This is a genomic window from Serratia sp. NPDC087055 (genome assembly GCF_044900985.1).
GTDB lineage: Bacteria > Pseudomonadota > Gammaproteobacteria > Enterobacterales > Enterobacteriaceae > Serratia.
Genome location: NZ_JBJDOG010000003.1, coordinates 1 through 57,671 on the forward strand (window position 1 = coordinate 1; position 57,671 = coordinate 57,671).

The window sequence follows — 57,671 nt, forward strand, 5'->3', positions numbered from 1 at the left end:
ACTTCGGCGATGTCCGCCATGCCCATAGGTGCACCCGGGTGGCCGGAATTTGCTTTTTGTACGGCGTCCATGCTGAGTGCGCGGATGGCGTTGGCAAGCTCTTTACGAGAGGACATGTTTTACTCCAGGTCGGATTAAAAAATCAGTCAAGTTTTCTATTTTCTCAGACTCAGCATTAAAACGGCAATCCCTAATACCAAATGAGAGCGAGTTCACAACTTATTAGCACGATTGGTCGGTTTTTCGGAATAACACTATTTTCCCAATTGCTATCGTACACTAGTCTCGTGCAGCACGATTTCCCTAAACTAAAAATGACACTCCCCCTTGTTACTATCACAGGAAGATGGCTTTATGAAAATCCGTACCTCTTTGATTGCATTAAGCATTGCCACCTTGGTAAGCGGCTGTCAAAACCTGAATACCGATACGTTGATGCAGTCTGGCGCGCAAGCCTTTCAGGCGGCGACATTGAGCAATGACGACGTCAAAACCCTGAGTGATAAATCCTGCGCAGAGATGGACAGCAAGGCACAAATCGCGCCGGCCGACAGCACTTACACCAAGCGTTTGAACAAAATTGCTGCGGCGCTGGGGGATAATATCAACGGCACACCGGCTAACTACAAGGTTTACGTCACCAAAGACGTGAATGCCTGGGCAATGGCTAACGGCTGTATCCGCGTTTACAGCGGGCTCATGGACATGATGACTGACAATGAAGTGGAAGGCGTGCTGGGCCATGAAATGGGTCACGTGGCGCTCGGCCATACTCGCAAGGCGATGCAGGTAGCTTATGGCACAGTGGCGTTGCGTACCGCCGCAGCCTCAACCGGCGGCATCATAGGTTCGCTGTCGCAGTCACAGTTGGCAGACATGGGTGAAAAACTGGTTAACGCGCAGTTCTCCCAGAAACAGGAAAGCGAAGCGGATGACTATTCTTTCGATCTGATGAAACAGCGTGGTATCGATCCAAACGGGCTGGTCACCAGCTTCGAAAAACTGGCTAAAATGGAAGCCGGTCGTCAAAGCAGTATGTTTGACGATCACCCTGCTTCCGAAGCACGCGCGCAGCATATTCGCGATCGTATCGCAGCTGGCAAGTAACACAAAACGCCCTTAGTTGCCGATCAATTGAGGTGTTCTTTGGGGAGCTCACCGTTCTTTTCGGTCGATAAACGCGCGAAGCACCATGAGGCTCATGCGCCTCGACCGAGCAAGGGGCCGTAAGCGCGGCCCCTTGCAACCCGCGCTCTTGCCCACTCAGACGGTTGGCTGCGCCAACGGCTCTCACTTCATCACACCGCATCACGGCCGGCTATGACAGGCGTCCCTGCCTGTCTCGCCTGAAACCGCCGTCCATGGCGGTTTCGCCTATGCGTTGTTCTTGCGTTCGACGTCTTCAGGGCGCCCAACCCCGTGCTCATCGCATCATGTTCACTGTCTTTCATCGCGCAACGTCACACTGAGTGGCTCGGTTGCCCGGTGGTTGCCAATGCGGGTGTTGACCTTGATGCGCATCACCGGCTGCCGAGCAAGGCGGCGTTGTCAGGGGCAACCGGCCAGGGAAGGCCGGTTGAAGCGAGACTAACAGGGACGTTTGTCATAGCCGACCCGCCCGACAATGCAGGTGCAGGAGGACAAATCTGCCTGCACTGCCCCTACAGGAACCGAATAAAAAAATGCCAATCGGGCTTAACCGATCGGCATTCAGGCAGAGCCGGGCATTTTTTATATCATCAATACAAACTCTTTTGCGGCGGCCCGGCGAAGGTCAACGGCCCAATACTGTTCATATCCACTTCCACCACCGACGGCCCCGGATAATTAATCGCTTCCGCCAGCACGCCATTGAACTGCGCCGCATTGTCCACCTTCCATGCCTTCAGCCCCATAGCCTCAGCAACCAGCGTAAACGCCGGGGTATGCAGCTCGTTATAGTATTGGCGACCGGCAAAATATTTATCCTGAATGCCGCGCATCACGCCATAACCGCCGTCGTTCATGATCAGCAGAGTGATATTCGCCTGCTCCTGCGCCATGGTCGCCAGCTCGCCCAGGCCTAACGCCAGCCCGCCGTCGCCCACCAGCCCAACCACCTTACGCTGCGGGTTGGCGATCGCGGTGCCAATCGCCATCGGCAGACCCATGCCAATCGCGCCCGCCAACGAGTGAATGTTGCACAACGGCGAAATAGCGCGGAATAAACGGCTGCCCCAGACGCTACCGGAGACGGTGATATCACGCACCAGCAACCCATCCTGCGGCAGCGCAGCGGCAATGGCGTCGTTTAATTTGGCATATTCCCCCGACTGCTGACGCAACGCGCTTTCCGCCTGCTGCACCGCAGCAATGATCTCGGCATCCCACTCGGCATTGACCTTCTCACCCGGATTCAGTCGGGCAGCCAGCGCATTAAGCAAAGCACCGCAGTCGCCGTTGATGTATTCGTCAGCCAGGTAATTGCGGTTGGCCGCTGCCGGATCAATATCAATCTGTACCAATGGGCGCGGCAGCGGCAGCGTCCAGGTGCGGGTTTCATTGCTGCGCAACCGCGAACCGGCCACCAGCGTCAAATCGCACTGCGTCAGGATCGCCTCAATGCTCGGCGAATTATGGAACGCCCGCAGGCTACGGGGATGGCTATCAGGCAGAATGCCGCGCCCGTGCGTACTGGAGATCACGGTAATACCGGCATCCGCCAGTTTACGCACGGCGTCTCCGCAGGCCAGCGCACCGCCGCCCAGCCAGAGTAACGGGCGTTTGGCCTGTTTCAGCCGCTGATACAGCCGCTCAACCGCTTCGTCGCTGGCCTGCGGCAGTGGAGCTGGCGCTACAGGCTGGCTCAGCACCGCACTGGAGACCAGGCTGCTCTGAATGTCGATAGGGATCTCGACCGCAACCGGGCCACAAGGTAGGGTCTGCGCATCGAGGATCGCCCGTTGGATCACTGCCACCGCCTGTTCCGGGGAGTTGACCCGATAGGCACGTTTGGAGCAGGCACGTAGGAAACCAAGCTGATCGCGGGTTTCATGAATAAAACCGGCATCGGCATCCAGATACGCTTTTTCCACCTGGCCGGTAATATGCAGCAGCGGCGTGTTGGCGTTCATCGCCTCGATCATCGCACCAACGGCATTGCCTGCACCTGCGCCGGTACTGGTCAAGGCCACACCAAGGCCAGAGAAACGACCATGCGCATCGGCCATGGTGACGGCTCCCGCTTCGCCACGCGCCGGTACAAAGCGAATGTTGCCACGCTGGCCTACTGCGTCAGCGATCGGCAGATTATGAATCGAAATGATGCCGTACATCGCCGACACATCGTACTGTTCCAGAGTCCGGGCTATTGCCTCACCAACCGTTATTTTCTCGCTCATCATCTGCCTTCTTATTGTGTTCGTTGTATACCCTTCGTCTTTCAAGTTGCAGGGGCAAAGGGGGTACGCACCGTCGATCAAACCTAATCGCTCCAGCGATTTACCTGATGGTTAAGCGCCAGGTACAGGCTCTTTTGCTGCATGTGAGCCTTGATGCCGTGCAGGCCCTTTTCGCGGCCCAGACCGCTCTCTTTAAAACCGCCGAACGGCGTAGAAATGGAGAATGTTTTGTAGGTATTGATCCACACCGTGCCGGTTTCCAGTTGCTCCGCCAGCGCCATCGCCCGCGTGAAGTCACGGCTCCAGATACCGGCTGCCAGCCCATACACCGAGTCATTGGCCTGTTCAATGAGCTGTTTCTCGTCGTCAAACGGCAGCACCACCAGAACCGGGCCAAAAATCTCTTCCTGACAGGCGCGGGCGCTGTTGCTCAACCCGTCGATAATCGTCGGCAGGTAATAGCTACCGCCTGCCAGCAACGGATCTGCCGGGGCTTCGCCGCCAATCACCACCCTGCCGCCCTCCTGCTGCGCCAGCGCCACGTAATCCGCCACGCTTTGGCGATGCTTGTCGTTAATTAGCGGTCCGAGATGCACTCCCGGCGTCAGCGGATTACCCACCCGCAGACCGGCCGTCAGTTCACTCATGCGTGCCAGCAACGGTTGGTACAAAGAGCGATGCACAAACAGCCGCGACCCGGCGATACAAGCCTGCCCTGCGGAGCTGAAAATGCCGTAACAGATGCCGCGTGCCGCCTGTTCCAGATCGGCGTCCTCCAGCACGATAGTTGGCGACTTGCCGCCCAACTCCAGCGACGTGGGGATCAGCTTTTCGGCGGCGATATGCGCCAGATGGCGACCGGTATTGGTGCCACCGGTAAACGAAATCTTTTTCACTAACGGGTGACGTGCCAAGGCTTCGCCAATCACCGAACCCTTGCCCGGCAGTACGCTGAGTAACCCGGCCGGCAACCCCGCCTGTTCAAACAGTTCCGCCAGTTTTAATGCCATCAGCGGCGTAGCTTCGGCAGGTTTGAGGATCACCGCGTTGCCCGCAGCCAATGCCGGCGCCACCTTTTGCATTTCACTGGCAATCGGTGAGTTCCACGGGGTGATCGCGGCGATCACCCCCAGCGGTTGATACTGGCTCAACGTCATCACCTCAGCACTGCGTTGAGTCGGCAGTTCTCCCTCCAGCACCTCGCAGGCTGCGGCAAAGTAGCGAGCCGTTGCCGCAGCGCTGGCTACCAAACCACGGGTTTCCGCCAGTGGTTTACCGTTATCGCGTGTCTGTAACTGCGCCAGCTCTTCCTGCTGCGCCATAATCAGGTTACTGACGCGGTACAGAATGCTGGCACGCTGGTGCGGCACCAGCCCGCGCCACTCAGGTGCACGCCAGGCACGTTCCGCTGCGGCCACCGCGTCGTTCACATCGTCAATGCTGGCGGCACACAGCCGCGCATTGACACTGCCGTCAGCCGGAAACACCGAGGTCATCTCATCGCCTCGCCCTTCACACCAGCGCCCAGCCACAAAAATCGTTAACTTTTCCATGCTCACTCCTGCCGTTCAGGCAATAAAACCACCGTCGACCAGACGGCGGCAGGCTTGTACTGCGCTTAACGCAGCCAGGGTTGATGTCTTGGGATTGCTCGCTAACGGGTTGCCACTCAGCTCAATCCGAAATTCACCGAAGTTCCCGCACACCTGCAGTCTGTGGGTGTTGCGCCGGGTCTCAGGATCCACCAGCAACCGTACTCGGGTGGCGTCCATTCCGAGACCGTTCAGCGCAATGGTCGCCGCCACGTTGGCATTCGCCGGGAACAGCTGCGCCGCCTCCCGCGCCGAGCCTTCGAAAAATACCTGCGCTTCGCTCACGGCATCGAGGTCAATCAATTGTTCCGCCATGCTGCCGCGCCAGCTCGCCGGGCTTTTGCAGGCCTGATAGGTCACGCTGTCTAGCCCGCCTTCGCGTGCCGATGCCAATCCGTCCATACCCGCCACCGCGCCGGACAGCACAATCACTTGCCCATGATGCAACCGACAGGCTTGCTGCAACCGCTGCTGCAACGCCGCATCCGCCAGCGCACCGGTAGAGATCACCGCCAATGGCCAACCACGCATGACCACCGCTTCACCAAACTCTGCCACCGCCTGCTGGCTGGCGCACTCCAGCACCAAATCAGGCCGTTCAGCACACCGATCCGGGTGGGTTAACGCCTGCACCGCGCCGCCAAAGTCACTGACAATTGCCGCATGATGAGCCGCACGTGCCACGATCCAGCCAACGCTCACCCCATCCGGTAGACGGGAAAGCACCTCTTTGGCCATCGCGCCGTAACCAATCATCATGATCTTTTTCATCTTTTCAGCCCTTGCGATTAAAGATGGCGGTTAAAGCCGCCGGAGACGTCAAGCGCCGCACCGGTGGTAAAGGACGCCAAAGGTGAAGCCAAGAACAGCAACGCCTGCGCAGGCTCCTGCGGTTTACCGAGACGTTTCATTGGGATACCGCGTCGTTCAGCTATCGCCGCCGTCCACTGTTCCCAACTTTGATCCTTATCGCTGCGCTCGTCGAAACGGCGGCGCCATTGGCCAGACTCCACCATGCCCAACAGGATCGAGTTAACGCGGATCCCCTTGCTCACCAGCTCTTTTGACAGCGTTAGCGTCATATTGAGCAAGGCAGCACGCGCTGCCGACGTGGCAATCATGTGTTCTTCCGGCTGCAATGCCAGTAGCGAGTTCACGCAGGTGATTGACGCAATATCCGAGCGTTCCAGCGCCGGCAGAAACGCCTGCACCGGGTTGATGACACCGAACAGCTTTAGCTCCGCCTCATGTAGCCAGGCGGAACGCGGTGTTTGGTCAAAGTGCGCGACAAACCCCTGACCCGCGTTGTTGATCAACACATCCACTGCGCCGAAGTGCGCCATCACTTGGGCAGCAAACTGTTTCACCTGCGACTCGTCCAGTACGTCACAACACAGCGCCAGGATCTCCGCGTGCGGAAACTCACTACGCAGACTGGCTTCGGCACCGGCCAATTTGTCCGCGTTGCGGCCGCAGAATGCCACCTTCGCCCCTTCCGCCAGCAACAAACGCAGGGTTTCGAAACCGATGCCCGACGAACCGCCCGTCACGACAGCGACACGTTTCTCAAGCTGAAAATTCATGGTTGGATTGCTCCCGTAAAGTCCTGCAGATAGCGGTTAAATTGCGCTGGCGCATCGAGATAGCTGGCGTGCCCCGCCCCCTCAATCAGACGCAGGGGCGCATCCTGCTGCTGCGCCAATACTGTCGCCGCTGCCGGTGGCGTGATCCGATCGCCGTCACCGCACCACACCTGTAACGGACCACGGTAATGCGCCAGATAGAGGCTGATGTCGTCATTAGCCAGCATCCAGGCTGCGCTAAGAAAACCGTCAGGATCCAACTGCTGCATGCCGTTGCGGATCCAGGCGATATCTTGCGGATCCGCGTCATCGCGCAGCAGCGCGGCTGCCCGTTGTTCGCCATAGCCTTGCGGCCCCAGGGTTTCGATCATCTGTTTGCGCTGGCCATAAACCTGTTGGCGCTTTTCTTCCGGTGCGCTGGCATAGCCTTGAGCCGGATCCGCCAGCACCAGCCCACACAAGCCATCGGGATAACCGGCAGCATAAGCACTGCCGATCAATGCCCCGAGTGAGTGACCCACGATCAACGGTTGCTCCAACTGCAATTGCGCCACCAGCGCCGCCAGCGCAGCGGCATAGGCGGTAGCCCCCGGTTGGCTGACCGTCAGCGGCAAACTGCCACCATAACCCGGCGCATCCCAGGCCAGCAGGCGGTGGCCGTCAGCTAAACCACGATCGTTGAACTGCTTGATCCACGACGCAGAACCGGAGCTAATACCGTGCAGCAATACCACCGGCCGGCCGTGTCCCGCTTCGCGCCAGCTCAGGGTGTAATCCCCGCAGCGTGCCTGCTGACGTTGCGCTAAGCCGTTCATCAGTTGCGTTTCACTTTGGATAATGGGTGATCTGCCGGGTAGGTCGGCGTTTCCGGTTTGGCGGTGCCAAGCATGACGCACATCAACGCTTCTTCTTCGCCGTGGTTGAATAACCCACGGTAGACGCCGGCAGGGACAGAGATCAGATCGCGCTCTTTCAGCTTGGTTTCGTAATACTCGGTACCGTCCTGGATCATCAGCGTGATGCTGCCTTTCAGCATAAAGAACACTTCTTCCACGTCATCATGCAGGTGTAATGGCCCTTCGCATTTAGACGGCAACACCATGGTGGAAAACGTAAAGTTACCCGCTGGAATGGTGTTGGTATCGTTAACCACCCCCGTGGCGCCGGTACCGATATAACGCATCTGGGCACGGCGGTATTTCGGGTCGTAGTCAGCCTGGAACTTCAGCGCGTTCCAGTCATATTTGCGGCCTTCAAAACGGGCGATGCGTGATTCCACCCAATTTTCTATCGACTGATCCTGTGGCTTAACGCCGGTTTGTTTCTCAACCTGGGACATGTTGGTACTCCTCGTTGATCAATGGGATATCAATATTTCTTCAGCAACGGCAGCAGAATGATGCAGCCGATAAAGGCCATCACCACCAGGAACAGCAAACCGTTATCCATGTTGCCGGTAGCGGCGATCAGCGCCCCCATCAGCACCGGCGCCAGCGCACCGGCAAAATTGCCTAATCCGTTAAAAATACCGCCGGCGGTGGCGCTGACCTTGCTGCTGGTCGCTTTTGCCAGCAGAGCAAAGATGTTCGGCGCGCCTGCGCCCCACATAAAGGTGCTGAAGGCCATGGCGGCAATCACGCTATAGGTGCCCTGCATATGCAGCACCACGGCCAACCCCAGCCCGGCGCCGCACAGCGAGATAAAACAGGCCAAGGCACGGCGATCCAGTTTGTCCGACAGCCAGGCGCCGACCACTTCCCCCAGCAGCATGGCGATGAACGGCAGTGATGACAGGTAACCAGCATGTTCCAGGTGAATGCCTTTGCCCTTGATCAGGTAGCTGGGCAGCCAGCCGTTCATGCCCCACAGGTAGGTCAGAAAGGCGATGTTAAACAGGCAAATCATCCAGAAATGCGGGTTGCGCAGCAGCTCATAGCGATGCTGTTTACGTTCGGCGATGGCCGGTTTTGAAACCGTGACCGCTGCCGGACGTGATACGTTGAGATGGCGCATGCCGAACAGCACCAACAGCATGACCGGCAGCGTCAGGAACGCCATAAAGAAGAAGGTGGCCTGCCAGTCAAAGGTATTGAGGATATACAGCGTGACCGGGAAGCCGAGCGCTGCCCCCAACGGTGTACCGAGCAGCCACAGCATGGTGGCGCGCGCCTGCAGCCGCTGCGGGAAAGCCTGGCGGATAATGGCGTAAGCCATCGGCAACAGCGGACCTTCGGCGATACCGAGCAAAATGCGCAGCGTCATCATGGTGTGATAAGAACGCGTCAGGCCCATCAACACCATCAATACGCCCCATACCACCATCATGCCGATCAGGACTTTTACCGGGTTCAGCCGATCGCCAATGCCGCTCAACAGCATTGAAGAAATGCCGTAGGAGAACAAAAATGCACTCATCAACAAGCCCAACCGCGCAGGGTCAAAACTGATGCCTAGCGCCTGCTGGAATTCGCTATCGGAAAACAGTGCCGCGATGCTGATCTTGTCGAAAAACGCCAGCAACACACAGGCGAATAGCGCGATGGGTACCGACCAGCGCACCCGCTGCTGCGGGTTTTCGGCAACAGCCTCCCCCACCCGTTCAGCGCGGGCGTCAATGTCTTGCGTAGTCATGAAACGCTCCCGATTCCCCCTTCGCGTTTCACGCTACAGCCTTGTTAGCTGAAACATAAAACGCATTGGGGAATGATTATTTCAACGCCATTAAAGAAAACTCTGCGTCCGCCAACTGCTGCGGTTCCAGCACCCGTCCGCTGGCCAACCAGCGTTTACCCAGCTTGATGGTGCGCGCATCGTTAAACGCCACCATCTGCACCAACTGCCGATCGGCATTCAGCGTAAAGAACACCTGCGATTGTGGCGTGCGCCGCACCACGTGATACATGCCACCGGCCGGTACGCCAAGGATCTGGATATTGACGTCATATTGATCCGACCACAGCCAGGCCACATCATCATAAGGAGAAGCAAAAGCGTCCAGCATTGCGCAGGCGGTGCTGATCGCCTGGTTCTGCGCATAAGCCCAGGACTGCAGGCACAGCCCGAGCGTTGGGTGGCGCGCGACATCCCCGGCGGCGAAAATGGCGGAGTGGCTGGTGCGCCCCTGTCCGTCAACCACAATGCCGGCATCAACCTTTAACCCGGCACCGTACGCCAGCTCCAGGTTCAGCTCCACGCCGATCCCCACGACCACCAGATCAAACGGCTGAGGATCACTGATGTCGCTGCCGATCCAGGCACTGCCGTTACGATCCTCCAGTTGAATGTCGCCGCAGCCGCACTGCACCCTAACCCCCTGCTGCTGATGCAGTTCGAGCAACGCCTGTGAGACGTCCGCCCCAACGCTACGCATGCACAGGGCCGGTTGACGCTCAAAGACCGTCACATCAGCCCCCATGCGCCGCGCCGATGCGGCGATCTCCAGCCCGATCCACCCACCGCCGACAATCGCCAGCGTGCGGCAATCCTGCAGCGCCTGGCGCAGCTTTGCCGCATCATCCCAGGAACGCAGCGTCATCACGCGCGGATGCTCAGCCCAACGGGCGTCCGGCAAGCGTGGTCGCCCACCGGTAGCAATCAGCAGTTGATCAAACTGCAGTTGCCTGCCATCGCTGAGGTGGACAATTTGCTGTGGCGCATCAATAGATGCGGCACGCAGCGGGCGACACCAATCGATGTTCAACCCGGCGACCACCTCTTCGCTGAACAGCCGGCTGAGTGGCGCATTACCGTCCAGCAACGCCGCCTTGGAGAGCGGTGGCCGTTCATAAAAGTCATAGGGTTCATCGCTGACCACCGTCAAACGCCCTGCATAGCCACGATCGCGCAACGTTTTTGCTGCCCAGCCGCCAGCCTGACCACCACCGATGATCACGATGCCCGCCGGTTCTGGCTGGCTCATAACGCCTCCGGTTTTTTCTGCTGCCGCCGCGTGTCATGGTCGATTCCGCCTTCCACAGCCCACTCGGTGAACGACACCAGTGAATGTTCCAGCTCACGCGGCTGCCAGTTTTCGGTCAGGTAGTCATCGTTGGTGTAATACTCAAACGCACCGCCCGTCGGGCTGTTGACGTACCAGAAATAGGCCGAGGAGATCGGATGGCGGCCGGGGCCGATAAAGGTACTCCACTTCTCTTTGTTCATGGCGATGCCGCCGCCGATCACCTCGTGGATATCGCGTACGGTAAAGGCCACATGATTCAAGCCGCGTGGTCGATTAGGCAATTTCAGCAAGAACAGATTGTGATGACCGCCGCGTGCCTGAGTGCGCAGGAATACCGCACGATCGATATAACGATCCGATACCTGAAACCCCAACACCTCACGATAAAAGCGCTCAGTCGCCGCAAGATCCTCGACGAAGAACACTACATGACCGATGTTGATTGGCTGCGCCTGGGCGTACACCGGGCTCGGCTGATCAATACGGCGTACATCGCCCCACTGGTTTATCGGTGACACAGGTAAATCAACGTCGCGCTGCTGACTGACGCTAAAGCGCAGCGTCATGCCGTTCGGATCGAGACACTCCAGCTCTTCACCCACCTGGCGGAAGCCCGGCATCTGCGCCAACAGCTGTTGCAACGCCGCCAACTCGGACGGGCTGCCAACCCCCCAGGTCATACGGCGGAGAGTCGAACCACTCTCGAACGCTGCCGGCAGCGCGTCGCTCTGCAACGGATGCAGCACCACGCGGGCACCGCTCAGCGTGGTGAATTCTCGTTGACGTTCTCCCCAGTGCTGTTGCGCTGCCTGCAGACCGAAGTCCTGCATGAATTTCTCGCACGTTGGCAAATCTTCAACGCCAAACTCCAGCTTTTCGATTCCGATTACGCTCATTAATTGTGCCTCACGTTCTCGCTGAATACGGTTTTCAGGCATGATCGAACCCCGGCCCATGATTGTCATGAGCCTCATCCCTGCCTGAGTGATTGATAGGGGACGCTGTTCGTCCCGATTAATTCGGGGCAACCTGCAGCGCCCCATTGCAAACAATCGGTTGTCAGTTAACCGGCGTTAGCCTGTGGCTGCGCGCCCAAGAACCCAGAGATTTTCTCTGCAGCGTCCCGCACTTCCATCCGCAGCCGCTCGCGATCCGCTTTCGGGATTTCATCAGACGGCACCATGATGCTGATCACCGCCTCAACCCGCTGCTCGCGGTTGAAGATGGGGTAGACGATCGAGGAAATGCCGTGGCGGAAAAACGACTCGCCGATGACATAGCCGCGCGCCTTATCCTGCTGCACCATCTGCCACAGCGTTTCACGATCCGCCGGGGTGCCCGGGCCGCTCCCCGGCAGTTGTTCCTGTGGATACAGAAGCTCGAACTCCTCACGGGTGGCGCTGGTCAGCAGCATCCGGCCAAGCGAGGTTTGGTGTACCGGCAAGCGAGTACCGACGCTGACCTGGTTGATTTGCGACCCCGCGGCACTAACACGCGCAATGTAGATCACGTCACGCCCATCACGGATTGCCAGATGACTGCTGCACTGGCTGCGATCGCGCAGTTGTTCTATTACCGGCTGACCGGCTTGTGCCACATCCAGCGAAGCAATATATTCGAATCCGAGACGTAGTACTTTGATGCCCAAAGAAAAAGTGTTGGTACGTGGGTTACGTTCAAGAAAACCCAGGTGCTCCAACGTTTGCACTACGCGATAGGCGGTCGCTTTTGGCATATCGACCAAGCGATGCAATTGGGCAAACGTCATTTCCTTGTGTTGCTCGCCAAAGGCCAGCAACAGCTGCAACCCACGATCCAGTCCTGGGATCAGATATTTACACCCTTGATCGTCCGCCATGTCCGTTTCCTTATAGAGTCATGCCTTAAATAATTGGAGCTGTATCACAACAAAGCCACGGCTTTGTTGAACGGCGCTTGCGCTGGCCCCAACGGGGCGAGGCTTTGCCGAGTAACGCGACAAGCGAGTAAATCCCGATGAGCTTACATTAAGTAAGTGATTCGGGTGCGCGAACGCAGGCAACACAGATACAGCTTCAAGTATGACAGGCATAATTAGTTAAAGACAAAACCACCGTTAACCGGTAACAGCTGCCCAGTGACGAAATTCGCCAATGGCGACAGCAGGTAGAGCACCGTGCCGTTGACGTCGTCAGGATGCTGCGCACCGGCCAATGCTCGTCCCTGTTCGTACAACTGATGTCGCTCGGCAGGCACATATTCCGTGGCCTCTACGCGTGTCAGGCCCGGAGCGATGGCGTTAACACAAATCCCCTGCGGGCCCAGCTCACGCGCCATTGAACGGGTCATAGAGATAATCGCCCCTTTGCTGGCCACGTAAGCCATTAAGCGCGGCGCGCCCCACAGCGCGGTATCTGAAGCCACGTTTACGATCTTGGCATGAGGAGATTGCGCCAGCAGCGGTACCGCTGCCTGGCTCACGAGCCAGGTGCCGCGCACGTTAACCTGCATAACCCGATCCCACAGATCGATATCGTATTCCATCATGGTTTTACCACCGACTCCGGTAGCCAACGCCGCGTTGTTCACCAACCCGTCGATCGCCCCGCCTTCGGCTATCGCGTTGAACGCACCGCTGATCGAGGCCGGATCGGCCAGATCAATCGTGTGGCTTTCAACCTGCGCGCCCTGTTCACGCAGACTGGCGGCACTGTCTGACAGTGCATCCGCCAAAATATCGCACATCACCACTGTGGCACCGGCCTCGGCGACCGCAGCAGCGAAGCTGCGCCCCAAACCCCGCGCCGCGCCGGTCACGACAATGCGTTTACCTGTCAACAGGCCGTTCACTGTGCCGCCTCCTGTTCACTCAGCCGCGCCAGTTGTTTCTGTGCTTCTTTTTGCATCATACGGCGCAGGCGAGACAGCCCGACGTCATGCTGATACAGATATTCACGGCCACGCGCGTTCGGCGCCATGTTTTCCAGCACGATACGATCCTGCTCCAACACGTCCCAGTGCAGCGATTCCAGGCGGTTGCGGTACATAAAGCGCCACATGTCACGCTGCCAGTCCTTCACCTTACGAATACGCCAGAAGAATACCCGGCAGTGATCTTTATCTTCCGGGACCACCATGCCGATGATCCAGAAATGACCACCCGGCCCAAACCGTTTTTTATACGGGATCGACAAGCGCATCCAGTACGCCCCGCTGCTGCCGAATTCGACCCAGTCAAAGTTCACGCCAATCTGGCCATTCTTCTTAAAGATGAAACCGCTGTCGGTTGGCTCCAGTGCCATGTCCGCCTTGCGATCCCCTTCCGCCATTGAGTGCGAGGATGAATGCAGGTAGGTGCCGTGCATTGGATCCATCACGTTTTCCAACGCGTATTGGTAATTGCAGTCCCAACTGGCCGTACACAAAAAGTTGCTGTAGGACGCTTCGTCTGCCAGTTCCGGCGGGAAGGTCAGTTCGACCGGCTCTTCATCTGCCGTCACGCCGAAATAGAGGAACACCGCGCCGTAAGCTTCTTTAGCCGGATAGGAACGCAGGCATTTCTGTCCCACCAGCGGGCAACGATCAACCGCAGGCACGTCTTTAACCGTACCGTCTCCGCCCACTTCCACACCGTGATACCAACACGCGATGCGATCGCCTAGATTCCACCCCATGGAAAGCCGCGCACCGCGATGCGGGCAGCGATCTTCCAACGCGTGGATCGCGCCTTCTCCATCACGCCACACCACGATCTGCTGTTCCAGACGGGTAATGCCCACCGGGTTATTGCCGATTTCCCAACTGGCCAGCACCGGATACCACATGCCGCGCAGCCCCTGGTCGAGATACTCTTGTAAGGTCTGTGCGGAGGATGTTGTGTTTGCTGTCATTGTCTTCTCCCGGATGCTGCTCAGAAACCGTTAACGTGAAGGAATTCGCGGAACGCCGTCTCATTCCAAGGCTGGCCATTGCGATCGAACAGGCGACGTTGATTCAGCGCACTGACAATCTGTTCCAGCTCTTCCGCGCCCTGCTCGAAGATCTCTTCCAGCGCAGCGACTAAAGCTGTCTCAAAACCGTCCGGCACTCGGGCCCGGTTTTGCCAGATGACGTTCTGGAATTGGCCTGGCTGATGGATCTGGCCATTGCCACCTTCACGCGCGGGGATCACCTGTTGGGTGTCCGGTAGCCAGGGATTGAAATCGGTGATGTGCTGCATGATTACTCCTCCGCAATAAAGGTGATTTGGATTTGATTGTCGATCACCCGGGTGGCATAGGTTTGCAGATCGCGGCCGCCTGGTTCACGCAGGCATTGGCCAGTACGCACGTCGAACAACGCTTCGTGCAACGGGCATTCGACCTTACCGTCATCAACAAACCCCTGGCTGAGCAAGGCATAGGCATGTGGGCAAACGTCTTCCAGTGCGTAGTAATTGCCGTCAATCAGATACACCCCGACTTCTTTCCCTTCCACATTGGCAGAAAAAGGAAAATCTTCTTTCACCTGAGACACTTCACACACTTTCTTCCAGCTCATTGCTTCTGTCCTCTATCTGATTGTTTCATATATGAAACTCAGTTTCTTATTTAATACACTCACTATAAGTCTGGTGAAACTTTCGTCAAGAGAGCAAAGCGGCAATTGTTAATGGAAAGTTGTTTAAACATGACAAATGCGGGAAGGATCACGAAAAAATGCACCGATATGAAAAACCGCTGGAAGCTGTGCGTTATATCACTATTTCATGGGTAAAAACCCATTGATCTTGCTGACGCAATGCGAGTAAAAGTTCTCTCACACAGACTAAAACACCCTTTTAAATAACAATAAATTTACATTTAGACAGCCAAAAACCTGCTTTTCAGCCCTGCGAAATCAGCGGGTTAGTTTTTTGCTGCCTGAATGTGTCAATCGCCCGTCAAAGGAGCGCACATGGAGCGCATTTTGCAACAACGTCAACGCTGGTACGGGGTCCTGGCCCTGCTGTTTCTGATCGTCATCGCCTATGCCGATAGGGTCAATATTGCCGTGATGCTGGTCAATCCCGATTTCCTGCAGCACTTCCAACTCGACGGCAACCGCGCGCATCAAGGCATGCTGATGACAGTGTTCTTACTCGGTTACGGGCTTTCCGCCATGTTGCTGACGCCGTTCCTGGAAACGCTGATGGGTTACCGCCGTGCGCTGACGCTAAGCATTGTGCTGTGGGCGCTGCTCACCGCCGCGTCCCCTCTGGCAGGATCGGTATTGCTGCTGTTTGCGGTGCGCGCGCTGCTGGGGATCAGTGAGGGGCCATTGTTCTCGCTGAAAACCATGTATATCGGCGATCACTTTTCCGCCCATGAACGTGGGCAACCCAATGCGATCAGTACATTGGGTGTCTCACTGGGGTTAGTGATCGGTTTTCCGCTAGTGAGTTTCCTGATGGCACACTTCGGCTGGGCCGTCTCTTTCTACCTGCTGGCGCTGATCAATCTGCTGCTGGGGTTAGCGCTGGTGCGGCTGTTTATACACCCGGCATCGCTGGCGTCACGCACTGTAGAGTCTCGCCCGGTCATGACGCGTGTCTGGGAGACGTTTGTTTTGGCCTGGCGTACACCGATGCTGGGTTGGATCATGCTGATCGAGATCGCCACCCTCAGCTACCTGTGGGGTTCCAGCTCCTGGTTACCCGCCTACCTGACCGACGAGAAAGGTTTTTCCATCAAACAAATGGGCTGGATGGCCTCGCTGCCGTTTGTCGTCAGCATCGCCTCCAAATACCTTGGCGGCGTGCTGCTCGATCGCATCCGCCCCTACCAGGCACCGTTGATCTTCGCCTTTGGCGGTGCGGCAACGGCGCTGTGCATTTATGGCGTGATGCACAGTGAACAACTCGGCTGGATCGCATTTTTCCTGCTGGCGGCCAATGCCTGCTGGGGCGCTCAGGGAGCCGCGATCCCTACCCTGTTACAGCATTATGCGCAGCCGCAGGCGGTTGGCAGCGCCTATGGGCTGATTAACGGCATTGGCAATATGTTTTCGGCGTTTGTACCGATGATCATGGGTATGGTGATGGCCAGTCAGGGCAAGGTTTCTTCGGGATTTGCCGTGCTGATCCTGTCGCAATTAGTGACACTGCTGGCGGGCGGCGTGCTGTTCAGTCGGATGCTGATGACGCGTGAGGTAAAGCGGGTATAAAACAGTCGGGCTGCACAATACGCCCGACGGATATATTTAAGCTAATGGCTGCTCAACGCCCTTTCTTTTTACGGCCCGGCTGTGCGAAGCGCTTACGCGCAGGTGCATTTCCGCTGGGCTTTTCTGCACTTTTCGACCCGCTGTTCCCCGGTTTTTTCACCGCAGGCTTGGCTTTCTTCGTTGGTTTGGCCTCTGAGGAGGAGCCCTCAATGGATTTAAACAACTCGACCAGTTCGTCGTCGGTTAAATCACGCCATTCACCCGGCGGCAACCCGGCCATGCTCACATTCATAATGCGAGTACGTTCCAGCTTGGTCACTTCGTAGCCGAAATGCTCGCACATGCGGCGAATCTGGCGGTTCAGCCCCTGGACCAGCACGATGCGAAACACAAAGGGGGCTTCTTTCTTCACCTTGCACTTTTTGGTCACCGTGCCCAGCATCGGTACACCGGCCCCCAGGCCACGGATGAAATCGTCAGTCACCGGTTTGTTCACCGTGACCAGATATTCTTTCTCGTGGTCGTTGCCAGCGCGCAGGATTTTGTTCACCAAATCGCCGTGGTTGGTGAGGAAAATCAGGCCCTGAGAGTCTTTATCCAACCGCCCGATCGGGAAAATACGGGTACTGTGATTGACGAAATCAACAATATTGTCTTTCTCGCCTTCTTCCGTGGTGCTGACAATACCGACCGGCTTGTTCAACGCAATAAAGATCAAGTTGTCTTCATTGCGCGGTTCAATCAGTTGACCGTTGACCTTGACCACGTCTCCTGGAAACACCTGATCGCCAAGCGTCACGCGCTTGCCATTGATAAAAACATTGCCTTGTTCGATGTAACGATCGGCATCGCGGCGGGAGCAAATACCGCTCTCGCTAATATATTTGTTAAGACGTGTGGATTGTTTCGTCAGCATGGTTCCTCCGTAAGCCCGGATTATAGACCTTCGAGGCAACAGATACAGGCATTTTCATGGTGCGGTAACGAACGGCAAACTGAGTGTTTTAGACTATATTTTTCCGTTCTACATTCACCACCCGCTATACCCTATGTATTTCAAGTTGCAGCCAGGCACCCAGCGCATTCATCCTCAGGAGCTTACTCAAGTAAGTGACTGAGGTGAATGACAAATCTGTCAGGAACAGATTTGAACGCTGCTTGCAGCGGCCCCGAAGGGGCAAGCCCCACGGATGGGGCTTGTAAAGCAGGTAACAACGCTGCAGCTTGAAAGACGACGGGTATACTTATTTCGTTTTTTTAGCGGCCTGCAGGTACAGCATTTCCAGGCCCAGGGTCGCCGCAGCCAGCGCGGTGATCTCAGACTGATCGTAGGCCGGTGCCACTTCCACCACGTCCATACCGACGATATTCAGTGACTGCATGCCGCGCACCAGCTTCAGCGCACGATCGGAGGTCAAGCCGCCAATCACTGGAGTACCGGTCCCCGGAGCAAATGCAGGATCCAGGCAGTCGATGTCGAAGGTCAGGTAGACCGGCATATCACCGACGATCTGTTTGATCTGAGCCAGCAGATCGTCAACGGTACGATCGTTAACCTGTGCGGCGTCCAGCACGGTGAAACCATTATCATGATCGAACTCGGTACGAATACCGATCTGCACCGAGTGCTTTGGATCGATCAGGCCTTCGTTTGGCGCATGGAAGAACATAGTGCCGTGATCGTATTGGCTGCCGTTAGCATAGGTGTCGGTATGCGCATCGAAGTGCACCAATGCCAGTTTGCCGAAATGCTTAGCGTGTGCACGCAGCAGTGGCAGTGTGACGAAGTGGTCACCGCCGAATGAGAGCATACGCTTACCCGCTGCCAGCAGTTTTTCCGCGTGCGCTTGCAAGTTGTCACTCATGTCCTGAGCATCGCCAAAGTTGAACACGATGTCGCCACAATCGACGACGTTCAAACGATCGCGCAGGTCAAAATTCCACGGCCAACGGTTGCCTTCCCACGCCAAATTGGTGGAAACCTGGCGGATTGCCGCCGGGCCATGACGGCCACCGGCGCGGCCGGAGGTTGCCATGTCAAATGGAATGCCGGTGATGACCCACTCTGCATCGCTGTCGTAAGGCATGAAGTTCAGCGAAAAGCGCAGGAAACCAAAGGCGTTGGACACTAAAGAATTATCGGACTTATGGCCTAAGGTGCTCATAGTAAACCCTCATATTTCAACGTTTCACCTGGCGAAAAATCACACAGGCGCTGACAAAAAAAAATCCCTCCCGCGTCGTTAGCCCGACGAGAAAGGGATTGATACAGAATCTGGTTCAGTACTGCTGATACGGCAGATTATCGCCGCATTTCGTTCGCGCTTCAAGAGCGCGCATCATCATCCTGCCGACTCGTCACCGTCCAGTATAGGCACTACTGCTTCACCAGTACGGGTTGCTGGCTATAACGCGCCGGGAATAAATGCTCCAGCTGTTTTATTTTCGGCTGATCGTTAATCATGATGTAGAGGGAATCAGGGTGTTCAGTCAAAAAATTCTGATGGTAAGGCTCCGCCGGGTAAAAATGCCCGTTGCTCTCAATACGCGTAACCAGCGGTTGATCGTAACTGTGGCTGGCCTGCAGCTGAGCAATATAGGCATTGGCAACCTGCTGTTGTGAAGCATTCAATGGGAAAAGCGCGGAACGATACTGCGTGCCACTGTCCGGTCCTTGCCGATTCAGCTCTGTGGGGTTGTGCGCCACGGAGAAAAAGATCTGCAACAGGTCGCCGTAGGACACTTGAGCCGGGTCAAAGGTCACTTTCACCGACTCCGCATGGCCGGTATCGCCGCCGCTGACCTGCTGATAATCGGCAGTTTGCGCGGTGCCTCCGGTGTAACCTGAGATGGCGCTGGTGACGCCCTTCACATGCTGAAAGACGCCCTGCACGCCCCAGAAGCATCCACCGGCAAAAATAGCGGTCTCAGTGTGCGAGGTGCCTGCTGGCTCATCAACCGCAGGGGCTGGGATCACTACCGCGGTTTCCGCCCCGCCAAATGACCACGCGTTTCCCTGCCAAAGGCCCACACCGACCAGCGCTACCACGCCAGTGATGGCATAAGATCGCAACAACATGCCTAACCTGTTTGAACGTTTCATCATATTCACCACTGGATTAACCGAAAGTAAAGGCGTAGGCAGCAACCCCTGCCTGTTCAAATTCAATACTGAAGGTGTGTTCTCCAGCGCCGTCTGTTTGCCGAATCAGCTGGTAGAGACGCTGATCGGTGACCACGCCGCGACCGTCCGGTGTCACATCCGTGCCGTGCATTTCACCGGGTGCTTTGCCATCCAGCGTCACTTTGAACGCGACCGGTTTACCCCCGGCGTTCGGGCCTAGCACCAAATGCAGATCACGCGCATGGAAGCGGTAGACGATGCGCCCTTGAGGGGCATTCAACATCACGTTTTCTTCGCCAACCGTCCAATTCCCCACCAACCCCCAATCATTGAGCGGTAAACTTGCCGGCACGACATAGCTGGCGCTCCGGTCTTGAGCGGCCTCGCCGGAAGCAAAGTTTTGCGCCCGCGCGTAGCCCAGATAGGTTTCTGGTGAGATATCAGCCTGATTGCCCGCCGCCTGTTCAACGCCCTGCCCGGCAACCTGGCTAACGGCCGTGCTGATATTTTTTGCCCCAGCCTGGCGCAGCAGTTCCTGAATCACCCGCTCAGATTGCGCATAGTCGCCTTCACCAAAATGCTGGTAACGAATATGCCCGGTGGCATCGATAAAATAGTGCGCAGGCCAATATTGATTGTTGAACGCGCGCCAGATGCTGTAGTTGTTATCGATAGCGATCGGGTAGTCGATACCCAGTTTTTTCGCCTCTTTGGTGACATTGCCAATATCTCTCTCGAAGGCAAATTCCGGCGCATGTACACCAATCACTACCAGCCCCTGATCGCGGTATTTCTCCGCCCAGGCCTTCACGTAAGGCAAAGAGCGCAAGCAGTTGATGCAGGAGTAGGTCCAGAAATCGACCAGGACCACCTTGCCACGCAGGGACTCTGTCGTCAGCGGCGGGGAATTCAACCACTGTACAGCCCCTGACAGGGACGGCATCTCGCCCAGGTCATCCAACATCGGTTGAGCGTCGACTGCCGTTTGCACCGGAGGTCGCACCGGCGTGGTGGCGGGCGTCAATGTCTGTACTAACCGCTGTTCAATTCCCCCCGTCGACGCCGCGGAAAGACGTGCCAACACCGTGGTATCCAGGCCAAGCGCAATCGCCACTACCCCCACGAGCATTGCCGCCCCCAGTCCCCGTCGGATCCATTCACCGGCGCCCAGTGAGCGTTTCATGGCGCTAAATACCTTACCGCCGATCAACAATGCCAATGCCAGCGACGTTGCTGCCCCTGCGGCATAGGCCAATAGCAACAATGTTGAGCCGACGTTAGCCCCCTGCAATGCCGCTCCTGTCAAAACCAGACCGAGAATAGGGCCGGCACAAGGTGCCCAGAGCAGGCCAGTGGCGATACCCAGCAGCAACGACGAGCCAACCTGGTGCTGTTTGTCTGCCGCAATCTTGTCAGACAGGCGATTACCGGCCGATACCAATGGGTGCATCACGCGTTCGGCAACTGACGGAAACAGTAAGGTGATGCCAAATACCGCCATCAGGATCAACGCCAGCCAGCGACCATATTGATTGGCCGCCACAACCCAGCCACCACCGACGGCCGCCAGCGTGGCAAACAGCGCAAAGGTCAGCGCCATGCCCACCAGCATCGGCAAACCGGAGCGTAAGAAAGGGCGATCGGCACGCGAGAAAATGAACGGCAGCACCGGCAGTATGCACGGGCTGGCGATGGTCAGAATGCCGCCGAGATAAGCCAGTATCAGGATCAACATGTCGCTCTCCCCATTATGCCTGTTGCGGTGTGAACAACAGCGCCAACCCGTTCATGCAGTAACGTAACCCGGTAGGTTGCGGGCCGTCGTCAAACACGTGTCCAAGATGCCCGCCACAGCGCCGACAGTGCACCTCGTCTCGCACCATGCCGAATGAACGGTCCTGGCGCTGGGCAACGGCATGGTCAAGAGACTGATAAAAACTCGGCCAGCCGGTATGGCTGTCAAACTTGGTATGGGAGGAAAACAGCGGTAAATCGCACCCTGCACAGGAAAACACCCCATCACGGTGTTCGTCATTCAGCGCGCTGCTGTAGGGTATTTCGGTGCCCTCCTCGCGCAAAATATGGTATTGCGCGGCGGTCAACCGCGCGTGCCACTGTTGATCAGTGTAGTTGACTTCAAATTGCGCGGTGGCCGCAGCCCGCGCGGCCCACGTTGGCAATAGCCCCAGCGAAAACGCCGCGGACAGGCCGCCGCCAACCAGAATAAACTGCCGTCTGTTCATCATCATTGCCACCCCGAAGACTGATCAAACCGATAGTGACAACCTACAAAGAAAACCCTGTCCGAATCCTCACGGAGAGTTAACAAATTTGTGATAACTGATAGGAGATAAGGGGTATTGCGAGGGGAAATGCGGGAGAAAACCAATAAAAAAGCCGGGCATCAAGGAGATGCCCGGCTTTTCAGCGTGACTTACTCATCTTCTAAATAAGTATAACCGTACAAACCGGCCTCAAACTCTTCCAGGAACTGCGCTTGCAGCCCACTGTCCAGATCGGTTTCTTTTACCTGATCGCGGAATTTGGCCAGCAGCGCAGTAGGATCGAGCTGCACGTATTCCAACATGTCGGCAACGGTATCGCCTTCATCAGACAATTCAGTTTCTACCGTGCCATCAGGGAAGACAAACACGTCCACCGAGGCGGTATCACCGAACAGGTTGTGCATATTGCCCAGGATTTCCTGGTAGGCACCCACCATAAAGAAGCCCAGCGCCGGCGGATTTTCCGGATCGTACGGCGGCATTGGCATGGTGGTCGCTACGCCGTCACCGTCGATGTAGTGATCGATAGTACCGTCGGAGTCACAGGTGATGTCCAGCAGTACGGCACGGCCTTCCGGCGGCTTATCCAGCCCTTCCAGTGGCAACACCGGGAACAGCTGGTCAATACCCCAGGCGTCCGGCATTGATTGGAACAGTGAGAAGTTGACGTAGAACTTGTCTGCCATGCGTTCTTGCAGTTCGTCGATGATTGGACGGTGCGCGCGGTTGCTTGGATCCAGTTGCTGCTGGATTTTGTTGCAGATGTTCAGGTACAACTGCTCGGCCCAGGCACGCTTGGTCAGATCCAGCATACCGTGAGCATACTGAGTGTGGACATCATGCAGGTCCATCTGACTGTCATGCAGCCATTCACGCAGCGAACGGCGGTTTTCCGGCTCGTTCATTTCCTGCCAGGTTTCCCACATGCTTTCCAGCGCGCGCGGTGCGTCCTCTGCCGGTGGCAATGGATCGCTGAATTCATTGCGCTCAACGCCGATCACATTGGATACCAACACCGTATGGTGTGCAGTAACTGCACGGCCGGATTCGGTGATCACCGTCGGATGCGGCAAGCCGTGTTCGTTGCACGCATCACCGATACCCCAAATCACGTTGTTGGCGTATTCGTTCAGGCCATAGTTCACCGAGCAATCAGACTGCGAACGGGTGCCTTCATAATCTACGCCCAGACCGCCGCCCACGTCGAAGCACTGGATGTTAACGCCCAGTTTGTGCAGTTCAACGTAGAAACGTGCCGATTCGCGTACGCCTGTCGCGATGTCGCGAATATTGGCCAGTTGCGAACCCAGGTGGAAGTGCAGCAGTTGCAGGCTATCAAGACGGCCCGCTTCACGCAGGGTTTCCACCAGTTTCAACACCTGAATGGCTGCCAGGCCGAACTTGGACTTTTCGCCGCCGCTCGACTGCCATTTGCCGGAGCCTTGTGACGCCAGACGCGCACGCACGCCCAGGCGTGGTACCACATTCAGACGTTCAGCTTCTTCCAGCACCATGTTGATTTCGGACATTTTCTCGATCACCAGGTACACCTTGTGCCCCAGCTTTTCGCCGATCAACGCCAGACGGATATATTCACGGTCTTTATAGCCGTTACAGACGATCACGGAACGGGTCATGCCGGCATGTGCCAGCACCGCCATCAGCTCAGCTTTAGAACCGGCTTCCAGCCCCAGCGGTTCGCCGGAATTGACCAGAGATTCAATCACGCGACGGTGTTGGTTGACCTTAATCGGGTAAACCAGGAAATAACCACCTTCATAACCAAACGATTCACGCGCACGTTTGAAAGCGGCGTTGATCGAACGCAGGCGGTGCTGCAGGATCTGCGGGAAGCAGAACAGCGCCGGCAGACGCAGACCGTCTTTTTGGCGTTGTTTGACCAAATCAGCCAGATCGACACGCGCCTGCGGGACGTCAGGATCCGGGCACACACTGATGTGACCCAGTTCATTGACGTCATAATAATTGTTGCCCCAGTAGGCGACGTTATAAGTGCGCAGCATCTTGCTGGCATCACGATCATTCATGGCAACCTCCTGCATGGAGCGCAAAGATATAGATTCGCCCGTTGCTGACGGACGGTGAATCAACAGATCATCAGACATTACTCGCCTCACATCCCGTACTGACGATACAGTCAGCCACTATCGCAGCTACAACCCGCGAGAACAACCCAACAAACCGCCCTTGCGGCAGCGAATAAAACTGCCGTTCGCGGTCAGCGATCGGTTTATTACTCATATAATTGTAAGACACCCTGTTCAAACCTCGTGAATCGGGTCAAGAAACATCCCACAGGAAGGCTGCAGGCTACCCTTGTTCAGTTCTTCAGACGACCGTTAACCGGCCCGAGAATCCTGAGTAGCGCCCAGGTGTTTATCACACCTGAAAGGTGGTGTAGAGACAAGACGGGAAATAGCAGAAGAATGTGCGCCAGAACGGCACTGCTGTTGAGAACCAACAACCGGTAGACAACGGATCATTAATCCAACCACCTCCACGCACGTCGTCCTCAATGAACGACCGAGCCTCTATTAATAGTGTAAGAACGTGACCGTTCTATGAAGCGGCGACGTCAAAAAGGCCGACGTCTGCAGCTGACAATCCGGCTACCCATGGCGAGTCACAGAAGTTTACAACTTCTTTCCCCGCACTGTGCACCAAATGAGCCGCGCGCGCAGTTTATACCGATAACCAGGGGAAAATGCAAAATGAAAATTTGTCGGAAACTGTTTCAAGCGATGAAAATGGCGTCGGCAGCTTTGCGCAAAAGAGCGAAATGGCAAAAAAATACTGGCAATCCGGTCAAGGCCTGACCTAAAATAGACGTCCAGATGTTAATCCATCTATACTGATTAACGAAGAAACTGCTTAACGGCTTTGCCTGAGGGGCGTTGCAGGATGTATCTCGCGCCATCAGCGGAAGACCCTTCGCTTTGATGCCGGATCTCCAGCGCTGTGCAGTAATTTCTAACCCGTCTTATGCAAGGTAAAGAATACAATGGCTAAACACCTATTCACGTCCGAATCCGTCTCCGAAGGGCATCCTGACAAAATTGCTGACCAGATCTCCGATGCCGTCCTCGACGCCATCCTGGAACAAGATCCTAAAGCACGCGTCGCCTGCGAAACTTACGTGAAAACCGGCATGGTACTGGTTGGTGGTGAAATCACCACCAGCGCTTGGGTTGATATCGAAGAAATCACCCGTAAAACCGTACGCGAAATCGGTTATGTCCACTCGGATATGGGTTTTGACGCCAACTCTTGTGCCGTACTGAGCGCAATCGGCAAGCAATCCCCAGATATCAATCAGGGCGTTGACCGCACCGATCCGCTGGAACAAGGTGCCGGCGACCAGGGCCTGATGTTTGGCTATGCTACCAATGAAACCGAAGTGCTGATGCCTGCACCGGTAACCTACGCGCACCGTCTGGTGCAGCGTCAGGCCGAAGTGCGTAAAAACGGCACCCTGCCATGGTTGCGTCCAGATGCGAAAAGCCAGGTGACCTTCCAGTATGACGACGGCAAAATCGTCGGCATCGACGCAGTAGTCCTGTCCACCCAGCATTCCGAAGATATTTCTCTGAAAGATCTGCAAGAAGCGGTAATGGAAGAGATCATCAAGCCCGTGCTGCCAACTGAATGGTTAAGCGCCAGCACCAAATACCACATCAACCCAACCGGCCGTTTCGTTATCGGCGGGCCAATGGGTGACTGTGGTCTGACCGGGCGTAAAATCATCGTTGATACCTACGGCGGCATGGCTCGTCACGGCGGCGGTGCGTTCTCTGGTAAGGATCCGTCTAAAGTTGACCGTTCAGCAGCCTACGCAGCGCGTTACGTGGCGAAAAACATCGTGGCGGCTGGCCTGGCTGACCGCTGTGAGATCCAGGTCTCCTACGCCATCGGCGTGGCAGAACCGACCTCAATAATGGTGGAAACCTTCGGTACTGAGAAAGTCCCTACCGAACAGTTGACCCTGCTGGTGCGTGAATTCTTCGATCTGCGCCCATACGGCCTGATCCAGATGATGGACCTGCTGCAACCAATCTACCGCGAAACTGCAGCTTACGGTCACTTTGGTCGTGAGCACTTCCCTTGGGAAGCGACAGACAAAGCAGAACTGCTGCGCGATGCTGCCGGCTTGAAATAAGCCCGGGTATCCAGCGTGAAAACGGCGAGCCTAGGCTCGCCGTTTTTTTCTGAAGGAAGGGCGTCAGACACCGCGTATACAGCAGCAGGAAAGCAAGCCCTAATGGGCCGCCAACTCCCTGAAGAAGGCAGGATTAGCCTGAATCGCCGCCAGCACCTTTGCAGCCAGACCGGTCGGATTACGCCTTTTTGTTTCCCAGCTTTTAATGGTATCAACGCTGGTACCCAACACCTTTGCCATTTCACTCTGAGAAATATTAAGCTGCGCCCTGATCGCTTTCACATCGGCGATATCATAACGAGTGACATTGGCCGGAGCCTCAACCCCGTTCTTAATCGCGACGGCCTCTTCAAGAGACGTTTTCATATCGTCAAAAAAGCTCATGTCATACCTCATCTTTCAGCAATTTCGTCAATGTCTTCAGCTCTGACCTTTCCATGTCGCTCAGACTGTCTTTACTATTTTTCGGGTAGGCCATTACCAGATAGATGACCTCTTTGGTTGCCAGAAAGTAAATCACTCTGGCACTTCCACTTTTACCCTGGGAACCTGTAGCCATTCTGACTTTCCGCAGGCCACCGGTTTTCTGTATCAGATCGCCTTTATCGGGTGATTCGATGAGTTCTTTCTGGAGTTCTTTTAGCTCGTCGTCCGTGGCAATTTCCCTTACCTGCCGCGTAAACATCGGGGTCTCAATAAATACTAGCGCATGACTCACTGGCACCCTCTCCATGCTGAGGTACAAAGTACACCAGAAAATGTACTGTGTACACCTTGATAATTTGAGTGTAGGGGTACCTCTTTCCTTGCCTTTCGACAGGATTCAGAGCACCCGCGCGCAGTATATTTATCTTCCCCCAGATTTCCGCGCCCTTTCCGCACGGGATCTCCGTTCTGCGTAGCCGTACGCAAAGCGTTGCAATAGTATGAAAACACGAAAAAAATAAAGGCCCAGCGATGCTGAGCCTTTGATTCTAGAAACGGCAGGAACGGCGTCGGTTATGAGGTTTGTTTACGCAACAGGTAAACGAAATACGGCGCGCCAATAAAGGTCGCCAGCAGCCCGGCAGGGATTTGGTACGGGAACATCACCATCCGTCCGCACCAGTCAGCAAACACCATCAGCAAGCCCCCTAACAACGCGGAAATTACCATCTGCGGTAACGCACGGCGGAAGCCCAGCATGCGCGCCATATGCGGCGCCATCAGGCCAATAAAACTCAGCGGCCCTACGGTCAATGTCGCCATCGCGGTCAGCGTGGCGGCCAGTAGCAAGATGGTTAACCGCACCGGCGTCAAAGCAATACCCACCGAGCGTGCAGTGGCACTGCCAAGCGGCAAAATACTGAGCCAGCGGCGGCACAGCGGTGCCAGCACAATCAACGTCGCCGCAATAATCGCCGTTCGCACTGCCTGCTCCGGCGTCACCGAATAGGTGGAACCAGAAATCCAGGTCAGCAGCCCACCGGTACGCGGATCGCCACTGGCTAACAGCAGGAAAATGGTGGTGGTGAACGCCGTGCTAAGCGCAATACCGGCCAACAGCATGCGTTCGGTGGAAAAACCACCCCGCCCTGCAGCAATCATGATCACCAATAAAGTACCGGCAGCGCCCAGGCTCCCTGCAGGCAGCAACCAGACGAAGGCATCACCCGGTACGACCAACAGCATCATCACTACGCCGAACGCAGCACCTGAGCTGATACCCAACACTTCCGGGCTGGCCATCGGGTTACCCGTCAACTTTTGGATTAACGTCCCCGCAACCGCCAGCATCATGCCCGCAGCCAAAGCCGATAATACCCGTGGCCAGCGCCACGGCATCAATGACTCCAGCTCGGCGCCCTGACTCCAGTGCCAACCGGCAGCGTTTTGCCCAAACATCAGTGCCACAGCCAGCCCAGCGAATAACACCGCCCCCGCCAGCGCAACCCACACCAACAGATGACCACGTTCCGCCGGTACCTTATCCCCCAGATTCATTGGCGGTGGCGTGGAGGCGCTGCGCAGACGCGGTAACAACCACAGCAGCAGCGGTGCACCAAATAGTGCGGTCGCGGCACCGGTAGGAACCTCACGCCATACCTGCGTCAGCCAGATCATTACCTGATCGGTTAACCACAACAGCAGCGCACCCAGCAGAGGTGCCAACATCATGCGGTGTGCCAGTCGACGTGCGCCCAGCATTTTCGCCATCAAGGGGGCAAACAAACCGATAAAACCGATCACACCAGCGGCATTAACCAGCATGGCACTGAAGATAATTGCCACGGCCAGCGCGCAAAAACGCGCCATCGACAACCCCAGCCCCAGATTGCGAGCCACACCGTCGTCCAATCCCAACAGCGTTAATGGACGCAATAACAGCACCGCCAACAGCCCTGCCACCAGCAAACGCGGCAGGATAAACTGCACGGTATTCCAGTCTTGCTGGTTCAGGGCACCGGTGCTCCACAAAAATACGCCTTGCAGTTGATCGTAATTGAACAAGGCCAGCAGGCTGTTAACCGCACCGCAATATAGCCCCAACACCAACCCGGCGAGGATCAGCGTCACCGGCGACATGCGTTTGCCCCACGCCACACCGAACACTAATCCACCGACCACCACCGCTCCCACCATCGCAGCCAATTGTCGGGTCAGTTCCCCTCCCGGCAACATCCATAGCGTCGCGACCGTCAATCCAAGCTGCGCACCGGCGGAAACGCCGAGCGTCGCGGGTTCTGCCAACGGGTTGCGCAATACCTGTTGGAAGAGTACGCCGACCAGCCCTAATCCGGCACCGGCCAGCAAGGACACGGACAATCGCGGCAGCAGGCTATAGTGGAACAACATTTGGTGAACATCGTCGATATCCGGTGCGTTCAGCGCCTGTCCCCACAGTGCCCACGGCAGCTGTTGCAGCAGGTTATAAAGCGTTAAGCCGCTGGCGCTCGCCAGCAGAACCAGAACCAACGTCACCGGCAATGCGCGGATACCTGCGTTCATGAATAGCTCTCCTGCGCGTGTTCCAGCAGGTGGCAAAAGCGCATCGCCGATAACGTCGCACCGTAGAACCACACTGCCGGTACCTGGCGCAATTGATTCTGTCTGACGAACGGCAATGCCTGCCATAACGGCGTCGAGCTGACCTTATCCATCATCGCCTGATTACCGTGATCGAGATAAATCGCCCGTGCGCTTTTCACCGTTGCCAGGCGTTCAATTCCCACCACCGCCGTGCCCCAGAAGTTGGTTTCGCCTTCCCACGCATTTTTTATGCCAAGCTGATCCATCACCTCCTGGAACAGGCTCTTCTGGCCAATAACCAGCGCATGACGGGTATCTATCAGTGAAAACATCAGGAGTGGCTGCTGGGTATATGAATGCAGGCGTTGGCGCATCTCCACAATAAAGCGATCAAACTGCGCCAGATGCTGCATAGCGCGGCTTTCTAACCCTAACCGCTGCGCCAAGGCCTGCAGCGATTGCCTCGCCACCGTCAGCGGTTTGCCACTGCCGTCGTTAAAGCTAAAACTCATCGATGGTGCGATCGGTTCCAACTTTTGTGGTGTAGGCCCGTAGCCCTTCGACAGCAACATCAATGAAGGGCGAAGCTGCTGCAACAATTCGAGGTTAGGTTCGGTACGCTGACCCACGTCAATAACCGATGCAGGCAGCTTTGGCTCTTCCACCCACAGGTTGTAGTTATGAATATCAGCGACCGCCAGCGGCGTAATCCCAAGGGCCAACAGCAGCTCAATCGGCAGCCATTCCAGCGCGACAATGCGCGTCAGGTCGGGCGGCGTTTCAGCGGCGTGCCCCGGCAGGGAAAGCAGCAATGGCGACAGCGCCATTGCCGTCAACAGGCGACGGCGTACGGCATCATGATGAAACTCAGAAGAATCAGACATCAGTAGACAAAACTCACCGGCGCACCGCCGCTTGGATGTGGCAGCGTCCCCATAGGAATACCGTAAATTTGTTCCAGTACGTCACCCTGCATCAGATCTAATGGTGCGCCCTGTGCAATCATTTCTCCGCCGCGCAACGCCACCAGATGGTCGCAATAGCGCGCAGCCATATTGATATCATGCAGCACTGCAATCACCGTCAGACCGCGCTGGCTGCTTAATCGTTGGATCAACGCGAGCACGTCAACCTGATGGGCGATATCCAGCGCCGAGGTCGGCTCGTCCAACAACAGGCAGCGGCTGTCTTGTGCCACCATCATCGCCAACCAGGCACGCTGGCGCTCACCGCCGGACAGGCTGTCCACCAAACGGTTGGCAAACGGTTTTAATCCCACCAGCGCAATGGCCTCTTCCACCTGTTGGCGATCGTTGACGCCAAAGCGCCCCAAAGCACCGTGCCACGGGTAGCGACCAATCGCCACCAACTCGCGCACCGTCATGCCCTCTGCGGCCGGCAATTGCTGCGGCAAATAGGCGACCTGACGCGCAAAGGCTTTGCTGTCCCATTGGTGCAGTGGTTGTTGGTTGAGCAATACACTGCCGGTGGACGGGTTCTGATGGCGACCCAAGATTTTTAGCAGCGTAGACTTGCCAGAACCATTGTGACCGATCAACCCACAGACTTTCCCCACGGGAAAGGTCAGCGATAATGGCTGCAACAGCACACGGCCGGGAACGGCAAAACTGGCGCTATCTAATGTAAAAGTGGCGTCGTGATTGGGGTGTTTATCCTGCATAGGTCCTACTCTGTCCGGGGCGACATAACGCCGCCCCGGTTATCCGATTAGAAGCGGAAGGTTGCGGTGGCGACCACCTGACGTTCTGCGCCCCAATAGCAGCCATAGGTAGCAAAGCAGCTAGAGACGTATTCTTTATCAAACAGGTTGTTCACGTTAATGCCAATCGAGGAACCGGGCAGATTGAAACGCGCCAGATCGTATTTTATTGCGGCATCAACCACCGTGTAGTCTTTCACTTTAAAGGTATTGGCCTCATCACCATAGCTGGAACCGACATAGCGAACACCGGAGCCCAGAGTCAAACCGCTGAATGCGGTTTCATGGAAGGTGTAATCCGCCCACAGTGAAGCCATATGTTTTGGAATCGCCGCCGGGGTATTGCCTTGAAGCGTGGTGTCCTTGGAGTACTCGGCATCCGTGTAGGTATAAGACCCCAGCAGGTTAACATTGGCTGTTAGCGCGGCTTTGGCCTCCAGCTCGACACCGCGAGAGCGAATCTCACCGCCCTGAACGCTGGCGAATGGATGGTCTGGATTAGGGTCCGCCACCTTGTTGTTGGTTTTAGTCAGCTGATAAATCGCCATGCTGGCAGTGATAGGACGATCTTTCGGCGCAAATTTCACGCCCGCCTCATACTGTTTGCCCTTGGAGGCAGCGAAGGTGTTACCACTGAAGTCCGTGCCTGAAGTCGGCTCAAAGGATTCACTGTAACTGACATAAGGTGCAATGCCGTTTTCGAATACATAATTCAAACCGGCGCGGCCGGTGAATTCGTTGTCCTTCTGCTTTGAAACCGAATTCTGGTTCAACCGGTTGGTGCTGTTGGTATCACTCCAGTCATAACGTCCGCCCATGGTCAGCACCCATTGGTTCCATTCAGCCTGGTCCTGTACGTAAAGCCCGGTTTGCTCCTGGCGATTGACCTGACTTGCACCACCCGTAATGGTGTAACTTTGGTTACCGTACTGCGGCGCCACGACATTCAGAGGGGAAGCGCTGCCGTATTGATAGACGACGTCGTTACGCATACGCATGTAGTCCACCCCCATCAACAAGATGTGAGCGACCTGCCCAGTGGCAAACTTGGCCTGTGCCTGCGTATCCACAGCAAAACTGGACATGTGCTCTTTCGAGTTCATCACGCCACGGGTCAATTCCGCAGGGTTAGTCGCGCTGATACCCTGGCCATAGATGGATCGGTAATCAACGTCCATTTTGGAGTAACGCAAGTTTTGGCGCACCGTCCACACGTCATCAAACCCATGCTCAAAGGCGTACCCAACCATCTGTTGCTTACGTGAGATGTTGTTATAGCCCGGCTCACCGTCGTTGAAACTGGTCGGCAATTTACCGTTGATACCATTTTGCACCGTGCCCTCTTTCGGCAACCAGCCATAGAAGCCCACGCTGGGGTCATCCTGGAAACTGCTGAGGAAAGTCAACGAGGTGCGATCATCAGGCCGCCAACTGAACGAAGGCGCAATAGCATAGCGCTTGCTCTTTTCTCCCACCTGCTGCTGATCTTCATCACGCGCCAAGCCGGTCAAACGGTAAGAATAAACACCCGCATCATCCAACGCACCGCCGAAGTCGAAGCCGGTCTGGAACAGATTGTCGGTGCCCATTTTGAACTGAACTTCGCGCAGGGTTTCCGTCGTTGGGCGTTTGCTGACCAGCGCGACGACACCGCCAGGGTTGCTCTTACCGTAGAGTACGGAAGAAGGACCGCGCAACACTTCGGCACGCTCGAGGAAGTAAGGGTCAATCTGGTAAATGGAATAGTTATCGTCCTGCAGTTTCAGACCATCCAGGTACATATTGGTACCCACGGAACTAAAACCACGAATGTTCACGGCGTCGTAGGCGGTAGAGGCACCACGGTTGCCTACCATCACACCCGGCGTATACGCCAGCGCACTTTTCACCGTTTCCGGCTGGCGCATATCCATCTCTTCACGCGTCACGACAGAGACTGACTGCGGCGTTTTAATCAATGGCGTATCCGTTTTAGTCCCGGTAGCGCTGCGCTTGGCCGCATAGGTGCCGACCGGCCCCCAGGCGCTTTCCTGCTGGGACTGACCGCTGCCTACCACGGTAATCGTGTCTTCCTTGGCAGTCGATTTGGTGTCGGCGGAAAAAGCCGGCATAGCCAGCGTGCCAAGTGCAGCAGCGATAGTAATCGCTAACCCACTGACGTGAAAACGGCTCTGTTTGGCCGTGGAAGGAAGACGCTTGGTCGGCATAAGTGGTTTCTCTGATGAATTATTTGATAACGAATGTAAACGATAATAATTATTATAAGCGACGCATTTTATGCAGAAGCCAAATTAAACTGCAAGTCGAATTCAGCCTGTGAATTGGTGTGAGATTAACCGCTTAGCCACATTAACCTGATGGAAATAAACTGCGCGGAGAAATAAAAAAGCCCGCAACAGAAAGTTACGGGCTTAATAACAAAGAAAAACTTTTCGCCTAAGCGTTTTACATGCTTGGCTGCTTACTTGCCGAACATGTCCTTGATCCAACCCGCGACGCCGTCAGCATCTTTTTGCTCACCCGCCTGCTGTTGCTGTTGCTGCTGTTGTTGCTGTTGCTGAGCGGCCTGGCTTGCCTGGCACAATCCCTGCGGGTTATCCGTCCATACAGGAATGGTACGCCCACCACCGCTACAGACAAAGTTACCGCTGGCATCAATGCCCATTTGGTTAATACCTTCCGGCGGCTGCAGCATCAGCGGCAGCGGCGTCTGGTTTTCCAAATAGCGGCGATAAAGGGTCAATGCACCGTTGGCACCGGTCAACTTGGCTGGGCCGTTGTTATCACGCCCCACCCAGGCGATAGCCACTTCTTTACCGTCGATGCCGGCAAACCAGCTATCACGCAAATCGTTGGTGGTACCGGTTTTCGCCGCCAGGTTGTAGTTAGGGAACTTGACCGACAGTGAACGGGAAGTCCCGCGCGCGACACCTTGTTGCATGGCGTACAGCGTCAGGTAAGCTGCCTGAGCAGGTACCACACGCTCGGCCTGCGGGAAGCTCTGATACAGCACTGAACCGTCTTCAGCAATCACCGAACGCACTGCAGACAATGGAGCACGGTTACCACCGCCGGCAATCGTCTGGTATTCCTGCGCGACTTCCATCGGTGTCAGGCCAATCGCCCCGAGCAGCATCGAAGGCACCGGGTTAATTTCTGCCTTTGGAATGCCCAAACGTTGCAGCGTAGCACTGATTTGATCCAGCCCAACCGACATACCCAGGTTCACCGTAGGTATGTTGAGTGAAAATGCCAGGCCATCCACCAGCATCACCTGACCACGGAACTTACGGTCATAGTTGTTTGGCTGCCAAACGGTACCGTTAGACAATTTCAACGTCAGTGGTTGATCCGCCAGCCAGGTGTTCAGACGATATTTGTCCGGCTCGGACAAGGCCGTCAGGTAAGTCGGTGGCTTAGCCAGTGACCCGACCAAACGACGCGCCTGCATGGCACGGTTGAATCCGGCAAACTGTGGGTTAGCGCCGCCGACCATGGCACGAACTTCACCGCTAAAGCGATCGACGATCACCATCGCCGCTTCCAGATCCTGAACGTGGCGAGCCGCCTTCAGCGCAGGTATACCATCCTCAACCGCCTTTTCTGCTGCATCCTGTGATACCGGATCCAACGTGGTGAAGATTTTCACACCGGACAGATCGTTAACCTTGTCGCCCAGCTTGGCTTGCAGTTCCTGACGAACCATCTGCATAAACGCGGGTTGCGGCGTGATCACCCCGCCTTTCGGCTGCACGCCCAAAGGTCGAGCACTGAGCATGTTATACAGCTCTGCATCGATAACACCTTGGTTCTGCAACAGTTTCAACACCAGGTTACGGCGTTCCAGCGCCAGTTTCGGGTTACGCCAAGGGTTATACAGCGACGCCCCTTTAACCATGCCCACCAACAGCGCCTGTTGATCCAGACTCAGCTCGTCTACCGGGCGGCCAAAGTAATACAGGCTGGCCAGCGGGAACCCACGGATCTGATCGTTGCCGCTCTGGCCGAGGTAAACCTCATTCAGATACAGCTCAAGGATGCGATCCTTGCTGTAGCGGTAATCTACCAACAACGCCATGTAGGCTTCGTTGGCCTTACGCCACAGCGAACGCTCGTTAGTTAAGAACAGGTTTTTCACCAACTGCTGCGTCAGTGTACTGCCGCCCTGCACTGCACGTCCGGCTGTCAGGTTAGCCAACACCGCACGGCCAATGGAATAGGGGCTGATGCCGTCATGCTCATAGAAATGGCGGTCTTCGGTGGCAATCAGCGTATCCACCAGCAGGTCTGGGAAACCGGCGCGTGGCACAAACAGACGCTGTTCACCGTTCGGCGACTGCAACATGGTGATCAGGCGCGGATCGAGGCGGAAGAACCCAAAACTGCGCTGGTTTTCCATGTTCTCGATGTTCGCCAGGCGGTTGTTCTGGAAATTGAGACGCGCGTGGATCTGGCCCTCTTTACCGTCTGGGAAATCAAATGGGCGACGCAGCATCTCGATGCTGTTGGCCTGCACGGTGAATTCACCAGGGCGTGTCATGCGGCTTACCTGACGGTATTGCATGCCCTCAAGCAAATCGACCATTTCCTTTTTGCTGTACGGCATGCCCGGTTCCAGGTTGACCATTCGGCCATAAACCGCTGCCGGCAACTGCCAGACTTTGCCGTCAATGCGGCTGCGGATCTGTGAATCCAGATAGACGCCGTAGATCGCCAGCAGAACTGCGACCACCAGAATCAGTTTGATAAGCAGGCCGAGCCAGCGGCGTTTTTTACGCGGCGGAGTCGCTTTTACCTTACGCGGCATGCGTTCTTCCTCGTCTTCATAATCATCATCGTCATCCTGGTACTCGTCTTCCTCGTAATCATCGTAATCGTCTTCTCGACGACGGCGCGGCGGCTTGCGCGACGCGGTGCGTGTTGGTTGTTTCCCTTTGCGCCCGATGGGCTCGCGGTCATCCCCAGCCATTGCTGTTACTCTCCAGACTTGGCGGCACTGCCGGCCATTATGAGTCGCTTAATCTGTCGCGGCGTCAGGCCATTGAACAGAAGAAACATCTGAATTCATCCCCTAAATCATTGGTGTTGCATCCAGGCGGCAAGAGAACTTATCCCGATGAGCTTACTCTGGTAAGTCATTCGCGTAAGTGAGTGCAGCCAACACAGATGCGGCGTCAAGTATAACGGGGATTACTGATACTTTTTCGTGCGCCGCGTCGGTGCGGTATTCGCCGGGTCGTCCGGCCACACGTGCTTCGGATACCGCCCTTTCATCTCTTTTTGCACTTCTTTGTAGGCCCCCTGCCAAAACGCCGCCAGATCGCCGGTGATTTGTAATGGCCTGTGCGCCGGTGAGAGTAACTCAAGCACTACCGGGATGCGACCTTCTGCCAGCATCGGGCTACGCTGTTCACCAAACACTTCTTGCAAACGCACGGCCAGCGCAGGCGGTTTGCCGGCGTCATAGCGAATCGGTAACCGGCTGCCGGTCGGCACAGTGTAATGAGTGGGTAACGCATTATCCAGCCGTTGCTTTTGCTGCCAGTCCAACAGCCGTGATAACGCCTCGGCAATGTTCACCTGTTTTAATCCACGCATGTCACGTACACCATTCAGCGACGGTAACAACCACTGCTCCAATGACGCCAGCAACGCGTCATCATCGACCGGGGGCCAGGCGGCCTCTGGCAGCCAGTTTTGTGCGCACTGCAAACGTAGGCGCAACTGCTCGGCGGCGGTATCCCAGTTAAGCACCGCCACCCCCTGAGCACGAACCCAGTTGAGCAATGCCTGTTGCAGCTCTTCGTCTGCCGGTTTGGCAAGGGGTTGTGCACGCAACGTCAAACGGCCAATCTGCTGACGTTTCCAGGCGCGCAACGTGCCTTTTTCCTCGTCCCATTCCACAGCGGTTTGCTGGGAAACGATCGCCGGCAGTTGGGCCGCCAGCGCATCAATCTCTACCGGTAGCGCCAGCAAAATACGGGCGTCGGGGCTGTTATGCCCTTGCAACAGGCCAGGTACGATCAGCCAAGGGGCTCGCGACAATGCCTCATCCTGATTCATCGCAGCGCCCATACCGTTAGCCAGCAGGTAACGACCATCCTGACCACGCCGTTGAGCAATACGGTCAGTAAACGCCAACGCCAGGAGGCTCGGCGCCAGGTCAACATCCACCGGCCCCGCTTTTGTCTGTAAACGCCGGGCCAACTGGGTAGCACGGCGTTGCCAGTTCGGCTGCGGGCGGCTCAGCCAGTAGCCAATGTCCATTTGCCCGCTGCGTGGCGGTTCTTCCAGTAATGCCGCTAACGCAGCGGCTGTCGCAAGCCCATTGGCTCCTCGCTCTGCTCCCTGGGTTAGCATCGCCGCCAAACGCGGCTCACAGCCCAGAAGGGCCATCTGGCGACCACGCGCAGTCAGTTTATCGCCTTCATCGGTAGCACCAAGGTGCCGTAGCAGCCTTTTGGCGGCCGTCAGCGCCGTCTCCGGTGGCCGATCGAGCCAGGTCAATTGCGCAACGTCATGGCAGCCCCATTGCAGTAGCTCCAGCCAGAAAGCGGCGAGATCGCTTTGCACGATTTCCGGCTCCGCATGTTCCGCCGCCCGCTCTGCCTGCTCTTTGGCAAACAGATGCCAGCAAATGCCGGCCTCCAGGCGCCCTGCACGGCCAGCACGCTGGATCATTGATGCCTGGCTAATGCGTTGCGTCACCAATCGCGTAAGGCCGTTACGCACGTCATAACGCGCTACCCGCTCCAGACCACTGTCTACCACTAACCTAATGCCTTCGATGGTCAGGCTGGTTTCAGCGATGTTGGTTGCCAATACCACTTTACGGCGGCCTGCTGGTGCGGCCTGAATCGCTTTCTGCTGCTGTGCTAACGGCAAGGCACCGTACAGTGGGCATAACTCGATATCGCCCGCGACGTCACCGCTCAACCGCTCCAGTACGCGGTGGATTTCAGCCACGCCGGGCAAGAACAGCAGCAATGAGCCCGCCTGCTCAGACAACAGGCGCTTAACCGCGCTCGCCACACCGTCCTCCAGCCGTTGGTGGCTGGCTAATGGCTGATATTGACGCTCGACAGGGAAGCTGCGGCCAGCGGACACCACCACCGGCGCCTGTGGCAACAACTGCGTCAGACGAGCGTTATCCAGCGTCGCCGACATGATCAGCAGTTTTAAATCGTCGCGCAGCCCCTGCTGCACGTCCAATAGCAATGCCAGCGCCAGATCGGCCTGCAGGCTACGCTCATGGAACTCATCGAGAATCACTAACGAAACGCCCTGCAGCTCAGCATCCTGCTGCAACATGCGGGTAAGAATGCCTTCTGTCACCACCTCGAGCCGGGTATGCGGCCCACTTTTGCTTTCGGCGCGCATGCGGTAACCCACCGTCTGACCGGGTTCCTCCCCCAGTTGCTGCGCCAATCGGTATGCCACGTTTTTCGCCGCCAACCGCCGGGGTTCGAGCATAATAATGCGGCCCGGCAAACCGGCGTTAGCCAGGATCTGCAGCGGCAGCCAGGTCGATTTACCGGCACCGGTCGGTGCATGCAACAATACCTGCGGGGCGGATTGCAGTGCAGTGAGCAATTCATCAAGAACCGCACTGACGGGCAGTGAAGACACAGAACTCTCCGTAGTGGTTAACATTGGACGGCGCACATTGTAGCATTAGACTCTGCGTTTCCTTACTTGCCGGGTATCTATGTCCAGTTCGCGCCGCCTTTTTTTCGCCCTGACCTTACCGGATGCATTACAGCAGCAGGTGATCCGTTGGCGCGCAGAAAGCTTCACACCCGAAGCGGGTCGGCCAGTCGCAGCAGCCAATCTGCACCTGACGCTGGCCTTTCTCGGGGATGTTTCAGCACCAAAAGAAGCCGCGCTTAAAAAGCTGGCCAGCCGCATTCGCCAACCCGGCTTCAGCATGGTATTGGATGACCTTGGCCACTGGCCTCGTCCCGGCGTGGTTTGGTTAGGCACACGACGCGCCCCGCGCAGATTGCTGCAGTTGGCAGAGCTTTTGCGATCGCAGGCAGCCCGCAGCGGGTGTTATCAAAGCCCCATGCCGTTTCATCCGCACATCACACTATTGCGCTCTGCAACACAGCCCGTCGCCATACCACCGGCTACACCGGGATGGGTCTTCAGCGCCGACGCATTTGCCTTGTACCAGTCAGTTTTTGAAAACGGCCGCACGCGTTATCAGATGCTTGAACAATGGCCCTTAGCCAACCAGGACAACTCATGATTTTTACGCCACCGCTGCGCCATGCCACGCTGATTAAACGTTACAAACGCTTTCTGGCGGACGTCATCACGCCGGAGGGAGAAACCTTTACCCTGCACTGCGCCAACACCGGTGCCATGACCGGTTGCGCAACACCCGGCGACACCGTTTGGTATTCCACCTCAGATAATGCCAAACGCAAATACGCCCACAGTTGGGAACTGACACATACCCAACAAGGGGGCTGGATCTGTGTGAATACCTTACGTGCCAACACCTTGGTGCGCGAGGCTATCGAACAGAATCTAATCAATGAATTATCCGGTTACAGTAAAATCAGCAGCGAAGTAAAATATGGCAGTGAAAACAGTCGTATCGATTTGTTATTACAGGCAGAAAATCGAGCTAGCTGCTATATTGAAGTTAAGTCAGTCACATTATTGCAACAACAACGTGGTTACTTCCCTGATGCGGTAACGCTCAGAGGACAGAAGCACTTACGTGAGTTGCTAAGCGTGGTTGAAAGCGGGCAACGGGCGGTTTTGTTCTTTGCTGTGTTACATAGCGGTATTGGACAGGTCGCACCGGCACATCATATAGATGAGCGTTATGCGGCACTGTTGGCACAGGTTCAGCAATTGGGCGTAGAAGTCGTTTGTTATGGGGCTAAATTATCACCTGACGGTATATCTCTCTGCGATAAGTTACCGTTTTTTATCGATTAGCGCTGACTGGGCACAAATATTCCGACAACCGGTTATCGCGTCGCCAAATACGCCTTCCTTCACACCATTGTCAAGCAGGCGACAGGAATAATTGCCAACCTACGTCCCATCTGTTATTTATAGCGGCCTGTTTTTCCCCCGCATTGGGGATTCGATAGTGCGTGTGTATGTAGGAGAAGCAACATGCAAGAAGGGCAAACCCGTAAAACCTCGTCCTTGAGCATTCTCGCCATCGCTGGGGTGGAGCCGTACCAAGAGAAGCCGGGCGAAGAGTACATGAACGACGCCCAGTTGTCGCATTTCAAGCGCATTCTTGAAGCATGGCGCAACCAGCTCAGGGATGAAGTGGATCGTACTGTGTCGCATATGCAGGAAGAGGCTGCTAACTTCCCTGATCCGGCCGACCGTGCCACTCAGGAAGAAGAGTTCAGTCTTGAACTGCGTAACCGCGATCGCGAACGCAAACTGATTAAAAAGATCGAGAAAACGCTGAAGAAAGTAGAAGACGAAGATTTCGGCTACTGCGAATCCTGCGGCGTGGAGATTGGCATTCGTCGCCTTGAAGCGCGCCCGACTGCCGATTTGTGCATCGACTGCAAGACTCTGGCCGAAATCCGCGAAAAGCAGATGGCCGGCTAATATACCCAAAATAGGTGGAGTTGCATCAAGGCGGCAAGGGAGCTGATCCCAATGAGCTTACTCAAGTCAGTGATTAGGGTAAGTGAGTGCCGCCAACGCAGAAGCAACTTCAAAGATGACGGGTATACAGTTGTTACCGCTGCGGCGTGCGTCCTGCGTGCGCCGCACAGAGCAAAGGGAAAGTTTCCCCTCTGATATGCAAGAAAGACATTATGTGGGGCGCTTTGCCCCATCGCCTTCCGGGGATCTGCATTTCGGTTCGTTGATTGCAGCGCTGGGAAGCTACCTTCAGGCTCGTGCTCAACGCGGGCAGTGGTTGGTTCGCATTGAAGATATTGATCCCCCGCGCGAAGTTGCCGGTGCGGCCGATCGTATCTTATCCGCTCTGGAACACTATGGTCTCCACTGGGACGGCCAGGTCATCTATCAATCCCAACGCCACGAAGCCTACCGAGCCACGCTGGATCAACTCCATCAGCAAGGTCTCAGCTATTTCTGCAACTGTACCCGTAGCCGTATCCAGCAGATAGGTGGCCTCTATGACGGTCACTGCCGTCATTTGCATCTGGGTCCTCAGGGTGCCGCCATTCGTTTACGGCAGTCCGCACCGGTTTTCGCTTTTCACGACCGGCTGCAGGGCGAGTTGCACGCCGATCCCGCGTTGGCACGGGAAGACTTTATCATCCGTCGACGTGATGGCCTGTTCGCCTATAACCTGGCGGTAGTGGTTGACGATCATTTTCAGGGTGTTACCGAAATCGTACGCGGTGCCGATTTGATCGAACCGACAGTGCGCCAAATTGCGCTATATCATCAGTTGCAGGCACCGGTACCCACATATGCGCATTTGCCGCTGGCGCTGGGTGCTAACGGCATCAAACTCTCGAAACAAAACCATGCGCCAGCGTTGCCCGACGGTGATCCTCGCCCCGTGCTGGTTGCCGCATTGAAGTTTCTGCGCCAACCCCTGCCGGAAAGCTGGCAAGATCTTGACCTGCCGTTATTATTGAGCTGGGCAATCGCACACTGGAAGCTGGATAATGTACCGCGTCAGGAGGCAATCCCCTGGGCGGAAACACATCGGCATTCTCAAAAGAGCCATGGTGAGCTATGATTAGCCGCTATTTTTTGTTAGCGCCATTTTTATCAGACACTATCGAGGTGTACCATTTTTACCCGAGTAGCCAATTTCTGCCGTAAGGTGCTAATCCGCGATGACAAGCAGCCGCGCGATGAAGCGCCGGTCAGCGATAAAAACGTAGTCCGCGAAGAAAGCGTGGCGGCTGAACAGCCAGCTGCGCCGCAGCAACGTTCCGCCGATCGCGGCAGAGAAAGCCCTGCCCGCCGGCCGGCACCGCGTAAACGCCCACCTTTTCCTGCGGCAGAGGGAAACGGCTCAATGACCGTGATCCCGCGCGACCAGCACGCCATCTCACGTAAAGACATCAGTGAGAATGCGCTGAAGGTGCTCTATCGCCTGAATAAATCCGGCTTTGAAGCCTATCTGGTCGGTGGCGGCGTACGTGATCTGTTATTGGGCAAAAAGCCAAAAGATTTCGACATCACTACCAACGCAACCCCAGAGCAGGTGCGCAAGCTGTTCCGCAACTGCCGTCTGGTTGGCCGCCGTTTCCGCCTGGCTCACGTGATGTTCGGGCCTGAAATCATCGAGGTTGCGACCTTCCGTGGCCACCACGAACAGCAAACGCCGGAATCGGACAAGAATTCTTCCCAGCAGGCCCAAAACGGCATGCTGCTGCGTGACAACATCTTTGGCTCAATCGAAGAAGATGCTCAGCGCCGTGACTTTACCATCAACAGCTTGTATTACGGTGTCGCGGACTTCACCTTGCGTGATTACGTCAACGGCCTGCGCGATCTGAAGCAAGGCGTGATTCGCCTGATCGGCGATCCAGAAACTCGCTACCGTGAAGACCCGGTGCGCATGCTGCGTGCTGTGCGCTTTGCCGCCAAGCTGGACATGACCATCAGTGATGAAACCGCCGAGCCGATCCCCCGTCTGGCGTCCCTGCTACATGAGATCCCACCCGCGCGTCTGTTTGAGGAGTCACTCAAACTGTTACAGGCTGGCTACGGCTATCCGACCTATCTGAAGCTGTGTGAATACCAGTTGTTCCAGCCGTTATTCCCACAGATTGCACGTCACTTCACTCCTAACCATGACACGCCAATGGAACGTATCCTGGTGCAGGTGTTGAAGAATACCGACTATCGTCTGCAGAATGACATGCGCGTCAATCCGGCATTCCTGTTTGCTGCTATGCTTTGGTATCCGCTGCTGGAACATGCGCAGAAACTGGCGCAGGAAAGCGGGTTGGCCTATTACGATGCCTTCGCTCTGGCAATGAATGACGTGTTGGACGAGCAGTGCCGCTCGCTGGCGATCCCGAAACGTATCACCACGCTGGTTCGTGATATCTGGCAGTTGCAACTTCGGCTGTCACGCCGACAGGGCAAGCGCGCGCATAAACTGATGGAACACCCGAAGTTCCGCGCCGCTTACGATCTGCTGGCGCTGCGTGCGGAAGTGGAAGAAAACCCGGAAATGCTGCGTCTGACCGAATGGTGGGGCGAGTTCCAGGACGCCACGCCAGCGCGCCAAAAAAGCATGTTGAACACCTTGGGTGACGATCCGGCACCGCGCCGCACGCGTCAACGCCGCCCACGCCGCCGGACGCCGCGTAAAGAAGGGGAATAATGATCCGCGTTTATATCGCGCTGGGCAGTAACCTGGCGCACCCGCTACAACAGGTGAAAGCCGCACTGGAAGCGCTGGAGCATCTCCCGCGCACCCGGTTGATCGTTTGTTCTTCGTTTTACCGCACGAAACCGCTGGGGCCACAGAACCAGCCGGACTTTCTCAATGCCGTGGTTGCATTGGATACGTTATTGCCTGCCGAACAGCTCCTGGATCACACTCAGGCGATAGAGCGTAATCAGGGCCGCGTACGCAAAGATGAACGCTGGGGGCCTCGTACCCTGGATCTGGACATGATGCTCTATGGCGATCAGGTCATTCATACCGATCGCCTGACCGTGCCACATTACGGCCTGAAAGAGCGTGAGTTCATGCTCTATCCGCTGGCGGAAATCGCCCCCGAGTTGATCTTCCCGGATGGCGAATCCCTGGCCAGCTGCCTGAAACGCGTGCCGAAAAATGGCATGGAACTCTGGCATCACCCCAAGCAGAAATCCTGAGTCGGGCGCAGTTCATCTCCAGCGCCCTACAGCATCACCTGAGCAACAAATCCCCCTTCAGGTCGGTTGGCAAAGCTAACACGCAATCCATGTAAACCCGCGATACGCTCCACAATCGATAGCCCCAAACCACTCCCCGTTTGTTCCTGCCCCGGCGGACGATAAAAGCGCTCGCCAAGCCGTGTCAGATGCTCCGGCGTAACACCAGGGCCATCGTCCTCGACCTCCAGCAAGCGTTCTGTCAGCCTCACCGTGACCCTGCCCCCTTTCGGGGTATAACGCACGGCATTATCCACCAGATTGCGCACCAGCAATGACAGCAACAGCGGTTGCCCCTGTAACGGTGGCGGCGTACCTTGATGTTCATAGCGCAGCGTGACATTGGCGGCATGTGCATGGCGCTCATGCTCCGCCAGGAGCATCGGAACCCATTGACCCCAGTCGACCGTTTCCAGTTCGGCCAGACCGGACAGGGAGTCCAGCCGCGACAGTGTCAGCAGTTGATCGACCAACCGCGTGGCGCGATCGATGCTTATCGTCAGGTTGTCCAACGCATGCGCACGCATCGGCTCGTCGTCACCCGCCAGTTGCACGACTTCTGTCTGCACACGCAGTGCCGCAAGTGGGCTGCGTAACTCATGGGCAGCGTCTGACGTGAATCGCCGTTCCCGCACCAGCAACGCATTGATGCGGGCAAAGAGCGCGTTAAGCGCATCCACCAACGGACGTACCTCTGTCGGTACCTGGCCCGCATCCAGTGGTGTAGCATCATCCGGGGCGCGTTTGCGCAGCCCCGCGGCGACAGTGCGCAACGGCCGCAGCTCACGCCCGACCATCAGCGCAATCAGCACCATCAGGATCGGCAACGTCACCAACCACGGCACCAGTTGCCCGGTCACCATGCCTAGCGCCATATCCCGGCGATAGTCCCACTCCTGCCCCACCACAATGCGGTATCTCCCGTCGGGGCTGGTTAGCCACAGCAGACGCCAACTGTCGTCATCGCCTTTGCGTTCACCGTCGGTAAAGCCTTCACGCTCACCGTCAAAGCGGAAATCTGCGCCATTCTCGCCATCATTGAGCAACATTTTGCCGTCGCGATCGAAGATGGCGAATGCCAACGCGTCGTCGTCCTGCTCGCCACGTTTTCCGTGGTGCACCAGCCTCTTGGTTTTCGGCAAACTCCGCACGCTTTCCTCTGCCAGCAGATTACCCAGATTGGTGGTTGCCAGCCGTTTGGCGAACAGCATCTGTTGGGTATCAAACACTTCATTGATGTTGTTACGCATCATCATCCACGCCACCAAACTGGCAGAACACCAGGTCACTAACGCAAGCACACTGAAAATCAGGATCAACCGCAGCCGCAGACTGAGATGTTTCACGGCACATCCCCCAGCGTATAGCCCACACCGTGAATGGTACGGATAAAGCCGTTGCCCAGCTTCCGTCGCAGATGATGAATATGCACCTCCACCGCGTTGCTACTGACCTCATCGTCCCAGTTGTACAACTTTTCCTGGATCAAGGGACGAGCCAGCACCCGCCCTTTGTTGTGCAGGAACAACTCCAGCACCGCCAGCTCCCGCGGTGTTAATGTGACAGGCTCGCCGTTACAGCTCACGCTACGGGTGGCAGTATCAAACACCACGTTCCCATGTGCCAATTGCGGCATCAACTGGCCATGGCGACGGCGGATCAATGCCTGCAAACGTGCAGCAACCTCTGCCAGGGCAAAAGGCTTGCACAGGTAATCATCGGCGCCACTTTGCAGGCCGCTGACCCGTTGTTCCAGCGCATCACGTGCGGTCAGGATCAAGACAGGCACGTCATGGCCGGCCTGCCGCCACTGGCGCAACAAGTCCAGCCCGTCGAGGCCCGGCAGGCTGAGATCGAGGATCACGGCATCGTAAGGCGCACTTTCCAGCGCATTTTTACCAACCAGCCCATCGGTAAACCAGTCCAGATTAAAACCGAGTTTGGTCAGCCCAGCCTTGATACCGTCGCCAATTAATTTGTCATCTTCTATCAGCAAAATTCGCATGCGCGTCCTTTTTTAGCCCTTGTTATCCATTACACCACAAGGTTCTTAAGAACCTCTTAAGCATTATGATCTGCGCTACCCACCCCGTTAGGGTTACAGTAGAATGACAGCACTTTTTTGCAGCCAGAGCCCTGCGCACGCCGCACGGCTCGATTCAGGAGACGTAGTGATGAAACCCACCACCGTGACCCATTTGCGCCAGTGGAAACAGGAACAACGCAAGTTTGCCTCCTTAACCGCCTACGATGCCAGCTTTGCCAAATTGTTTGAAGAGCAAGGCGTTAAAGTGCTGCTGGTGGGTGACTCGCTGGGCATGACGCTGCAGGGCCACGACTCCACGCTGCCAGTCACCGTCGCCGACGTTGCCTACCATACCCGCGCCGTCCGTCGTGGCGCTCCAGCCTGCCTGTTACTGGCCGATCTGCCCTTTATGAGTTACGCCACGCCACAACTGGCCTGTACCAATGCCGCTGAGCTGATGCAAGCCGGCGCCAATATGGTGAAGCTGGAAGGCGGCAGTTGGCTGTGTGAAACAGTGAAAATGCTCACCGAGCGTGCCGTGCCCGTATGTGGTCATCTCGGCCTCACGCCACAGTCGGTAAACGTGTTCGGCGGCTACAAGGTGCAGGGCCGTGATGAGCTCGCTGCCAAACAATTATTGGAAGACGCACAAAATCTGGAACTGGCCGGTATTCAACTGCTGGTGCTGGAGTGCGTACCCACTGAGCTGGCGCGCAAAATCACTGAAGCCCTGGCAATTCCGGTGATCGGCATTGGCGCCGGTAATGTCACCGATGGCCAGATCCTGGTGATGCATGACGCGTTCGGCATTACCGGCGGCCATACACCGAAATTCGCTAAAAACTTCCTGGCGCAAAGCGGTGATATCCGCTCGGCGGTGCAACAATATATGCAGGATGTGGAGCAAGGAATTTATCCCGCAGAAGAACACTCATTTAACTAACGGCATGGTTTAATAGGCATAAATGGCGCCGCCTGATTACGCGCAGCAAGCGCATACAGCCGAGCAAAACAGCCTATCAAGGAGTTATGGAATGGTAATTATCGAGACCCTGCCGCTGTTGCGTCAGCAGATCCGCCGCTGGCGTCAAGATGGCAAACGTATCGCGTTGGTGCCTACCATGGGCAACCTTCACGAAGGCCATATGACATTGATCGATGAAGCGCGTGCACGTGCCGATATCGTGGTGGTCAGTATTTTCGTCAATCCAATGCAGTTCGAACGCCCTGAAGACTTGGCAAGTTACCCGCGCACCTTGCAAGAGGACAGCGAAAAGCTGACCCGCCGCGGTGTTGAACTGGTATTCGCCCCCGCGCCAGCGGATGTCTATCCTCAAGGTCTGGAACAACAAACCTACGTCGATGTACCCGGTATCTCCACCATGCTGGAAGGCGCCAGCCGCCCAGGGCATTTCCGCGGCGTGGCTACCATTGTCAGCAAGCTGTTCAATCTGGTGCAGCCGGATCTGGCCTGTTTTGGCGAGAAGGATTACCAGCAACTGGCGTTGATCCGCAAGATGGTGGCGGACATGGGTTACGATATCGAGATCGTCGGCGTTCCGACCGTACGGGCCAAAGATGGCCTGGCACTCAGTTCACGTAACAGCTATCTGACCGCCGAAGAGCGTAAAATTGCCCCGCAGCTCAGCAAGATCATGAATGCACTGGCAGAACAGCTCAGCAACGGTGAACGTCACGTCGACGAGCTGCTGGAGCAAACTGCAGCACACCTGCGCAACGCCGGTTTCATCCCTGACGAGCTGTTTATCCGTGACGCAGACAACCTGCAACCGCTGGGTGTTGAGAGCCAACGTGCGGTGGTGCTAATGGCCGCCTGGCTGGGTAAAGCGCGGTTGATCGACAATCAACAGGTTGATCTGACACTGTAGGTTATTTTTCGTGCAACCGTCACCGTTGAGGCCGGCCTGACAGTAGACAATGGCGGGCTTATCGGTGACGATATATTTCGGTATGGATGTTTAACCCAATCGCCTCTCTATATTAGGTAAAGCTATGATACGTACTATGCTGCAAGGTAAGCTACATCGGGTGAAAGTGACTCAGGCCGACTTGCACTATGAAGGCTCCTGCGCCATCGATCAGGACTTCCTGGAAGCCGCAGGCATTCTGGAATATGAAGCTATCGATATTTATAACGTTGATAACGGTCAGCGTTTCTCGACCTATGCTATCGCCGCAGAACGCGGTTCGCGCATTATTTCGGTCAACGGTGCGGCAGCACGCTGCGCCTGCGTGGGCGACAAGCTGATCATCTGTTCTTATGTGCAGATGAGCGATGCCGATGCCCGCCAACATCATCCGAAGGTTGCCTACTTCGAAGGTGACAACAACCTGCAGCGTAAGGCAAAAGCCGTACCGGTTCAGGTCGCTTAAACGCAAAAACGGGCGCTTTCGGCGCCCGTCTCATCTTTACGCTAAACACGTCGAATTGCATCGCGACGGCAAGGAACCGAAGCACGATGCACTTACTGCACTACCAGCGTTCCCGGCTTGTTGGCTATTCTGTCCGCCATTGTCTGAATAGAGTCGGTGCGCAAAATATATAGCCGCTTCAGCGTATAAGGATTATCCCCCGGCTTCACTTTGCCCTGCACCGTGGTTACCGCCATATGGAAACCGGCGTCTTTCGCTGCCTGAATCGCCCGCTGGTTATAGCCACCAAACGGGTAGGACAGATACAGCACGTGCGGATTAAACTGCGACAGCGCACGGCGTGAGTGCTCAAAATCGAATTCGATATTATGCAGGGAACGGCTCAGCAGGATCGGTTGACGGTTACCGTCAGTGCGATGCAGGAAATGCGTATGCGATTGCACATCGAATACGTCCTGAATCTGCTTCAGCTCGGAAATACTCATAAACTGCAGCGAGTCTGGGTTCCACTTCTGCGGATGGCGTTTGATGCGTGAGGAAATGATAAACGCGGTGGCGCGGAAGCCGTAGTCTTTCAGCACGGGATAAGCGTACCTGTAGACCGACTTTAGCCCGTCATCAAACGTCAGCACCACCGCCTTACCCGGCAAATTGATCTGGTTGTTCAGGTAAGCTTCCAACTGGTACAAGGAAATGGTGTCGTAGCCGGCCTGCTTCAGGTAGGTCATCTGGTTGCTGAACGCCACATCAGACGTGGTCGTCGACGTATGACGGAAGCGCTTGTTCTCTTCGTTCTTCAACAAATGATGATAAGTCAGTACCGGAATACCCGTGTCAATTTCACAGTCCAGCTCGCTGACATAACCCAGACGGTCACCAATGTTGATCTCATACCAGGTGTTGTTGAGCCGATCCTTCAGCTTACCGATGATCGGGTAACGCAGGTTCTCTTCCAGCACGCCAAAAACATCGCTGCCGTTATCCGCATCGGTATAGACGTTTGTCACTTTTTGGGTGATCAGGTTCTGGTTGGTCAGCGGCTTGTTCAGCTCACCAAGATCATCCTTCACTTTGCGCGATTTTTTGAGATTCCGCACATCGTCTTTATCGATAAAACCGGTACCGTGACCGAATTTGAACTCGTAATATTCCGCATCTGCCGGGAACACCTGAATCAGTTGCCCCTGCTTCACTTCACCAACCGGAATAACATGCTCGCCAATCAGCGAATAGACCTCGCTGTCGCGTTGCGCTTCCATATATTCGGATTTAACAGCACTGTCTTCCGACAACAAATTTGCCAGACTTGCCGGAGATGCAAATACCATCAGAATGCCGAGAAGCCCAGCCGCTATCTTATGTTTAGACCGCATGGTTATGTTCTGCTTACGAGTACGTAATAACAAAATGGAGGAAATGTGGAGCGCCAGCATAGCACGATTTGAACAGCGGGGAGAAAGGGGTTATTGGAGCAATTTTATTGATTTACATGATGTCTGTTTCAGGTCAAGAAAAGCGTCCCCGGACGACTGAACGGGGACGCCAGTTAATCAGGTACGCAGACCGCGGCCGCGTTCAATCAGGTACCATGACAACAGGTAGAACACCGCAATAAACGCCACCAGCACTGCCATCGTCAGCGCCAAGGGAACGTCGCTGATGCCCAGGAAACCGTAACGGAAACCGCTAATCATATACACGATCGGGTTCAGTTTGGACACCGCCTGCCAGAACGGCGGCAGCAGCGTCAGCGAGTAAAACACCCCGCCCAGATAGGTCAGCGGTGTCAGCACGAAGGTCGGAATCAGGCTGATATCGTCAAAGGTCGTGGCAAATACCGCGTTGATCAGCCCCGCCAGCGAAAACAAAATCGCCGTCAGCAGCAGTGTAGCGACAATCACCCACCAGGCGTGGATCTGCAATGGCACAAAGAACAGCGAAATCACGGTAACCAATACGCCGACGCAAATGCCGCGCGCCACGCCACCACCGACGTAACCGGCGATGACGACGTGCGTCGGAACCGGTGCCACCAGCAGTTCTTCAATGTTGCGCTGGAATTTGGCGCTGAAGAATGACGAAGCCACGTTGGCATACGAGTTGGTGATCACCGCCATCATGATCAAGCCCGGCACGATAAACTGCATGTAATCAAAACCGTGCATTTCACCAATGCGCGAACCAATCAGGTTGCCAAAGATGATGAAATACAGCGTCATGGTGATCACCGGTGGTACCAGCGTCTGGATCCAGATACGGGCAAAACGGTTGATCTCTTTGGCCCAGATACTCTGTAAGGCCACCCAATACAAACGCGTCATGCTTTTTCTCCATTGCCGTTAACCAGGGTGACGAACAGCTCTTCCAGCCGGTTAGCCTTGTTACGCATGCTCAGTACCTGAACACCCTGCGTGCTGAGTTGGGTAAACAGACCATTCAGGCCTTGCTCACGCATCACTTCAACTTCCAACGTTGAGGTGTCCGTCAGACGGTGGCGGTAACCGTCCAGCTTCGGCAATGGGCTTTTCGCGGCCAGATCCAGGATGAAGGTCTCGGACTTGAGCTTGGCCAACAACCCTTTCATTGAGGTATTTTCGACCAACTCACCGTTCTGGATAATGCCGATGTTGCGGCACAGCATTTCGGCCTCTTCCAAATAGTGAGTGGTAAGAATAATGGTGGTGCCTTGCGCGTTCAGCTCTTTCAGGAAGCCCCACATCGAGCGACGAAGTTCGATATCCACCCCGGCGGTCGGTTCATCGAGGATCAGCAGTTTTGGCTGATGCATCAGCGCTCGGGCAATCATCAGGCGACGCTTCATACCACCAGACAGCATGCGGGCGCGCTCTTCACGCTTGCCCCACAGATCCAGCTGAGTCAGGTATTTTTCCGCCCGCGCCAGTGCTTCACGGCGAGCTACGCCGTAGTAACCCGCCTGGTTGACGACTATCTGCATCACCGTTTCGAACGGGTTAAAGTTGAATTCCTGTGGCACCAGCCCGAGCTGGCGTTTGGCATTGACGATGTCTTTGTCGATGTCGTAGCCAAACACCCGCACGCTGCCGGACGTTTTATTAACCAGCGAACTGATAATGCCGATGGTCGTGGATTTTCCGGCACCGTTAGGCCCCAGCAAAGCATAGAAATCCCCGGCTTCGACATTCAGATCGATCCCGCGCAATGCCTTGACGCCACCGGCGTAAGTCTTGGTTAACTGCGCTAATTCCAGTGCATAATTCATAAGTTAAAAAGTACCTTGTGACGATGAGTATGCTGCTGCGTATTGTAATGAAGGTGATCTTATCATCAGCAGCGTTTTCACTGAGGCAAATCCGTGCGGAAAATTCAGGTTCCATCCCGCCATGCTGTATAAAAAGTGGCTGAATATCGTCTTGCGTAACGGTTCCGATTTCCAAACTGTGACGCTTGTCCTATATTACCCCAACGCAATCTGTTCGTTACAGGCCAATAACCTCCATGAAAGAAATCGAAAAGCTTATCGCTAATAACCATACTTGGTCGGCTAACATCAGTAAGGAAGATCCAGATTTTTTTGAACGTTTAGCACAGGCGCAAAAGCCCCGTTTTTTATGGATTGGTTGTTCAGACAGCCGCGTTCCTGCGGAAAGGCTGACCGGGTTGGAACCAGGAGAACTGTTTGTCCACCGTAATGTGGCAAACCTGGTCATTCACACCGATTTAAACTGCTTGTCGGTCGTGCAATATGCCGTCGACGTGCTGGAAGTTGAACATATTATCATTTGTGGCCACCTGGGCTGCGGTGGCGTAGAAGCCGCGGTGGAGAACCCAGAACTGGGGCTTATCAACAACTGGCTGCTGCACATTCGCGATCTTTGGTACAAACACAGTTCACTGTTGGGTGAGCTGGAACCGGAACAGCGCCTTGACGTATTGTGCGAAATCAACGTGATTGAGCAGGTCTATAACCTGGGCCATTCCACCATAATGCAGTCGGCGTGGAAACGCGGTCAGAAAGTGATGATTCACGGTTGGGTGTATGGGATCCAGGACGGACGTCTGCGGGATCTGGAAGTTGCAGCCACCAGCCGAGAAAGCCTGGAAATGGGCTATCGCAAGGCGATGGCTACACTGCAGCAAGATAAAGGCATTTAACTCCGCCCAGAACACGACATATACCCCAAATAATTGAAGTTGCACAATGACAGTCAAACACAGGTGCAGCTTCAAGTATAAAGGGTATATCGCGCCAACCGCAGTTTATTCGTCCAGCAGCACCACTTTACCGACGTACGGCAAATGGCGATAACGCTGGGCGTAGTCGATGCCGTAACCCACCACGAACTCGTCCGGGATCGGGAAGCCGACGTACTCAACCGGTACTTCAACTTCACGGCGTTCAGGCTTGTCCAACAGGGTACAAATCGCCAGTGATTTTGGCCCGCGCAGTGCCAGGATTTCGCGCACTTTATTCAACGTGTTGCCAGAATCAATGATGTCTTCGACGATCAGCACGTCTTTGCCACGGATGTCTTCGTCCAAATCCTTGAGGATTTTTACGTCGCGAGTAGTGGACATGCCACTGCCATAGCTGGAAGCTGTCATAAAGTCGACTTCATGTGGTACATCAATCGTACGACACAGATCGGCCATGAACATGAAGGAGCCGCGCAGCAGCCCAACCAATACCATGTCACTGCCGCTATCGCGGTAATGTTCGGTGATCTGGCGGCCAAGTTCAGCGATACGGGTCTTAACTTCCTGCTCGGAAATCATTACTTCTACAGTGTGTTTCATAGGTTTCAGGTCAGTTGCCGGAAGAAGGGCGCAGAGTTTAGCATAGCCTGAAGCCGCTGGCGACGCGAGTGCGCCGCCCGTTTTACGCCGCGGGATAATCAGTCGGTTACCGTAAAGCCCAGCATCATGCCGGTATCTTCATGTTCCAGCAGGTGACAATGGGCCATATAGGCATGATCGCTGTTGGCCAGCTGATCAAAGCGCACCAACACTTCACTGCGCCAGCCTTCAACGCGCACCGTGTCTTTCCAACCACTGCGGTGGGCCGCTGGCGGCTTGCCGTTTTCCGACAGAATACGGAACTGGGTGCCGTGAATATGGAACGGGTGCAACATCATGTCGCCCTCGCCGGAGATGGTCCATTTCTCGTATTTGCCGCGCTTGGCGTCAAACATCGGTTTAGCCATGTCGAAAGCCTTGCCGTTGATCATATTGCCGTGACTGAAGTCGAACGGTTTGGCGCTGTGATCCATGCCCTTCATATCGCCGTGATTCATACCTTTCATATTGCCGTGGTCCATGCCTTTCATACTGCCCTGTCCCATGCCGGCCATTGCCCCGTCACCTTTGCCCATGCTGCCGTGATCCATGCTCATTCCTGCCATGGCTTGATGGCCGTAACGATCCATCAACGCCTGCATGCCCAGCATATCCAACTGCGGATTCATCATAAGTTGCAGCCAGCGCTCTTGCACACCCGCCACCGCAGGCAATGCCGGCAGCGCCACCAGGCTATCCGGCATCGTCTTGATACCCTGCGCCATCGAAGGCTGAATATGCAGCACCGGCAGCGGTTGGTCGAATGGTGCCAACGTCATGCCCATCTGTTTAACCGGCAGCGTAACAATATCAAACGGCTTGCCGTCGGAGGCATCCACCAGCACTTCAAAACGCTCGCCCATCAGCATCGGCAATTCGGTCAGCTTGACGGGTTCAGCCAGAAAACCCCCGTCGCTGGCGATCACATAAAGTGGACGGTTATCACTGGCCGCTATGTTCAGCGAACGGGCATTACACCCGTTGAGGAAACGCAGGCGCAACCAACCACGTGGGGCAATATGCCGTGGATACTGCGCGCCGTTGGTGAACATGCGGTCACCAAACCAGCCCACCGCCGCGCTCATCACGTCCAATTGATATTCAATCTGTGCGTCTTTGCCCAACCGCTTATCCTGCAAGATCACAGGAATATCATCCTGCCCCCAGGTTTTCGGCAGTGGCAACTTACTGCTCTCATCATCTTCCAACAGCACCAACCCCGCCAACCCCTTCATCACCTGCTGCCCCGTCTTGCCATGGGTATGCGGATGGAACCAGCAGGTCGCTGCGGGCTGTTCAACCGTGAACTGCACCCTGCGCGTGGTACCCGGTTGGATTAACGCCTGTGGGCCGCCATCGACATCGCCCGGGATTTCCAAACCGTGCCAGTGAAGGGTACTGGCCTCCGGCAACGCGTTGCGGATATCTACCGTCACCGGTTTGCCGCGTTGCAGTCGAACGGCCGGCCCCAGCAGCGCACCATTCACGCCCCAGGTGTGGGTCGCTTTACCCGGAAGCCAGTTCATTTCGCCGGTTTGTAACGCCAGCGCGATATTTCCCTGCGCATCCGGCGTCAGTAGCGGCGGAATAGGCAACGCAGGCAGCTCGGCCGCCCACACACCCCGGCTCCACAACGGTAAAGCGCTTGCCGCGCCCAGCGCAGCGGTCAGTTTGATAAAATCACGGCGTAACATCGCTGACTCCCTTTTTCAGTGATCGGCACTCAATGCTCACTAAGCTGCAGCAAACTCAATCAGGCTGCAGCTTGAAAGATTATGGGTCTAAACTTAACGCTATACAGCCTAAACCCTCCCCTTAGCGGAAGGTCAAGCCTTTGCTGTCCATTATGTTATCCGTCGGTAATAAAATTTGGTGCCTTTACAGGCAAGTGTGATAACGTCTGTTGACAACAAACAGGTCTATTTTCACGATGAAAAAAACAACATTACTGGTGGTGCTGCTCACCATGCTGGGGTTCTCCAACGCCAGTCTGGCGCTGAATGAGTCTGAGGCGGAAGATCTGGCCGATCTGACGGCAGTATTTATCTATTTGAAAAATGACTGTGGTTACAACGACTTGCCTAATGCACAAATCAAGCGCGCCATCGTCTACTTTGCCCAACAAAACCGTTGGGATTTGACCAACTATAATAGCTTCAACATGAAGGCGCTGGGTGAAGACAGCTACCGTGATCTTAGCGGTATTGCCATCCCGACCCCTAACAAATGCAAATCCCTGGCTCGTGACTCGCTAAGCCTGCTGGCCTACGCCAACTAATCCCCTCCGCCTTTCCGCTACCTCTGTTTGAAATTCAGCCGTGCATCACCAGGCAGAGTTAGCTATGATGTTGCGCCCATTTTTCATGGCTGTTATTACGGAGTTCCCGCACATGACCCAGAAAGAAATTTGGTATGAGACGCTGCATGCCAACTTCGGCCAGTACTTCTCAGTAGAGAACGTGCTGTATCGTGAGAAGACCGAGCATCAGGATTTGGTTATTTTTGAAAACCCGGTTCTGGGGCGCGTGATGGCGCTCGACGGCGTGGTGCAAACCACCGAGCGTGATGAATTCATCTATCACGAAATGATGACCCACATACCGCTGTTGGCACACGGCCGGGTGAAGAAAGTGCTCATCATCGGCGGTGGCGACGGCGCCATGTTGCGTGAAGTGAGCCGTCATCAGGGCGTAGAACACATCACCATGGTTGAGATCGACGCCGGTGTGGTGGAGTTCTGTCGCCAATACCTGCCAAACCACAATGCGGGTGCCTACGACGACCCACGCTTCAAACTTGTGATTGATGACGGTGTCAATTTTGTTAGTCAGACCGATGAAAAATTCGATGTGATTATCTCTGACTGTACCGATCCCATCGGTCCCGGTGAAAGTCTGTTCACCTCTGCGTTCTATGAAGGCTGTGCACGCTGCCTGAATGAAGGTGGCATTTTTGTCGCGCAGAACGGCGTGTGCTTCCTGCAGCAAGACGAAGCGGTTAATAGCCACACCAAACTGAGCCAGTACTTCAACGACGTCAGCTTCTATCAGGCCGCAATTCCGACCTATTACGGCGGCATTATGACCTTCGCTTGGGCGAGTCAGGATCCGGCACTGCGCCAGCTCGACTTACCTACCCTGCAACATCGCTTTAATCAAAGTGGCTTAAACTGCCGTTATTACAACCCGGCAATTCACGTGGGCAGCTTTGCACTGCCGCAGTATTTGCTCGACGCACTACGCCCAAAATAATTGAAGTTGCATCACAACGAAGCCACGGCTTTGTTGAACAGCGCTTGCGCTGGCCCCAACGGGGCGAGGCTTTGCCGAGTAACGCGGCAAGTGAACGAATCCCGATGAGCTGGCGCCAGTCAGCGAGCTGGGTGAGGGAGCGCAGCCAATACAGAGGCCGCTTCAAATAGGTCGGTAATGAACGTTTCACGTTAAGCGAGAAGATAAAGGAGGTGAACCAAATTGCATAAGCTAAAACTGCACGGCTTCAACAACCTGACAAAAAGCCTGAGTTTTTGTATTTACGATATTTGTTATGCCAAAACCGCGGATGACCGCGCTGGCTATATCGCCTACATTGACGAGCAATACAACGCCAACCGCTTGACCGAGATCCTGAGCGAAACCTGCTCGATCATTGGCGCAAATATTCTGAACATCGCGCGCCAGGACTATGAGCCTCAGGGCGCCAGCGTCACCATTCTGGTTAGCGAAGAACCGGTTGATCCGAATGATGTCGATACCTCGGAACACCCAGGCCCATTGTCAAAGACCGTGGTTGCACACCTGGACAAGAGCCATATCTGTGTTCACACCTATCCGGAGAGCCATCCGGAAGGCGGTCTGTGCACCTTCCGCGCCGATATCGAAGTCTCGACCTGCGGCGTGATTTCACCGCTTAAAGCGCTGAATTACCTGATCCACCAGTTGGAATCTGACATTGTCACCATGGATTACCGCGTGCGTGGTTTTACCCGCGACGTGAATGGCGTAAAACACTACATCGATCATGAGATCAATTCGATCCAGAACTTCATGTCTGATGACATGAAGGCGCTATACCACATGATGGACGTGAATGTTTACCAGGAGAACATCTTCCACACCAAGATGCTGCTGAAGGATTTCGATCTGAAGCACTACCTGTTTAACGCCAAACCGGATGCACTGAGTGCCGCCGAGCGTAAAGAGATTACCGCTCTGCTGTGGAAAGAGATGCAGGAAATCTATTACGGCCGCAATATTCCGCACCTGTGATAACTTTCGGGCGCAGCGCAATGCCGCGCCCGACGTTTAGTACTTCAGCATGAAAGAGCGATAAGCCTTCAGCACCTGCAAGAAATCCTCGACGCCGCAGAATGAGAGACTTTCTTCGTCATAATAATTCATCCCCTCTTCCATCTCGTCGCCTTCAAACTCCAGCAGATTGGCACGGATCATCACCTCCTCACCATCCATCAGCAACGTGTATTCATGGCCTTCCAACTGCCATTGGCGTTCGCTGCCCTTTACCTCCGCCGCACCGGCTTCTATCCGGTCCAACAGGTTAAAGTCACCTTTGAGTTCTTCGTTGATCCAGT

General features: G+C 55.7%; 53 protein-coding genes and 1 pseudogene (1 of these 54 running past the window's edge). 16 read left to right on the forward strand and 38 right to left on the reverse strand.

Annotated elements, in window-relative coordinates; genetic code table 11:
• Nucleotides 1-116: hypothetical protein (locus ACI2J2_RS16230; RefSeq protein ID WP_139815935.1), on the reverse strand; the 116-nt coding region annotated here is incomplete at its 3' end.
• 238 nt (nt 117-354) lie between these two features.
• On the opposite strand from ACI2J2_RS16230, the gene ACI2J2_RS16235 reads away from it, so the two are divergent.
• Nucleotides 355-1,107, forward strand: a complete 753-nt coding sequence (locus ACI2J2_RS16235) for a M48 family metallopeptidase (RefSeq protein ID WP_209637612.1) — start codon at nt 355-357, stop codon at nt 1,105-1,107.
• A gap of 632 nt (nt 1,108-1,739) precedes the next feature.
• On the opposite strand, the gene ACI2J2_RS16240 is transcribed toward ACI2J2_RS16235, so the two are convergent.
• From ACI2J2_RS16240 to ACI2J2_RS16305, 14 genes are all read right to left on the reverse strand, one after another.
• Entirely contained in the window at nt 1,740-3,380 is a 1,641-nt protein-coding gene (locus ACI2J2_RS16240) for a thiamine pyrophosphate-binding protein (RefSeq protein ID WP_404760433.1), read from the reverse strand.
• An 83-nt stretch (nt 3,381-3,463) separates the two neighbouring features.
• Nucleotides 3,464-4,933, reverse strand: coding sequence for an aldehyde dehydrogenase (locus tag ACI2J2_RS16245; RefSeq protein WP_404760434.1), 1,470 nt, complete (start codon nt 4,931-4,933; stop codon nt 3,464-3,466).
• A gap of 15 nt (nt 4,934-4,948) precedes the next feature.
• Entirely contained in the window at nt 4,949-5,743 is a 795-nt protein-coding gene (locus tag ACI2J2_RS16250) for an aspartate dehydrogenase (RefSeq protein WP_404760435.1), read from the reverse strand.
• Nucleotides 5,744-5,760: 17 nt separating this feature from the next.
• Nucleotides 5,761-6,555, reverse strand: coding sequence for an SDR family oxidoreductase (locus tag ACI2J2_RS16255; protein ID WP_404760436.1), 795 nt, complete (start codon nt 6,553-6,555; stop codon nt 5,761-5,763).
• Nucleotides 6,552-7,370 carry an alpha/beta fold hydrolase gene (locus ACI2J2_RS16260; protein ID WP_404760437.1) on the reverse strand — a complete coding sequence of 273 codons (819 nt, stop codon included), beginning with the start codon at nt 7,368-7,370 and terminating at the stop codon, nt 6,552-6,554. Before ACI2J2_RS16260 ends, ACI2J2_RS16255 begins: the two co-directional genes overlap by 4 nt.
• Nucleotides 7,370-7,894, reverse strand: coding sequence for a cupin domain-containing protein (locus tag ACI2J2_RS16265; RefSeq protein ID WP_265556792.1), 525 nt, complete (start codon nt 7,892-7,894; stop codon nt 7,370-7,372). The genes ACI2J2_RS16260 and ACI2J2_RS16265 overlap by 1 nt, the downstream gene beginning before the upstream one ends.
• Nucleotides 7,895-7,923: 29 nt before the next feature.
• On the reverse strand, nt 7,924-9,186 hold the full coding sequence (locus ACI2J2_RS16270; protein WP_404760438.1) for an MFS transporter: 1,263 nt from the start codon (nt 9,184-9,186) through the stop codon (nt 7,924-7,926).
• 76 nt (nt 9,187-9,262) lie between these two features.
• On the reverse strand, nt 9,263-10,474 hold the full coding sequence (locus tag ACI2J2_RS16275) for an NAD(P)/FAD-dependent oxidoreductase (protein ID WP_404760439.1): 1,212 nt from the start codon (nt 10,472-10,474) through the stop codon (nt 9,263-9,265).
• A complete protein-coding gene (locus tag ACI2J2_RS16280) occupies nt 10,471-11,412 on the reverse strand; it encodes a VOC family protein (RefSeq protein ID WP_404760565.1) in 942 nt (313 codons plus the stop codon). The genes ACI2J2_RS16275 and ACI2J2_RS16280 overlap by 4 nt, the downstream gene beginning before the upstream one ends.
• Before the next feature lie 167 nt (nt 11,413-11,579).
• Nucleotides 11,580-12,374, reverse strand: coding sequence for an IclR family transcriptional regulator (locus tag ACI2J2_RS16285; protein WP_209637592.1), 795 nt, complete (start codon nt 12,372-12,374; stop codon nt 11,580-11,582).
• Nucleotides 12,375-12,589: 215 nt separating this feature from the next.
• A complete protein-coding gene (locus ACI2J2_RS16290) occupies nt 12,590-13,345 on the reverse strand; it encodes an SDR family oxidoreductase (RefSeq protein WP_404760440.1) in 756 nt (251 codons plus the stop codon).
• Complete coding sequence (locus ACI2J2_RS16295) at nt 13,342-14,385, reverse strand: aromatic ring-hydroxylating dioxygenase subunit alpha (RefSeq protein ID WP_265556797.1); 1,044 nt, start codon at nt 14,383-14,385, stop codon at nt 13,342-13,344. Before ACI2J2_RS16295 ends, ACI2J2_RS16290 begins: the two co-directional genes overlap by 4 nt.
• Nucleotides 14,386-14,405: 20 nt before the next feature.
• Entirely contained in the window at nt 14,406-14,714 is a 309-nt protein-coding gene (locus ACI2J2_RS16300) for a recombinase-like helix-turn-helix domain-containing protein (protein WP_209637586.1), read from the reverse strand.
• A gap of 2 nt (nt 14,715-14,716) precedes the next feature.
• Nucleotides 14,717-15,034 (reverse strand): non-heme iron oxygenase ferredoxin subunit, encoded by a 318-nt coding sequence (locus tag ACI2J2_RS16305; protein WP_012146671.1) that lies wholly within the window; start codon nt 15,032-15,034, stop codon nt 14,717-14,719.
• A gap of 396 nt (nt 15,035-15,430) precedes the next feature.
• Here ACI2J2_RS16305 and ACI2J2_RS16310 point away from each other — a divergent pair, with 396 nt between their 5' ends.
• Nucleotides 15,431-16,678, forward strand: coding sequence for an MFS transporter (locus ACI2J2_RS16310; RefSeq protein WP_265556798.1), 1,248 nt, complete (start codon nt 15,431-15,433; stop codon nt 16,676-16,678).
• A gap of 52 nt (nt 16,679-16,730) precedes the next feature.
• On the opposite strand, the gene rluF is transcribed toward ACI2J2_RS16310, so the two are convergent.
• The 7 genes from rluF to ACI2J2_RS16345 all read right to left on the reverse strand — a co-directional run bounded on the left by rluF (nt 16,731) and on the right by ACI2J2_RS16345 (nt 24,349).
• On the reverse strand, nt 16,731-17,594 hold the full coding sequence (rluF, locus tag ACI2J2_RS16315; protein WP_209637582.1) for a 23S rRNA pseudouridine(2604) synthase RluF: 864 nt from the start codon (nt 17,592-17,594) through the stop codon (nt 16,731-16,733).
• 328 nt (nt 17,595-17,922) lie between these two features.
• Nucleotides 17,923-18,843, reverse strand: a complete 921-nt coding sequence (speB, locus tag ACI2J2_RS16320) for an agmatinase (RefSeq protein ID WP_404760441.1) — start codon at nt 18,841-18,843, stop codon at nt 17,923-17,925.
• A gap of 212 nt (nt 18,844-19,055) precedes the next feature.
• On the reverse strand, nt 19,056-19,757 hold the full coding sequence (msrA, locus tag ACI2J2_RS16325; RefSeq protein WP_265556799.1) for a peptide-methionine (S)-S-oxide reductase MsrA: 702 nt from the start codon (nt 19,755-19,757) through the stop codon (nt 19,056-19,058).
• A gap of 40 nt (nt 19,758-19,797) precedes the next feature.
• Entirely contained in the window at nt 19,798-21,537 is a 1,740-nt protein-coding gene (locus tag ACI2J2_RS16330) for a cytochrome c biogenesis protein DipZ (protein ID WP_404760442.1), read from the reverse strand.
• Between the two features lie 13 nt (nt 21,538-21,550).
• Nucleotides 21,551-22,051, reverse strand: a complete 501-nt coding sequence (gene msrB / locus ACI2J2_RS16335; protein ID WP_404760443.1) for a peptide-methionine (R)-S-oxide reductase MsrB — start codon at nt 22,049-22,051, stop codon at nt 21,551-21,553.
• 185 nt (nt 22,052-22,236) lie between these two features.
• On the reverse strand, nt 22,237-24,213 hold the full coding sequence (gene speA, locus ACI2J2_RS16340) for a biosynthetic arginine decarboxylase (RefSeq protein ID WP_209637572.1): 1,977 nt from the start codon (nt 24,211-24,213) through the stop codon (nt 22,237-22,239).
• Nucleotides 24,206-24,349, reverse strand: a complete 144-nt coding sequence (locus ACI2J2_RS16345) for a virulence promoting factor (RefSeq protein ID WP_112347340.1) — start codon at nt 24,347-24,349, stop codon at nt 24,206-24,208. The genes speA and ACI2J2_RS16345 overlap by 8 nt, the downstream gene beginning before the upstream one ends.
• Before the next feature lie 760 nt (nt 24,350-25,109).
• Between ACI2J2_RS16345 and metK the strand changes: the two genes are divergently transcribed.
• Nucleotides 25,110-26,264: a methionine adenosyltransferase gene (metK, locus tag ACI2J2_RS16350; RefSeq protein ID WP_004947833.1), complete on the forward strand. Its 1,155-nt coding sequence runs from the start codon at nt 25,110-25,112 to the stop codon at nt 26,262-26,264.
• A gap of 99 nt (nt 26,265-26,363) precedes the next feature.
• Here the strand turns inward: metK and nadS are convergent, their stop codons facing one another.
• The 8 genes from nadS to hrpB all read right to left on the reverse strand — a co-directional run bounded on the left by nadS (nt 26,364) and on the right by hrpB (nt 38,622).
• On the reverse strand, nt 26,364-26,648 hold the full coding sequence (gene nadS / locus ACI2J2_RS16355; RefSeq protein WP_209637570.1) for a NadS family protein: 285 nt from the start codon (nt 26,646-26,648) through the stop codon (nt 26,364-26,366).
• 1 nt (nt 26,649) lies between these two features.
• Nucleotides 26,650-26,982, reverse strand: a complete 333-nt coding sequence (locus tag ACI2J2_RS16360) for a type II toxin-antitoxin system RelE/ParE family toxin (protein ID WP_404760444.1) — start codon at nt 26,980-26,982, stop codon at nt 26,650-26,652.
• Nucleotides 26,983-27,263: 281 nt separating this feature from the next.
• Nucleotides 27,264-29,252: a Fe(3+)-hydroxamate ABC transporter permease FhuB gene (fhuB, locus tag ACI2J2_RS16365; protein ID WP_265556801.1), complete on the reverse strand. Its 1,989-nt coding sequence runs from the start codon at nt 29,250-29,252 to the stop codon at nt 27,264-27,266.
• Nucleotides 29,249-30,157: a Fe(3+)-hydroxamate ABC transporter substrate-binding protein FhuD gene (gene fhuD, locus ACI2J2_RS16370; protein ID WP_209637564.1), complete on the reverse strand. Its 909-nt coding sequence runs from the start codon at nt 30,155-30,157 to the stop codon at nt 29,249-29,251. The genes fhuB and fhuD overlap by 4 nt, the downstream gene beginning before the upstream one ends.
• Nucleotides 30,157-30,954 (reverse strand): Fe3+-hydroxamate ABC transporter ATP-binding protein FhuC, encoded by a 798-nt coding sequence (fhuC, locus tag ACI2J2_RS16375; protein ID WP_209637562.1) that lies wholly within the window; start codon nt 30,952-30,954, stop codon nt 30,157-30,159. Before fhuC ends, fhuD begins: the two co-directional genes overlap by 1 nt.
• A gap of 47 nt (nt 30,955-31,001) precedes the next feature.
• Entirely contained in the window at nt 31,002-33,200 is a 2,199-nt protein-coding gene (fhuA, locus tag ACI2J2_RS16380; protein WP_404760445.1) for a ferrichrome porin FhuA, read from the reverse strand.
• 254 nt (nt 33,201-33,454) lie between these two features.
• The gene (gene mrcB / locus ACI2J2_RS16385) at nt 33,455-35,962 is read right to left on the reverse strand and encodes a bifunctional glycosyl transferase/transpeptidase (RefSeq protein ID WP_209637558.1); all 2,508 of its coding nucleotides are present in this window, start codon (nt 35,960-35,962) and stop codon (nt 33,455-33,457) included.
• A gap of 221 nt (nt 35,963-36,183) precedes the next feature.
• Nucleotides 36,184-38,622 carry an ATP-dependent helicase HrpB gene (gene hrpB, locus ACI2J2_RS16390; protein WP_404760446.1) on the reverse strand — a complete coding sequence of 813 codons (2,439 nt, stop codon included), beginning with the start codon at nt 38,620-38,622 and terminating at the stop codon, nt 36,184-36,186.
• A 79-nt stretch (nt 38,623-38,701) separates the two neighbouring features.
• On the opposite strand from hrpB, the gene thpR reads away from it, so the two are divergent.
• The 6 genes and pseudogenes from thpR to folK all read left to right on the forward strand — a co-directional run bounded on the left by thpR (nt 38,702) and on the right by folK (nt 43,806).
• Nucleotides 38,702-39,244 carry an RNA 2',3'-cyclic phosphodiesterase gene (gene thpR / locus ACI2J2_RS16395; RefSeq protein WP_209637554.1) on the forward strand — a complete coding sequence of 181 codons (543 nt, stop codon included), beginning with the start codon at nt 38,702-38,704 and terminating at the stop codon, nt 39,242-39,244.
• A complete protein-coding gene (sfsA, locus tag ACI2J2_RS16400) occupies nt 39,241-39,948 on the forward strand; it encodes a DNA/RNA nuclease SfsA (protein ID WP_404760447.1) in 708 nt (235 codons plus the stop codon). Before thpR ends, sfsA begins: the two co-directional genes overlap by 4 nt.
• Before the next feature lie 183 nt (nt 39,949-40,131).
• Nucleotides 40,132-40,587 (forward strand): RNA polymerase-binding protein DksA, encoded by a 456-nt coding sequence (gene dksA / locus ACI2J2_RS16405; RefSeq protein ID WP_012146687.1) that lies wholly within the window; start codon nt 40,132-40,134, stop codon nt 40,585-40,587.
• A 196-nt stretch (nt 40,588-40,783) separates the two neighbouring features.
• Nucleotides 40,784-41,694: pseudogene (gene gluQRS / locus ACI2J2_RS16410) on the forward strand (tRNA glutamyl-Q(34) synthetase GluQRS).
• A 61-nt stretch (nt 41,695-41,755) separates the two neighbouring features.
• On the forward strand, nt 41,756-43,306 hold the full coding sequence (gene pcnB, locus ACI2J2_RS16415) for a polynucleotide adenylyltransferase PcnB (RefSeq protein WP_404760566.1): 1,551 nt from the start codon (nt 41,756-41,758) through the stop codon (nt 43,304-43,306).
• A complete protein-coding gene (folK, locus tag ACI2J2_RS16420) occupies nt 43,306-43,806 on the forward strand; it encodes a 2-amino-4-hydroxy-6-hydroxymethyldihydropteridine diphosphokinase (RefSeq protein ID WP_404760448.1) in 501 nt (166 codons plus the stop codon). Before pcnB ends, folK begins: the two co-directional genes overlap by 1 nt.
• A gap of 26 nt (nt 43,807-43,832) precedes the next feature.
• Here the strand turns inward: folK and qseC are convergent, their stop codons facing one another.
• Nucleotides 43,833-45,191, reverse strand: coding sequence for a quorum sensing histidine kinase QseC (gene qseC, locus ACI2J2_RS16425; protein ID WP_404760449.1), 1,359 nt, complete (start codon nt 45,189-45,191; stop codon nt 43,833-43,835).
• The gene (gene qseB, locus ACI2J2_RS16430) at nt 45,188-45,850 is read right to left on the reverse strand and encodes a quorum sensing response regulator transcription factor QseB (RefSeq protein WP_265556813.1); all 663 of its coding nucleotides are present in this window, start codon (nt 45,848-45,850) and stop codon (nt 45,188-45,190) included. Before qseB ends, qseC begins: the two co-directional genes overlap by 4 nt.
• A gap of 169 nt (nt 45,851-46,019) precedes the next feature.
• On the opposite strand from qseB, the gene panB reads away from it, so the two are divergent.
• The 3 genes from panB (at nt 46,020) to panD (ending at nt 48,265) form a co-directional block, all read left to right on the forward strand.
• Nucleotides 46,020-46,814: a 3-methyl-2-oxobutanoate hydroxymethyltransferase gene (gene panB, locus ACI2J2_RS16435; protein WP_404760450.1), complete on the forward strand. Its 795-nt coding sequence runs from the start codon at nt 46,020-46,022 to the stop codon at nt 46,812-46,814.
• A gap of 91 nt (nt 46,815-46,905) precedes the next feature.
• Nucleotides 46,906-47,760: a pantoate--beta-alanine ligase gene (gene panC / locus ACI2J2_RS16440; protein ID WP_209637544.1), complete on the forward strand. Its 855-nt coding sequence runs from the start codon at nt 46,906-46,908 to the stop codon at nt 47,758-47,760.
• 124 nt (nt 47,761-47,884) lie between these two features.
• Nucleotides 47,885-48,265 carry an aspartate 1-decarboxylase gene (gene panD / locus ACI2J2_RS16445; RefSeq protein ID WP_037416822.1) on the forward strand — a complete coding sequence of 127 codons (381 nt, stop codon included), beginning with the start codon at nt 47,885-47,887 and terminating at the stop codon, nt 48,263-48,265.
• A gap of 92 nt (nt 48,266-48,357) precedes the next feature.
• Here the strand turns inward: panD and ACI2J2_RS16450 are convergent, their stop codons facing one another.
• The 3 genes from ACI2J2_RS16450 to ACI2J2_RS16460 form a co-directional block, all read right to left on the reverse strand.
• A complete protein-coding gene (locus ACI2J2_RS16450; RefSeq protein ID WP_209637542.1) occupies nt 48,358-49,638 on the reverse strand; it encodes a polysaccharide deacetylase family protein in 1,281 nt (426 codons plus the stop codon).
• A gap of 177 nt (nt 49,639-49,815) precedes the next feature.
• Entirely contained in the window at nt 49,816-50,586 is a 771-nt protein-coding gene (locus tag ACI2J2_RS16455) for an ABC transporter permease (RefSeq protein ID WP_209637540.1), read from the reverse strand.
• Nucleotides 50,583-51,506, reverse strand: a complete 924-nt coding sequence (locus tag ACI2J2_RS16460) for an ABC transporter ATP-binding protein (protein ID WP_209637537.1) — start codon at nt 51,504-51,506, stop codon at nt 50,583-50,585. The genes ACI2J2_RS16455 and ACI2J2_RS16460 overlap by 4 nt, the downstream gene beginning before the upstream one ends.
• A 236-nt stretch (nt 51,507-51,742) precedes the next feature.
• Here ACI2J2_RS16460 and can point away from each other — a divergent pair, with 236 nt between their 5' ends.
• Entirely contained in the window at nt 51,743-52,399 is a 657-nt protein-coding gene (gene can / locus ACI2J2_RS16465) for a carbonate dehydratase (RefSeq protein WP_061807929.1), read from the forward strand.
• Nucleotides 52,400-52,504: 105 nt separating this feature from the next.
• Here the strand turns inward: can and hpt are convergent, their stop codons facing one another.
• Nucleotides 52,505-53,041 carry a hypoxanthine phosphoribosyltransferase gene (gene hpt, locus ACI2J2_RS16470; protein WP_209637535.1) on the reverse strand — a complete coding sequence of 179 codons (537 nt, stop codon included), beginning with the start codon at nt 53,039-53,041 and terminating at the stop codon, nt 52,505-52,507.
• Nucleotides 53,042-53,139: 98 nt separating this feature from the next.
• Entirely contained in the window at nt 53,140-54,774 is a 1,635-nt protein-coding gene (gene cueO / locus ACI2J2_RS16475; protein WP_404760451.1) for a multicopper oxidase CueO, read from the reverse strand.
• 236 nt (nt 54,775-55,010) lie between these two features.
• Here cueO and ACI2J2_RS16480 point away from each other — a divergent pair, with 236 nt between their 5' ends.
• The 3 genes from ACI2J2_RS16480 to speD all read left to right on the forward strand — a co-directional run bounded on the left by ACI2J2_RS16480 (nt 55,011) and on the right by speD (nt 57,348).
• On the forward strand, nt 55,011-55,358 hold the full coding sequence (locus tag ACI2J2_RS16480) for a YacC family pilotin-like protein (protein ID WP_209637531.1): 348 nt from the start codon (nt 55,011-55,013) through the stop codon (nt 55,356-55,358).
• A 112-nt stretch (nt 55,359-55,470) separates the two neighbouring features.
• Nucleotides 55,471-56,331: a polyamine aminopropyltransferase gene (gene speE, locus ACI2J2_RS16485; RefSeq protein ID WP_209637529.1), complete on the forward strand. Its 861-nt coding sequence runs from the start codon at nt 55,471-55,473 to the stop codon at nt 56,329-56,331.
• 222 nt (nt 56,332-56,553) lie between these two features.
• Nucleotides 56,554-57,348: an adenosylmethionine decarboxylase gene (speD, locus tag ACI2J2_RS16490; protein WP_404760452.1), complete on the forward strand. Its 795-nt coding sequence runs from the start codon at nt 56,554-56,556 to the stop codon at nt 57,346-57,348.
• 36 nt (nt 57,349-57,384) lie between these two features.
• On the opposite strand, the gene yacL is transcribed toward speD, so the two are convergent.
• Nucleotides 57,385-57,671, reverse strand: partial view of a protein YacL gene (yacL, locus tag ACI2J2_RS16495; protein WP_037416800.1) — the 3' portion only. Its footprint extends 76 nt past the window's final position; 287 of the gene's 363 nt are visible here — the last part of the coding sequence; its start codon lies beyond the right edge, outside the window; it ends in the stop codon at nt 57,385-57,387.

Excerpts from the sequence above, each read along its gene's own strand:
- fhuC (WP_209637562.1), bottom strand. The coding sequence starts at position 30,954 with ATGCAGGATAAACACCCCAATCACGACGCCACTTTTACATTAGATAGC.
- ACI2J2_RS16240 (WP_404760433.1), bottom strand. The coding sequence starts at position 3,380 with ATGAGCGAGAAAATAACGGTTGGTGAGGCAATAGCCCGGACTCTGGAA.
- panD (WP_037416822.1), top strand. The coding sequence starts at position 47,885 with ATGATACGTACTATGCTGCAAGGTAAGCTACATCGGGTGAAAGTGACT.
- metK (WP_004947833.1), top strand. The coding sequence starts at position 25,110 with ATGGCTAAACACCTATTCACGTCCGAATCCGTCTCCGAAGGGCATCCT.
- ACI2J2_RS16235 (WP_209637612.1), top strand. The coding sequence starts at position 355 with ATGAAAATCCGTACCTCTTTGATTGCATTAAGCATTGCCACCTTGGTA.
- ACI2J2_RS16265 (WP_265556792.1), bottom strand. The coding sequence starts at position 7,894 with ATGTCCCAGGTTGAGAAACAAACCGGCGTTAAGCCACAGGATCAGTCG.
- mrcB (WP_209637558.1), bottom strand. The coding sequence starts at position 35,962 with ATGGCTGGGGATGACCGCGAGCCCATCGGGCGCAAAGGGAAACAACCA.
- msrA (WP_265556799.1), bottom strand. The coding sequence starts at position 19,757 with ATGTTGTTGCGATCTTATGCCATCACTGGCGTGGTAGCGCTGGTCGGT.
- folK (WP_404760448.1), top strand. The coding sequence starts at position 43,306 with ATGATCCGCGTTTATATCGCGCTGGGCAGTAACCTGGCGCACCCGCTA.
- ACI2J2_RS16450 (WP_209637542.1), bottom strand. The coding sequence starts at position 49,638 with ATGCGGTCTAAACATAAGATAGCGGCTGGGCTTCTCGGCATTCTGATG.
- speA (WP_209637572.1), bottom strand. The coding sequence starts at position 24,213 with ATGTCTGATGATCTGTTGATTCACCGTCCGTCAGCAACGGGCGAATCT.
- ACI2J2_RS16330 (WP_404760442.1), bottom strand. The coding sequence starts at position 21,537 with ATGTTGATCCTGATACTGGCTTATCTCGGCGGCATTCTGACCATCGCC.
- qseB (WP_265556813.1), bottom strand. The coding sequence starts at position 45,850 with ATGCGAATTTTGCTGATAGAAGATGACAAATTAATTGGCGACGGTATC.
- ACI2J2_RS16300 (WP_209637586.1), bottom strand. The coding sequence starts at position 14,714 with ATGCAGCACATCACCGATTTCAATCCCTGGCTACCGGACACCCAACAG.
- ACI2J2_RS16250 (WP_404760435.1), bottom strand. The coding sequence starts at position 5,743 with ATGAAAAAGATCATGATGATTGGTTACGGCGCGATGGCCAAAGAGGTG.
- ACI2J2_RS16460 (WP_209637537.1), bottom strand. The coding sequence starts at position 51,506 with ATGAATTATGCACTGGAATTAGCGCAGTTAACCAAGACTTACGCCGGT.
- nadS (WP_209637570.1), bottom strand. The coding sequence starts at position 26,648 with ATGAGCTTTTTTGACGATATGAAAACGTCTCTTGAAGAGGCCGTCGCG.
- panB (WP_404760450.1), top strand. The coding sequence starts at position 46,020 with ATGAAACCCACCACCGTGACCCATTTGCGCCAGTGGAAACAGGAACAA.
- can (WP_061807929.1), top strand. The coding sequence starts at position 51,743 with ATGAAAGAAATCGAAAAGCTTATCGCTAATAACCATACTTGGTCGGCT.
- panC (WP_209637544.1), top strand. The coding sequence starts at position 46,906 with ATGGTAATTATCGAGACCCTGCCGCTGTTGCGTCAGCAGATCCGCCGC.
- dksA (WP_012146687.1), top strand. The coding sequence starts at position 40,132 with ATGCAAGAAGGGCAAACCCGTAAAACCTCGTCCTTGAGCATTCTCGCC.
- ACI2J2_RS16275 (WP_404760439.1), bottom strand. The coding sequence starts at position 10,474 with ATGAGCCAGCCAGAACCGGCGGGCATCGTGATCATCGGTGGTGGTCAG.
- ACI2J2_RS16305 (WP_012146671.1), bottom strand. The coding sequence starts at position 15,034 with ATGAGCTGGAAGAAAGTGTGTGAAGTGTCTCAGGTGAAAGAAGATTTT.
- rluF (WP_209637582.1), bottom strand. The coding sequence starts at position 17,594 with ATGCTGACGAAACAATCCACACGTCTTAACAAATATATTAGCGAGAGC.
- cueO (WP_404760451.1), bottom strand. The coding sequence starts at position 54,774 with ATGTTACGCCGTGATTTTATCAAACTGACCGCTGCGCTGGGCGCGGCA.
- ACI2J2_RS16455 (WP_209637540.1), bottom strand. The coding sequence starts at position 50,586 with ATGACGCGTTTGTATTGGGTGGCCTTACAGAGTATCTGGGCCAAAGAG.
- fhuA (WP_404760445.1), bottom strand. The coding sequence starts at position 33,200 with ATGCCGACCAAGCGTCTTCCTTCCACGGCCAAACAGAGCCGTTTTCAC.
- speE (WP_209637529.1), top strand. The coding sequence starts at position 55,471 with ATGACCCAGAAAGAAATTTGGTATGAGACGCTGCATGCCAACTTCGGC.
- hpt (WP_209637535.1), bottom strand. The coding sequence starts at position 53,041 with ATGAAACACACTGTAGAAGTAATGATTTCCGAGCAGGAAGTTAAGACC.
- ACI2J2_RS16310 (WP_265556798.1), top strand. The coding sequence starts at position 15,431 with ATGGAGCGCATTTTGCAACAACGTCAACGCTGGTACGGGGTCCTGGCC.
- ACI2J2_RS16285 (WP_209637592.1), bottom strand. The coding sequence starts at position 12,374 with ATGGCGGACGATCAAGGGTGTAAATATCTGATCCCAGGACTGGATCGT.
- ACI2J2_RS16270 (WP_404760438.1), bottom strand. The coding sequence starts at position 9,186 with ATGACTACGCAAGACATTGACGCCCGCGCTGAACGGGTGGGGGAGGCT.
- sfsA (WP_404760447.1), top strand. The coding sequence starts at position 39,241 with ATGATTTTTACGCCACCGCTGCGCCATGCCACGCTGATTAAACGTTAC.
- ACI2J2_RS16345 (WP_112347340.1), bottom strand. The coding sequence starts at position 24,349 with ATGAGTAATAAACCGATCGCTGACCGCGAACGGCAGTTTTATTCGCTG.
- msrB (WP_404760443.1), bottom strand. The coding sequence starts at position 22,051 with ATGATGATGAACAGACGGCAGTTTATTCTGGTTGGCGGCGGCCTGTCC.
- ACI2J2_RS16280 (WP_404760565.1), bottom strand. The coding sequence starts at position 11,412 with ATGAGCGTAATCGGAATCGAAAAGCTGGAGTTTGGCGTTGAAGATTTG.
- ACI2J2_RS16260 (WP_404760437.1), bottom strand. The coding sequence starts at position 7,370 with ATGAACGGCTTAGCGCAACGTCAGCAGGCACGCTGCGGGGATTACACC.
- ACI2J2_RS16295 (WP_265556797.1), bottom strand. The coding sequence starts at position 14,385 with ATGACAGCAAACACAACATCCTCCGCACAGACCTTACAAGAGTATCTC.
- ACI2J2_RS16245 (WP_404760434.1), bottom strand. The coding sequence starts at position 4,933 with ATGGAAAAGTTAACGATTTTTGTGGCTGGGCGCTGGTGTGAAGGGCGA.
- ACI2J2_RS16480 (WP_209637531.1), top strand. The coding sequence starts at position 55,011 with ATGAAAAAAACAACATTACTGGTGGTGCTGCTCACCATGCTGGGGTTC.
- ACI2J2_RS16255 (WP_404760436.1), bottom strand. The coding sequence starts at position 6,555 with ATGAATTTTCAGCTTGAGAAACGTGTCGCTGTCGTGACGGGCGGTTCG.
- speB (WP_404760441.1), bottom strand. The coding sequence starts at position 18,843 with ATGAGCACCTTAGGCCATAAGTCCGATAATTCTTTAGTGTCCAACGCC.
- fhuB (WP_265556801.1), bottom strand. The coding sequence starts at position 29,252 with ATGAACGCAGGTATCCGCGCATTGCCGGTGACGTTGGTTCTGGTTCTG.
- fhuD (WP_209637564.1), bottom strand. The coding sequence starts at position 30,157 with ATGTCTGATTCTTCTGAGTTTCATCATGATGCCGTACGCCGTCGCCTG.
- thpR (WP_209637554.1), top strand. The coding sequence starts at position 38,702 with ATGTCCAGTTCGCGCCGCCTTTTTTTCGCCCTGACCTTACCGGATGCA.